Source organism: Methylorubrum thiocyanatum (assembly GCA_014138645.1).
Lineage (GTDB): Bacteria > Pseudomonadota > Alphaproteobacteria > Rhizobiales > Beijerinckiaceae > Methylobacterium > Methylobacterium thiocyanatum.
Genome location: JACJIB010000005.1, coordinates 226809 through 283962, shown reverse-complemented (window position 1 = coordinate 283962; position 57154 = coordinate 226809). Strand labels below are relative to the sequence as shown.

At 67.9% G+C, this 57154-nt stretch carries 54 protein-coding genes and 2 pseudogenes (2 of these 56 only partly in view); 32 read left to right on the top strand and 24 right to left on the bottom strand.

Annotated elements, in window-relative coordinates:
* Positions 1-318 carry the 5' end (the start) of a DsbA family protein gene (locus HNR51_RS15710; protein WP_182555550.1) on the bottom strand. The gene continues 318 nt to the left of window position 1, outside the view, so only the first 318 of its 636 coding nucleotides appear in the window; its start codon is at positions 316-318; its stop codon lies beyond the left edge, outside the window.
* Positions 319-357: 39 nt separating this feature from the next.
* Complete coding sequence (gene dsbD / locus HNR51_RS15705; RefSeq protein ID WP_182555549.1) at positions 358-2097, bottom strand: protein-disulfide reductase DsbD; 1740 nt, start codon at positions 2095-2097, stop codon at positions 358-360.
* Positions 2098-2198: 101 nt separating this feature from the next.
* On the opposite strand from dsbD, the gene HNR51_RS15700 reads away from it, so the two are divergent.
* On the top strand, positions 2199-2861 hold the full coding sequence (locus tag HNR51_RS15700; protein ID WP_182555548.1) for a response regulator: 663 nt from the start codon (positions 2199-2201) through the stop codon (positions 2859-2861).
* Positions 2858-4174, top strand: coding sequence for an ATP-binding protein (locus tag HNR51_RS15695; protein WP_182555547.1), 1317 nt, complete (start codon positions 2858-2860; stop codon positions 4172-4174). The genes HNR51_RS15700 and HNR51_RS15695 overlap by 4 nt, the downstream gene beginning before the upstream one ends.
* Before the next feature lie 6 nt (positions 4175-4180).
* On the opposite strand, the gene HNR51_RS15690 is transcribed toward HNR51_RS15695, so the two are convergent.
* Entirely contained in the window at positions 4181-4504 is a 324-nt protein-coding gene (locus tag HNR51_RS15690; protein ID WP_012752372.1) for an ArsR/SmtB family transcription factor, read from the bottom strand.
* Positions 4505-5082: 578 nt separating this feature from the next.
* Positions 5083-5394: a hypothetical protein gene (locus HNR51_RS15685; protein ID WP_182555546.1), complete on the bottom strand. Its 312-nt coding sequence runs from the start codon at positions 5392-5394 to the stop codon at positions 5083-5085.
* Between the two features lie 29 nt (positions 5395-5423).
* On the opposite strand from HNR51_RS15685, the gene HNR51_RS15680 reads away from it, so the two are divergent.
* From HNR51_RS15680 to HNR51_RS15660, 5 genes are all read left to right on the top strand, one after another.
* A complete protein-coding gene (locus HNR51_RS15680) occupies positions 5424-6068 on the top strand; it encodes a hypothetical protein (RefSeq protein ID WP_182555545.1) in 645 nt (214 codons plus the stop codon).
* 1368 nt (positions 6069-7436) lie between these two features.
* Entirely contained in the window at positions 7437-8177 is a 741-nt protein-coding gene (locus HNR51_RS15675; protein ID WP_182555544.1) for a hypothetical protein, read from the top strand.
* The gene (locus HNR51_RS15670; RefSeq protein WP_182555543.1) at positions 8177-10549 is read left to right on the top strand and encodes a TnsB C-terminal domain-containing protein; all 2373 of its coding nucleotides are present in this window, start codon (positions 8177-8179) and stop codon (positions 10547-10549) included. The genes HNR51_RS15675 and HNR51_RS15670 overlap by 1 nt, the downstream gene beginning before the upstream one ends.
* 1 nt (position 10550) lies before the next feature.
* Positions 10551-11744 carry an ATP-binding protein gene (locus HNR51_RS15665; RefSeq protein WP_182555542.1) on the top strand — a complete coding sequence of 398 codons (1194 nt, stop codon included), beginning with the start codon at positions 10551-10553 and terminating at the stop codon, positions 11742-11744.
* Positions 11744-13588 (top strand): TniQ family protein, encoded by a 1845-nt coding sequence (locus tag HNR51_RS15660; RefSeq protein ID WP_182555541.1) that lies wholly within the window; start codon positions 11744-11746, stop codon positions 13586-13588. The genes HNR51_RS15665 and HNR51_RS15660 overlap by 1 nt, the downstream gene beginning before the upstream one ends.
* A 448-nt stretch (positions 13589-14036) precedes the next feature.
* Here the strand turns inward: HNR51_RS15660 and HNR51_RS15655 are convergent, their stop codons facing one another.
* Together HNR51_RS15655 and HNR51_RS15650 are read right to left on the bottom strand one after the other, a co-directional pair.
* Complete coding sequence (locus tag HNR51_RS15655; protein WP_366932678.1) at positions 14037-15122, bottom strand: sensor histidine kinase; 1086 nt, start codon at positions 15120-15122, stop codon at positions 14037-14039.
* 335 nt (positions 15123-15457) lie between these two features.
* Entirely contained in the window at positions 15458-16126 is a 669-nt protein-coding gene (locus HNR51_RS15650) for a response regulator (RefSeq protein WP_012452965.1), read from the bottom strand.
* A 142-nt stretch (positions 16127-16268) separates the two neighbouring features.
* Between HNR51_RS15650 and HNR51_RS15645 the strand changes: the two genes are divergently transcribed.
* Positions 16269-16940, top strand: a complete 672-nt coding sequence (locus HNR51_RS15645; protein ID WP_182555539.1) for a DNA-binding protein — start codon at positions 16269-16271, stop codon at positions 16938-16940.
* On the opposite strand, the pseudogene HNR51_RS15640 reads toward HNR51_RS15645, so the two are convergent.
* Together HNR51_RS15640 and HNR51_RS15635 are read right to left on the bottom strand one after the other, a co-directional pair.
* Positions 16921-17189, bottom strand: a pseudogene (locus tag HNR51_RS15640) (IS630 family transposase); the annotation flags it as partial. The gene HNR51_RS15645 and the pseudogene HNR51_RS15640 sit on opposite strands and share 20 nt — an antisense overlap.
* 32 nt (positions 17190-17221) lie before the next feature.
* Complete coding sequence (locus HNR51_RS15635) at positions 17222-17704, bottom strand: MarR family winged helix-turn-helix transcriptional regulator (protein ID WP_182555538.1); 483 nt, start codon at positions 17702-17704, stop codon at positions 17222-17224.
* Positions 17705-17777: 73 nt separating this feature from the next.
* Between HNR51_RS15635 and hmgA the strand changes: the two genes are divergently transcribed.
* The 6 genes from hmgA (at position 17778) to HNR51_RS15605 (ending at position 26272) form a co-directional block, all read left to right on the top strand.
* Complete coding sequence (gene hmgA, locus HNR51_RS15630; protein ID WP_182555537.1) at positions 17778-19130, top strand: homogentisate 1,2-dioxygenase; 1353 nt, start codon at positions 17778-17780, stop codon at positions 19128-19130.
* Positions 19131-19304: 174 nt separating this feature from the next.
* Positions 19305-20636, top strand: coding sequence for an MFS transporter (locus tag HNR51_RS15625; protein ID WP_182555536.1), 1332 nt, complete (start codon positions 19305-19307; stop codon positions 20634-20636).
* Positions 20637-20647: 11 nt separating this feature from the next.
* Positions 20648-21958 (top strand): fumarylacetoacetase, encoded by a 1311-nt coding sequence (gene fahA / locus HNR51_RS15620; protein WP_182555535.1) that lies wholly within the window; start codon positions 20648-20650, stop codon positions 21956-21958.
* Positions 21955-22593 carry a maleylacetoacetate isomerase gene (gene maiA / locus HNR51_RS15615; RefSeq protein ID WP_182555534.1) on the top strand — a complete coding sequence of 213 codons (639 nt, stop codon included), beginning with the start codon at positions 21955-21957 and terminating at the stop codon, positions 22591-22593. The genes fahA and maiA overlap by 4 nt, the downstream gene beginning before the upstream one ends.
* Positions 22594-22945: 352 nt before the next feature.
* Complete coding sequence (locus HNR51_RS15610) at positions 22946-23923, top strand: SphA family protein (RefSeq protein ID WP_182555533.1); 978 nt, start codon at positions 22946-22948, stop codon at positions 23921-23923.
* A 669-nt stretch (positions 23924-24592) separates the two neighbouring features.
* The gene (locus HNR51_RS15605; RefSeq protein ID WP_182555532.1) at positions 24593-26272 is read left to right on the top strand and encodes a methyl-accepting chemotaxis protein; all 1680 of its coding nucleotides are present in this window, start codon (positions 24593-24595) and stop codon (positions 26270-26272) included.
* Between the two features lie 240 nt (positions 26273-26512).
* Here HNR51_RS15605 and HNR51_RS15600 read toward each other — a convergent pair whose 3' ends face one another.
* The 12 genes and pseudogenes from HNR51_RS15600 to HNR51_RS15545 all read right to left on the bottom strand — a co-directional run bounded on the left by HNR51_RS15600 (position 26513) and on the right by HNR51_RS15545 (position 34518).
* Complete coding sequence (locus tag HNR51_RS15600) at positions 26513-26953, bottom strand: PRC-barrel domain-containing protein (RefSeq protein ID WP_182555531.1); 441 nt, start codon at positions 26951-26953, stop codon at positions 26513-26515.
* Between the two features lie 74 nt (positions 26954-27027).
* On the bottom strand, positions 27028-27501 hold the full coding sequence (locus tag HNR51_RS15595; protein ID WP_182555530.1) for a YidB family protein: 474 nt from the start codon (positions 27499-27501) through the stop codon (positions 27028-27030).
* Positions 27502-27679: 178 nt separating this feature from the next.
* The gene (locus HNR51_RS15590) at positions 27680-28063 is read right to left on the bottom strand and encodes a CsbD family protein (RefSeq protein ID WP_182555529.1); all 384 of its coding nucleotides are present in this window, start codon (positions 28061-28063) and stop codon (positions 27680-27682) included.
* Between the two features lie 110 nt (positions 28064-28173).
* Positions 28174-28376 (bottom strand): annotated as a pseudogene (locus tag HNR51_RS15585) (CsbD family protein).
* Positions 28377-28464: 88 nt separating this feature from the next.
* Entirely contained in the window at positions 28465-29376 is a 912-nt protein-coding gene (locus tag HNR51_RS15580) for a hypothetical protein (RefSeq protein WP_012452979.1), read from the bottom strand.
* Positions 29377-29419: 43 nt separating this feature from the next.
* A complete protein-coding gene (locus HNR51_RS15575) occupies positions 29420-29761 on the bottom strand; it encodes a CsbD family protein (RefSeq protein ID WP_182555527.1) in 342 nt (113 codons plus the stop codon).
* A gap of 77 nt (positions 29762-29838) precedes the next feature.
* On the bottom strand, positions 29839-29994 hold the full coding sequence (locus HNR51_RS15570) for a CsbD family protein (RefSeq protein WP_182555526.1): 156 nt from the start codon (positions 29992-29994) through the stop codon (positions 29839-29841).
* A 95-nt stretch (positions 29995-30089) separates the two neighbouring features.
* Positions 30090-31550 carry a helix-turn-helix transcriptional regulator gene (locus HNR51_RS15565; RefSeq protein WP_182555525.1) on the bottom strand — a complete coding sequence of 487 codons (1461 nt, stop codon included), beginning with the start codon at positions 31548-31550 and terminating at the stop codon, positions 30090-30092.
* Positions 31551-31888: 338 nt separating this feature from the next.
* On the bottom strand, positions 31889-32659 hold the full coding sequence (locus HNR51_RS15560) for a VOC family protein (RefSeq protein WP_182555524.1): 771 nt from the start codon (positions 32657-32659) through the stop codon (positions 31889-31891).
* A complete protein-coding gene (locus HNR51_RS15555; protein ID WP_182555523.1) occupies positions 32656-33570 on the bottom strand; it encodes an SMP-30/gluconolactonase/LRE family protein in 915 nt (304 codons plus the stop codon). Before HNR51_RS15555 ends, HNR51_RS15560 begins: the two co-directional genes overlap by 4 nt.
* Before the next feature lie 4 nt (positions 33571-33574).
* Complete coding sequence (locus HNR51_RS15550) at positions 33575-34039, bottom strand: cupin domain-containing protein (RefSeq protein WP_182555522.1); 465 nt, start codon at positions 34037-34039, stop codon at positions 33575-33577.
* Entirely contained in the window at positions 34036-34518 is a 483-nt protein-coding gene (locus tag HNR51_RS15545) for a DoxX family protein (protein WP_012452986.1), read from the bottom strand. The genes HNR51_RS15550 and HNR51_RS15545 overlap by 4 nt, the downstream gene beginning before the upstream one ends.
* A gap of 157 nt (positions 34519-34675) precedes the next feature.
* Here HNR51_RS15545 and HNR51_RS15540 point away from each other — a divergent pair, with 157 nt between their 5' ends.
* A complete protein-coding gene (locus tag HNR51_RS15540) occupies positions 34676-36256 on the top strand; it encodes a GMC oxidoreductase (RefSeq protein ID WP_182555521.1) in 1581 nt (526 codons plus the stop codon).
* A 109-nt stretch (positions 36257-36365) separates the two neighbouring features.
* Here the strand turns inward: HNR51_RS15540 and HNR51_RS15535 are convergent, their stop codons facing one another.
* From HNR51_RS15535 to HNR51_RS15525, 3 genes are all read right to left on the bottom strand, one after another.
* Complete coding sequence (locus HNR51_RS15535) at positions 36366-36962, bottom strand: SCO family protein (protein ID WP_012452988.1); 597 nt, start codon at positions 36960-36962, stop codon at positions 36366-36368.
* On the bottom strand, positions 36955-38073 hold the full coding sequence (locus HNR51_RS15530; RefSeq protein WP_182555520.1) for an MBL fold metallo-hydrolase: 1119 nt from the start codon (positions 38071-38073) through the stop codon (positions 36955-36957). Before HNR51_RS15530 ends, HNR51_RS15535 begins: the two co-directional genes overlap by 8 nt.
* A 434-nt stretch (positions 38074-38507) precedes the next feature.
* Positions 38508-38825 carry a hypothetical protein gene (locus HNR51_RS15525; protein WP_182555519.1) on the bottom strand — a complete coding sequence of 106 codons (318 nt, stop codon included), beginning with the start codon at positions 38823-38825 and terminating at the stop codon, positions 38508-38510.
* A gap of 434 nt (positions 38826-39259) precedes the next feature.
* Between HNR51_RS15525 and puuE the strand changes: the two genes are divergently transcribed.
* Positions 39260-40672, top strand: a complete 1413-nt coding sequence (gene puuE / locus HNR51_RS15520) for an allantoinase PuuE (protein ID WP_182555518.1) — start codon at positions 39260-39262, stop codon at positions 40670-40672.
* A gap of 33 nt (positions 40673-40705) precedes the next feature.
* On the opposite strand, the gene HNR51_RS15515 is transcribed toward puuE, so the two are convergent.
* Positions 40706-41638, bottom strand: a complete 933-nt coding sequence (locus HNR51_RS15515; RefSeq protein ID WP_182555517.1) for a LysR family transcriptional regulator — start codon at positions 41636-41638, stop codon at positions 40706-40708.
* A gap of 157 nt (positions 41639-41795) precedes the next feature.
* Between HNR51_RS15515 and HNR51_RS15510 the strand changes: the two genes are divergently transcribed.
* The 16 genes from HNR51_RS15510 to HNR51_RS15435 all read left to right on the top strand — a co-directional run.
* Entirely contained in the window at positions 41796-43046 is a 1251-nt protein-coding gene (locus HNR51_RS15510; protein ID WP_182555516.1) for a urate hydroxylase PuuD, read from the top strand.
* A gap of 47 nt (positions 43047-43093) precedes the next feature.
* Positions 43094-43933 (top strand): bifunctional allantoicase/(S)-ureidoglycine aminohydrolase, encoded by an 840-nt coding sequence (locus tag HNR51_RS15505; RefSeq protein ID WP_182555515.1) that lies wholly within the window; start codon positions 43094-43096, stop codon positions 43931-43933.
* The gene (locus tag HNR51_RS15500) at positions 43930-44427 is read left to right on the top strand and encodes an ureidoglycolate lyase (RefSeq protein ID WP_182555514.1); all 498 of its coding nucleotides are present in this window, start codon (positions 43930-43932) and stop codon (positions 44425-44427) included. Before HNR51_RS15505 ends, HNR51_RS15500 begins: the two co-directional genes overlap by 4 nt.
* A gap of 123 nt (positions 44428-44550) precedes the next feature.
* Positions 44551-45192 carry an HTH-type transcriptional regulator RutR gene (rutR, locus tag HNR51_RS15495; RefSeq protein ID WP_141954717.1) on the top strand — a complete coding sequence of 214 codons (642 nt, stop codon included), beginning with the start codon at positions 44551-44553 and terminating at the stop codon, positions 45190-45192.
* Between the two features lie 238 nt (positions 45193-45430).
* On the top strand, positions 45431-46525 hold the full coding sequence (gene rutA / locus HNR51_RS15490; protein WP_182555673.1) for a pyrimidine utilization protein A: 1095 nt from the start codon (positions 45431-45433) through the stop codon (positions 46523-46525).
* A complete protein-coding gene (gene rutB / locus HNR51_RS15485) occupies positions 46522-47268 on the top strand; it encodes a pyrimidine utilization protein B (RefSeq protein WP_283215054.1) in 747 nt (248 codons plus the stop codon). Before rutA ends, rutB begins: the two co-directional genes overlap by 4 nt.
* A gap of 12 nt (positions 47269-47280) precedes the next feature.
* Positions 47281-47673, top strand: a complete 393-nt coding sequence (rutC, locus tag HNR51_RS15480) for a pyrimidine utilization protein C (RefSeq protein WP_141950650.1) — start codon at positions 47281-47283, stop codon at positions 47671-47673.
* Between the two features lie 4 nt (positions 47674-47677).
* Positions 47678-48460: a pyrimidine utilization protein D gene (rutD, locus tag HNR51_RS15475; RefSeq protein WP_182555512.1), complete on the top strand. Its 783-nt coding sequence runs from the start codon at positions 47678-47680 to the stop codon at positions 48458-48460.
* A gap of 36 nt (positions 48461-48496) precedes the next feature.
* Positions 48497-49099 (top strand): NADH-dependent FMN reductase RutF, encoded by a 603-nt coding sequence (gene rutF, locus HNR51_RS15470; RefSeq protein WP_373325201.1) that lies wholly within the window; start codon positions 48497-48499, stop codon positions 49097-49099.
* Between the two features lie 3 nt (positions 49100-49102).
* Positions 49103-49621 (top strand): ureidoglycolate lyase, encoded by a 519-nt coding sequence (locus tag HNR51_RS15465; protein ID WP_182555510.1) that lies wholly within the window; start codon positions 49103-49105, stop codon positions 49619-49621.
* 152 nt (positions 49622-49773) lie between these two features.
* Positions 49774-50643 (top strand): ABC transporter ATP-binding protein, encoded by an 870-nt coding sequence (locus HNR51_RS15460; RefSeq protein WP_182555509.1) that lies wholly within the window; start codon positions 49774-49776, stop codon positions 50641-50643.
* Positions 50633-51550 (top strand): ABC transporter permease, encoded by a 918-nt coding sequence (locus HNR51_RS15455; protein WP_182555508.1) that lies wholly within the window; start codon positions 50633-50635, stop codon positions 51548-51550. Before HNR51_RS15460 ends, HNR51_RS15455 begins: the two co-directional genes overlap by 11 nt.
* Complete coding sequence (locus tag HNR51_RS15450) at positions 51547-52512, top strand: ABC transporter permease (protein WP_182555507.1); 966 nt, start codon at positions 51547-51549, stop codon at positions 52510-52512. Before HNR51_RS15455 ends, HNR51_RS15450 begins: the two co-directional genes overlap by 4 nt.
* A 65-nt stretch (positions 52513-52577) precedes the next feature.
* The gene (locus HNR51_RS15445) at positions 52578-53582 is read left to right on the top strand and encodes an ABC transporter substrate-binding protein (protein ID WP_012453009.1); all 1005 of its coding nucleotides are present in this window, start codon (positions 52578-52580) and stop codon (positions 53580-53582) included.
* A gap of 141 nt (positions 53583-53723) precedes the next feature.
* A complete protein-coding gene (locus tag HNR51_RS15440; RefSeq protein WP_182555672.1) occupies positions 53724-54539 on the top strand; it encodes an FAD binding domain-containing protein in 816 nt (271 codons plus the stop codon).
* Positions 54536-57154: the 5' portion of a molybdopterin-dependent oxidoreductase gene (locus tag HNR51_RS15435; protein WP_182555506.1), read on the top strand. Its footprint extends 168 nt past the window's final position; the window shows 2619 of its 2787 coding nt (coding positions 1-2619); the start codon lies at positions 54536-54538; its stop codon lies beyond the right edge, outside the window. The genes HNR51_RS15440 and HNR51_RS15435 overlap by 4 nt, the downstream gene beginning before the upstream one ends.

The window sequence follows — 57154 nt, the reverse complement described above, 5'->3', positions numbered from 1 at the left end:
GGCGAGTTGGGCGCCGTAGACGGAGGCGTCGCCGAGGATCGGCCAGTCCTTGTGGACAAGGCGGATGCGCCCGTCCGCCTTCACCAGACGGGTGAGGTCGGGCTCGGCCTTCTTGCAGAAGGGGCAGTTGTAATCGAGGAAGGCGACGATGGTCAGGTCGCCCTTCGGGTTGCCCGAGACCGGCACCTCGGGGTCGTTGAGGATGGCGTTCGGGTCGACGCCTTGGGCGAAAGCTTCCTCGGTCGGTGGCGCCAGCGAGAGCAGGGCGGGAGCGAGCGCGACGGCGGGCAGAAGGGCGAGCAGGGTCCTGCGGTCCATGGTGGTCTCCGTGAAACTTGGTTTTTCGAAAAGGGGGGCTCAGGCGCCGACGAAGGCGAGACGGCGCGTCAGGTCATCGACCGTGAGTTCGCCTTCGGTGCGGGCCTCGCGGACCTCGGCGCCGTCGGGTCGCATCAGGATGAGGGTCGGCGGTCCGACGACCTCGAAGCGCCGCATCAGGGCGCGGGCGGCGGCGTCGTCGCGGGTGACGTCGGCGCGGATGACCGAGACGGCCCTCAGCCTCGCCCGGATGCCGGGGTCAGCCAGGACCGTCCGTTCGTTGGTCTTGCAGACGCTGCACCAGTCGGCAGCGAACTCGACGAGCACTGGCTTGCCCGCGGCACGGGCCGCCGCGAGGGTGGCCTCGAAAGCCGGGACGGAGGAGACAGACCGGCTCTCATCGACGTGAACCGCTCGCGACTGGCCGAAGCCTGCGAGCGGCCGGAGCGGGTCGGTCCCGCCGCCCGCGGCGCCGATGACGAGGGCGCAGCCGTAGGTCACGGCAACGATACCGGCGACCTTGCTTAGTCGGCCCGCGGCACCCGCCCTGACGACGTCGAACGCCCCGACGAACACGCCGACGCCGATCACCAGCACGCCCCAGAGAACGAGGGTGACCTCGGACGGCACGAGGCGGGAGACCATGGTGATGGCCAATGCGAGGAAGACTACGCCGAAGGTCTGCTTGGCGGCGACGAGCCATGGGCCTGACTTCGGCAGGATACCCGCCCCGAACGTCCCGAACGCAATCAGCGGCAGGCCCATGCCGAGGCCGAGCGTGAACAGGGCGGCGGCGCCGCGCGCCACGTCGCCGGTCTGGGCGACGTAGAGCAGGGCGGCGGCGAGCGGTGGCGTTACGCAGGGCCCGACGATCAGGGCGGAGGTGAAGCCCATGACGGCGGCGGCGCCGAGCGCGCCGAACCTACGCCCGCTCAGGCGTGACAGCCGGCCGGAGACGCCGGACGGCAGCGCCAGGTCGAAGGCCCCGAACATCGACAGCGCCAGGGCGACGAAGGCCGCGGCGAGGAGCCCGAGCGCAACGGGAGTCTGGAGCGCGACCTGGAGGTTGCGCCCGGACCATGCCGCCGCCACGCCGAGCGTTCCGTAGGCCAGCGCCATCGCGAGCACGTAGGTGCCGGAGAGTACGAAACCTCGTCCGGCCGAGAGCCGCTCCCCGGACCGGGCCAGCATGCCCGCCAGCACCGGGACCATCGGGAGCACGCACGGGGTGAAGGCCAGGAGCAGGCCGAGCCCGAGGAAGGTCGCCAGGACGCCCGCGAGATGGCCCGAGAGCAGGCCCCTCTCGGGCTCGGGCTGCGCGTCCGTTACCGGCGTCGCGGCGGTCGCCTGCGGACCTGGCGCAGGGACCTGGATGACCTTGTTGATCGGCGGGTAGCAGATGCCCTTCTCGGCACAGCCCTGATAGGTGACGCGCACCTCGCGCACGCCCGCGAGGGCCGCGCCCGGCACGATGGCCTCCGTCGCGCCGTGATAGACTTCCGTCGGCCCGGTGTTGGGGTCGTCCTTGGTCTCACCGGGCTGGGTGCTGACGGGAAGCTCCCTGCCGCTTCCGTCGGTGGCGGCGATCTTGTCACGGTAGAGGTAGGTCCCGGGGGCGATGGTCCATCGCAGGCGCAGCGAGAGGTCAGCGTCACGGGCCGCATCGACGGTGAAGGGCGTCGGCCGCGCACCGGGCTCGCGGCACTGCCCCGGCGACCACAGCGAGGAGCCGGTCCAGAGCAGGGCGGCGAGGATGAGGTGGGTGAACACGTTCGGCATGGGCGGGGTCCGGGATCGGATCGACCCGCGGCGGGTCGGAAACGCAGCTTAAGCCAGGCTTAAGCGGGGCCCGGAGGATGGGGCCGTGAAGGGAGACACGCATGCGCATCCTCGTCGTCGAGGACGACACCATCCTGTCGGACGGGCTCCGGGCTGGCTTGGGCCTGGGCGGGGCGACGGTCGATTGCGTCGCGACTCGCGCCGACGCCGAGGCGGCGCTGGCCACGAGCGCGTTCTCGGCCATCGTGCTCGACCTGATGCTGCCCGACGGCTCCGGCCTCGACGTGCTGCGGGGGCTTCGCCGCCGGAACGACCGGACGCCGGTCGTCCTGCTGACGGCTCGTGACGCGGTCGCCGACCGGATCGCCGGGCTCGACGGTGGCGCCGACGACTACCTCGGCAAGCCCTTCGACCTCGACGAGCTCTCGGCCCGCATCCGCGCCGTCGTCCGGAGGGCCTCGGGGCGGGCCGCGGCGATCCTGGAGCACGGCGCCATCCGGCTCGATCCCGGCAGCCTCGCCGTCACCGTCGATGGTGTGCCGGTCGCCGTCTCCCGGCGCGAGGTCATGGTTCTGGCGGCGTTGATGGAGCGCCCCGACGTGCTTCGCTCGAAGGCCGAGCTGGAGGAGCGGCTCTACGGCTGGCAGGAGGAGGTCGAGAGCAACGCGGTCGAGGTCCACGTGCACAACCTGCGCGCCAAGATCGGCAAGCACGCCATCGAGACAGTCCGAGGTCTTGGATACCGGATGAGGGCACCCGCATGAGGTCGCTCCGCGTCAGGCTTTTCGCCATCCTCGTCCTAGCCACCGGCCTGATCTGGCTCAGCGCGGTCTCCTGGATCTACCTCGGCTCGAAGCGCGAGGTGGAGCAGGTACTCGACAACCGCCTGCAGGAAGCGGCGCGCATGGTCAGCTCCCTGGTGGGCGCGGTCGGCGGCACGGACCCGAACGGGGCGCCCCGAACCTTCCCGGCCCCGACGGCCTACGAGCGGCAGCTTTCCTGCCAGATCTGGTCGCTCGACGGACGCATGGTCGCGCGGTCGACCGGGGCCCCGGAGCGCCGCCTGACCGACGCGCCGGCCGGCTTCTCGCAGCGCGAGGTCGATGGCGAGATCTGGCGGGTGTTCACCGTGGAGGATGCCGAGAGGGGCGTGCGGGTCATGGTGGGTGATCGTCTTGGCCTCCGTGAGCGCCTCGTCACCGACCTCATCATGGGCCTGGTCACGCCCGCCATCCTGATGGTGCCGCTGCTCGGTATGCTGATCTGGGCGAGCCTCGGGCGGGGCTTGCGTCCCTTGAGGCTGATGGCGCGGGACCTCGCCGGTCGCGGCGCCGACGACATGAGTGCGATCGACGCAAATCGGACGCCGACGGAGGTGCGTCCCCTGGCAGACGCCTTGAACGGGCTGTTCCTCAAGGTCGAATCGGCACGCCGGCACGAACGGGAGGTGACGGCCTTCGCCGCGCACGAGCTGCGAACACCGCTCGCCGGCCTCAAGGTCCAGGCCCAGGTCGCCATGGCCGCCACCGATCCGGACGTGGCGAAGGCGGCGCTGCGCCAGATCCTGGCGGCCGTCGACCGGACCACGCGCCTCGTCCGCCAGTTACTCGACGCCGCCCGGCTCGACGCCGCGGGGGAGGCGCCCCCCCTGGCGGAGGTCGACGTGGGCGCGTTGGTGACGGAGACCGTGGAGGGGATGCGGACGCCCCCCGGTGTCCGGACCCAGATCGACCCGGGCTTGCGCGGCTATATCCTGCGGGCTGACCCGGAGGGCTTGCGCCTCGCCGTCCGGAATTTGCACGAGAACGCCGTGCAGCACATGGAGACCGGCACGGTGGCTTGGGGCGCGCGGCCGGATAGTGGGGGCATCGTCGTTCGCGACGAGGGACCGGGCATTCCGGAGGACGAGTTGCCCCATGTCACGACACGGTTCTTCCGAGGGCGCCACAAGAGCGCGACGGGTAGCGGCCTCGGCCTCGCCATCGCCGAGATGGCGTCCCGCCGAAGTGGCCTCAGCCTTCGCCTGCGCAACCGGACGGATCGCCCGGGGCTTGAGGCTGAGATCGCCGCGGGCTGAGACCCGTCAGCCAAGATCGGGGCAGAAGATGTCCTTGAGGGTCGCCAGCACCCGCGCGGCCCTGGGGTCCTCCAGCCGGTAGTGGATGGTCTGGCTCTCGCGCCGGAAGGCGACCAACCCGTCCTCGCGCAGCTTCGCGAGGTGTTGCGACAGGGCCGATTGGCTGAGCTCGACCTCCCCGGCGAGGCTGGTCACGTCCATCTCGCCGCGGGCGACCAGCAGGCACAGGATGAGCAACCGCTTCTCGTTGGCGAGGAGGCGGAGCAGGCGGGCCGCGTCGGCGGCCTTGTCCTGGAGCCGCATCAGGTCGGTCGGCGTGACGGCGTCCATCGTTCGATGTTCCAGTATGTCAGAATTACCTTATTTAGGTAATTCTAATATGAAGTCACCAGCTGCGCCCACTTCCTTGTCGCCCTTTTTCGGCTTCGCCCGGAAGGCCATCGCGGCTCACCGGTGCCGCCTTGCTACCGTCGTCCCCGAAGTGGCCGGGCAGAGCCACCACGGGGGTGATTTGAGCCGGTAGCAACGAATAAGGGCCGCCTTAGCGATGGCGGCCCTTATTTACTCTGAGTTGCCGCAGTGCGGAACTTTGGTGTTCGAAGTCAGAACACTGGCTCGGCTATCACTTCGGCTGTCAGTAGGCACGGTCAGCGGCAGCAAGGCAGTGATGTCGGTGATCTTGATCGCAGGGTTCACTGCACGCGCTGCATCCGCCCGACTAGCGGGCCCGTGAGGACTGCTACGACTTCTGCGAGGTCCGCTTCCTGCGTCGAAGCGGACGATAAAGGCCGTTGTGTGAACGGGCCGCTATGGGTCAGTAGTTCGCACGTCGCTTGTTCGGCTCGTGCCATGAGCCGACCTTGATGCGGCAGGAGCCGAACCGCCGCTTCTGACCCTTTGCATCCGGGTCAAACGTAGAGCGTGCGGGTCCCACGGTAGGCCTCCGTGGCCGCAGGCGGATCACCAAAAATATTACAATTCAGCAAAATAGGCCGCCCCATCGGCTCGCCCATCAACAATATCCCCACAATCCCAAACAACATTTTGGACTTGTAGAAGGCAAAATTTGCCTCCATGCTTTCGCGCAATGAAGTGCGGGCTATCGAGGCTAATTCATTACCAAGGTCCACGAATACGACCTTAGCGCACAAAGGCTGAAATGCTGAAAAACAGCTATCGACCGTAATCAGCAGAACCGCCGCCTTCCGGGTCTGCTGCACCCAACACATTCGAAGGCCACGGCGGCTCCATGTCCGATCAGCATTCGATGAGGCTTACCTCGACCAGCGAAGATCCTGGGCAGAGAGTGAGACCTGGCTTTCGATCGTTCAAAACAGCAGTGCCGATTGATTATCCTCGACGATGGCACCGAGACATTCTCATTCAAGCGACTCTTGAAAGTTCAATTTCAGCAATAGAACCAGGCGATCCGCTGTACCGTAACGAGCGCATCTTCAGTTTTTTTGTATTTGCCGGAGCCCAGCGGCGATTGATCATGGCCACCCCCAGTCGCCTTGAAGAGTCCTCAAGAAGAACCTTTCCTGACCACGTTTTGATCACCAGATCCTACATTCTGTCCGAACCGCGGTGCTCCACCGCTCGGGCAGTTTGGGCAGCTCGCAAGCTCGTGATCCCTGTCGGAGACCGGCTTAGAATTTTGGAGCGTCTGACTGAGGCCGAAGCGGGGTTGACGCTCGGCGAACTCGCTAACTGCGTGCGAAGCTCAAATTTCGAGCCAGCAGCAGCAGTCCTGGCACTTGTCTGCGCCGGTCAGGCCGTCCTAGAGCCTGGGGAAGCGCTATCGCCGGAGACCATTGTACGACGTCGTTTCGGCGAATCGACTCGACAGCAGGATCGCCTAGCCAGTGCGTTGGCGATCGAAGCGCAGACGTGATCGGCGCGCTGTCTCACTGAGCTGTCACGAAAAGCGTGTGCCCTTTGATTTTCGAAAAGAGCAGGTCGGGGGCCACTCACCGCATAGCGACCCAAGCCTACTAGCTACAATGATCTCTGTGCGAGATCCTCACCCAGAAGCGCGATTACGTTGCAAATTTACGACGCGCTATCCAAATCTTTCTGAACTTCGAAGGAATGGCTTGCCCTTCTAAATGAGTCCCGATGTTCCTGCGACGAAGGAATGGATAGGCAAAAAGGGGAGCCCCGCTCCTTTGATTGCACATAAATGCGAATCTACAAGCATAAACGATTCCTTCGATGAAAATTCTGCGCATTTCGCCGATTTAAAGCTTGACTAGATTTGATCGATATGTATTCACCAACATAATACCAGCACATTCGTTGCTGATTCGTACCGATATCCGGCCAATCCTAGCGCCTCTGCTCGGGGTGGAGCTTCGGACTGGCAGTTCTGCTTATCGAGGTGGCTGAAGATCGCATCTGTTGCTTGAAGGGAGGCTTGCGTTCGCCGTTCCTTCCTGCAATGCATGAGCGAATCGCTAGAGCGCCGATACCAGCTCGCCGCCTTTGACGAGCGTTCAGCAGCACTCGAGCAACAGCGAACCAGAGGACGGACAATGCAGCTATGGCACAAATGAGAAAGGCGCTCAGGAGGTCCTGAGCGCCCAATCACTAAGCCGTCCGCCATGCCTGGCAGCTAACCGGACGGCCTATCAGCGACACTGACGATTCCAGAGGAATCGCGCAGCAATCACGGCGGCATAATGCCTACGCCCGGCTTCAGCCGCAAGCGGATTATGCTGAGCCATGCGTGCTGCCTGATACCCAGGGGAGGCAAGCAGCATGCACTCACAGCATTCCAATCTCCAAGCATTTCAGCGCCAACTTATGACGCACGCCGTGCGCATACTTGAAGGCCCGTATGAAAGCAGCACCTCGTCTACGTGCTGTGATTTCTAAGCGGGTCAAGACAGCATGTAGGCAGCTCGCGCCACCGATACCAATCCGACGATACCCATAAAGCCTACTGAGCGATTTGAATAGAATTGAGCTCCGGAGCTTGAGGTTTGCAGCCTCAATGCCAACTGCGTCGGAGAGCTTAAAATGAAGCTAGTGATGTAGCTCGAAAATGATATGCGCGGCCGCTTCCAGTGACCGCGCATCTCCCGAACCGACCGTCGGCCAATTCACCGTAAGAAAGTGAATGCTGACACGGACGCGCGCAACCCGCAAGCAAACGCGAGCCCGTGTGCCGACGGCTGGCCTCTTCTCAACAACCATTCCCGTGGGCCGACGGACTTCCGTTTCCGGTCGACGGGATGGTTTTGCCGAGCCGCCCTGCCTCATGGACATCCAGACAGCCCTCTCTAATCTCCCGCCGCCAAATCCGGTGCTTGAACCGGCCTATTGGGATGATCCCGATGCCAGCGAGGGGACCCGGCGCCCCTCCGCGAGTTCGCGCGGATCTGCGCGCGCATCGTTGGCGGTCTCCGCCGGCAACCGGTTCCGTATGATGCATGTCGAAAGCAGCCTCGAATACAAGTGGGCTGTCGTATTCGATGGCCTGCTGAAGCCATTGCATCTCGTCGAGCAGCCGGACGTCGTAGAATATATCGACTTCGACGGCTTCCGGCGCACGCACAGATTCGATTTCTATCTTCAGACGGTCTCACGGAGGCGTCTCGTCGAGATCAAGCCTGCGGTCAAGGTCAGGAAGTACAACCTCGAGCCGAAATTCAATCATATCGCCGCCCAGGTTTCGGCAGACCGAGCCGACGAAGTCATTCTGCTGACGGACGAGGATCTCTGTCCGGACGCGGTCTACAATGCCCAACTTCTCCGCAGCTCGCGCCGTTATCCCGCGTGGGATATCGAGAATGATATTCTCGCGGCTGCACGAGGCGCCGATGGGATCGTCCGCATCCGGCGCCTGATCGAGACCGCCGGCGCGGAAATCGCCAGCGGGTTCGTTGCCGTTCTCAGCCTGATCGACCGCGGCCTTCTCCTCGTCCAGGACGAGGGCCGCATCACGCACCGGAGCCGCGTCGCCGCTGCCGAAGTCTTCCCCATTCGGAAGGCCTACTGATGGCCCTGCCCAATCCCCTTGGCGCAGCTGTAGCGCTACGCCCGGACGACCGGTTGTTTATCTTCAGCGAGTACTGGCGGCCCGTGCGATCCAGCCGCGACGGACACTGGCTGGCTCCGGTCTTCGATAGATCGAGCGAGATCTTCATCACGCACTATGATTTCGAAATCGAAAGGAAGGGCGTCGACTTCAAGCATGAAATCGATTGGTTCCGTCCCGAATGCGTGACGTCGCGTATGGCCGACCAGGGATTTTTTTTGCGCCACTTGCCGAAGGCGGATCAGAACGACGTCACTGACAAGATCCGCTGGATACGCGAGTTTTACGGCCTCCTGAGAGCCGGAGCTGTAGACAGGACCTCGAAGGGGTATGCCGCAGCTGTAGTGGAGATCTCAAACAAATTTGGCGTCAGCCGGGCTTTCGTATCCTGGGATGTCGATGAAGACGTCAAGAGAAGGGCGAACCGAGGATCGAGGAAGAACCGCGGTGTCCCCCCAAGTCCTGCAACGCTTCGGCGTTATGTGGAACATCTTGAAGCTGCCGAATTCGATTTAAGTTGCCTGCGAGACGGCCGATTCAGATCCGGAAATCGGCGTGACAGATTTTCTCCGGAAACGCGCTATCTGCTCGAGCAGTACGCTCGCAAGTTTGCGAGCTACAGAAAGCTGACCAGACTCAATCTCTACCAGCGATTCAGGGGGGTTTTCGCGCGGCTGAGCAGGCAGTTCGAGGACGAAGGGCGAGCTATCGACTCGACACCTTCCTATTCAAGGTTCTGCCTCGAAATCGCGAAGCTCAACCAGTTCGAGGTCGACATCGCGCGTCTGGGTCGCGAGCGGGCAGGCCGGAAATGGCGCAACCTGGGTATCGGACCGGACGTCTCCTGGGCCCTCGAGCGGGTCGAGATGGACTTCTACCAGATCGACCTTCAAGTATTGCTCGTCGAAGCTGCAATTTGGGAGAACTTGCCTCAACATCTGCGAAGTCAAATCGACAGGAGTCGCTGGTACCTATGCGTGGCGATGGACGTGGCATCTCGCTGCGTCCTCGGCATGAAACTCTCAAGATCGGAGAATGCCAAAACTGCGGTCGAAACACTGCGGATGTGCTTTTACGACAAGAGCCACATCGGACGTGCAGCCGGGGCGTTGAGCCTGTGGGATATGTGCGGGTCTCTCGACAGCCTCGCCACAGACATGGGAGTGGCGTTCGTCAACGCGTTCTTTGCGGCGCGAGCCATTTCCGTTCTGGCGGACGTCATCAATCCGCCCGCGGCCCAGCCTCAGCTGAGGCCATTCATCGAGCGGTTCTTCAGGACGATCAAGGAAAATCTTCTCAAGCGTTTCGAGGGAAATACCGGCGGGAGCATACAGGAACTTGGCGATTATCCAGCGCAGCTCCGTGCCGTTCTTACGATAGATCAATTCGCCGACCTGCTCGTCAGGTGGTGCGTCGATGTATACCACAACATGCAACACGACGGTCTCGGACGTGAGACGCCGCGCGATGCATGGCTTCGCCTGACCAGGCTGAAGAAGCCACGACCCTGCCCGGACCAGCGTCGCATGCGCGAGTCCTTCGGCATGGACGTTCTCCGCCGGACCGGCCGTCCCGGCATCCGGATCGCCGGCCTCTACTACAACAGCGAGGAATTGCAGGCCTGGTGCCGCGCAAAGGGCGATGCGGTGGTCGACGTTCGGATCGACCCGGAAAACATCGGCGGCATATCAGTCCGGCTCGACCCCAAGAGCGTGAAGTGGATCTCGCTGCCCTGTCGGACGAGGTTCATGCAGGGCAGGAAGCTTCGCGACTGGCTGCTGGCGGCATCCGATCTGCGGCGGATGTACGGCGAAGTCGCCGACATCAGGATGCCGATCGTGCTTCAGGCGATCGAAGCCATCGAGCGCACGCATTCGCGGGCCGCAGGCGTGGCGGAAATCGGTCCCGGCGAACCCACCGACGAGGAGATCGCCAACTGCGAGCGGGAGTTGGGAATCGGCTTCTCGATCCCGTCCGACGAAGAAATGTTCGGAGACGCGGAGCCGGTCGACGGCGATCCGCCGGTCCGTTCCGGCCAGCCCACCCTTCCATCCAGCTTCGGGGCCGCGTTCGGCCGCAGCTTTCCGGTCGGCGGGTCGATTGCGAAGGGGCCGATGCCCGCGGATCCGGTGGCGACGTCGGCCTCCAGCGCTGCTGCTGAAAGGGAGGCTGGCGTCCCCGACCCCTCCGTGCCGGATGCGCCGAGCGCACCGAAGGTGCGGACGGATCCATCGCCCCGCCCGGATCCGGACGCCGATCCCCCCGGCCCGTCCGATCCGGCCGTACCGCCCGGTTCCGGTCGGCGGCGAAACCCCTGGACGAAGGAGAAGTAGGATGAGCAAGCAACGCGAATTCCGACCTGTGGCGTCGACGCCCAAGCGGATCTCCGGGTCCCTGCTCGGCCGGATCATGGGCAGGCTGAGGAGTTTCTACTGTCCCAACCCGGTCTTCGATCGACTGTCCGAGAGATTCGGGGATCTGCTCGAGAAGCTGGGATTGCTTCCGCGCGAGATGGACGATCCCGGCCGTCCGGACCAGGCCGTCGGGCCCGTTGGGGCCGCTGCCGCACGGGGCGGGGAAGCCGGAGGTTACACCGACGTCCCGGTCGAGGATGAAGACGACGAATGGGCGGCAGACTGGAACGACGGGGACTGGGAGGGCGAGGACTTCGACCACACGTACGAACATCCCGAAGGCGTCATCCTAGTCGTGACCGGCGAGACCGGTGCTGGCAAATCACGGGCCTTGCAGAGGATCTTCCGGAGCTACCACAATGCCCTGGGAGATACGATCGTCTCGGTGACCGCCCCGAGTCCCTGTACGCTCATGCAGCTCGGACGCACGCTGCTGCCCGAACTGGGCTACCCGATCCAGCGGGACAAAAAGGAGCATCTCATCTGGGAGGATGTCCGGCGGAGGCTCGACGAGGGCGGTAAGCGGGTCCTGCATATCGACGAGATGCAACATCTCCCGCAGTCGTCCAACAGAGACCAGCAGATCCGGACCCTGAACACTATAAAGTCTCTCGTCCAACGAAGGGAGAATCCGCTCCTCCTCGTCCTGTCGGGGACACCCGATCTCGCCGACTTCCTACGGGCGGATGGCCAGGTCCGGCGGAGATGCCGGTTCGTGGAATTCGAGCGCCTGCAGATTCCTTCGCACATCCTTCCGATCTCGTGCACGTTGGAGGATCTGGTCAGGCTGACGCCCCTCAAGGTTCGGGAAAGCGTCGCCGACGATGTCGCTCCGCGCCTGATCCATGCCGCCAACCACGCGACCGGAATTGCGGTCGAGCTGATCTGGGAGGCCATCGACGACGCGCTCCGGGCCGGAGACGTCGAACTCCGGCGATCGCATTTCGAGAGGGCCTATCGCGATCGGGTTTCCTGCCCGCAGTCGCGCAATCCGTTCGTCGTGGACAATTGGATCGAGACCGATCCGACGCAGATCCTCGACCGAGGGCGGATGGAGGACCCGACCGGTCGTGGCACGACGGGCAAGGTCAGCCGAAAGGGGAGCGGGAAGTGATGCCGACCGCAACGCGCCTCCGTCCCACGCTGGCCCATGTCGCGGGGGAGACTCCGACCTCCTTCGTCTCGCGGCTGGCGCAGCTCCATCTGTCGTGCGAACCCAGCGCGCGCTACTTCTGCGCCGACATGGGGCTCTCCTTCGGCGACCTCGTCAAGGGGCGTCCGGAGACACTGGCCACGCTCGCCGATCTCTCCGGCGCCGATCCGGCGAAGCTCGCCTCCGAAGCGTTCCGCCGCGTGGGCGAAGGACATGTGTTCAAAGGCGAACCCTTCCCGGGCCAGAGCCTTCTCAGAACCGCCTTGCGCTTCTGCCCGGCCTGTCTGCTCGACGACTGTTCCAAGTCGTCGAGGCCGGAGACCGTGGCCCACGGGCGCGCGATCTGGTCGATCGCGTCCATCCGCACCTGCCCCGATCACGGCATGGGCTTCGTCGAAATCGAGCGGCCGACATGCCCGTCGAAGGCTCATGATTTCGCGTATCTCCTGAAGCCGTTGCTGCCGGATCTCGAAGATCTGGCGGAGCAAGCTCCCCGTAGGCCGGCTTCGGGCCTGGAGACGTACGCACTCGACCGGCTCGCGGGAAGGATCGGATTTTCGCCGTGGCTCGATGGATTGCCGCTGCATGTCGGCATGGCGATCTGCGAGTCCATCGGAATGGTCGACCGCTACGGACGGGAGGTTCGCGCGAACACGCTCACGCAGGCGGAGTGGGTGGATGCCGGGGAAAGCGGATTCGGCATCGCGAGCCTCGGCGTGGCCGGCATCCAGGCATTCATGGATGGGCTCATCCAGACCTATCCATACTCCCGCAGCGCGACCGAAGGCCCCCAGGCGGTGCTCGGACGTTGGTTCAAGTTCCTGGCGTTCGGAGCGCCTCACAAGGACTTCGACGTCGTCCGGGACCTCGTCGTCGACTTCATGATCCAGCGAATGCCGTTTGGTCCCGGCGAGACCATCCTCGGGAGGCCGGTCGAGCGGCGCGTGCTGCACTCCGTCCGCTCGGCGTCGCTGGAGATGCAGGTCCATCCCAAGCGCCTGAGCAAAATTCTTCACGCCGCCGGCGTCCTGTCGACGGAGCAGATGGAACTGCCCTACGGCAACGCGACCTTCGACGCTGCCGCGGCCGTCACGACGCTAGCGGACGCCGTCGACGGTCTCTTCATGACCGAGGTCGAGCCGTACATCGGCGCCGGTCGCGTCCAGACGAAACTTCTGGTGGATGCCAGCATCATCGAGCCGATGTTTCCGAAACGGCCGGATCTCGACCACCTCTTCAGGCGCCGCGACCTAGATGCATTTCTCGACCGCCTGTTCGCCGATGCCGTTCCGGTCGGCGAAGCCGACGCCGACATGGCCGACATCCAGAAGGCTGTGAAGCGGGTCTGCTGCAGCACGATCGAGATCGTCCGTCTGGTGCTCGACCGGAAGCTCGCTTGGGTCGGCCGACGGACCGGCGAACGAAGCTTTGCAGCCCTTCTCGTCCGCGTATCCGAAATCCGCTCCCTCATGCGCGGGTCGATGGAGGGATGGCTGACCGCCAGAACCATCGAAACGACGATGCGCACGACTACGAAGGTCGTGCGGAACCTCATGGAGTGCGGGTACCTGAAGGCCGAGGTGATCGTCAGTCCCCTGAACCGCTGCCCGGTGACGGTGGTCAGCCAGACATCGTTCGATCAATTCCGGAGCGAATACGCGACCCTGTTCGAAGAGATGGAAACGACTGGCATTCATTTCCGCGAGATCAAAAGGCGCCTGACGGCGCTCGGTCTCGAGCCGTCGATCGAACGGGAGGTCGTTGGAGCGGCGTTCTATCGACGATCAGATCTTCGACGCATCTAACATATCAAGACCGATAGAACGCACTATAGGTCCTCGCGGATGAAACCACGGGGGCCTTTGCTATGTCGCGATCAAGCCACTCTGCGGGCGCGGGCGACCATAAATGCCTTCTCGTCACTCGAACAACTTATCCGCGTGGAATGAGCAAGTTATGCCTGATTATGCTGGAGGGCGCGCAGAATCGTCAATAAAATCAGTTAGATAGGCCTGGGCGCTTATCAACTTATGCCTCACGCCACAGTTGGGTGCTTTGCGGCGGGCACCTTTATGGGTCCGCCTTCGAAGACGGCCCGCCCGCGGAGTGAGCGATCGTCAGCCCGCTGGGCGCCGGGACAAGGATAACCCCCTGTCCCGGCGCCCAGCGCCCTACCCGGGACTGAAGTCATAGAAGCGTCAGACCGCCCGTTAACGGCGATGCCCTGCATCGTTCCAAGGGATACAGCTGTATTCAGGCCGGCAACGTCAATCGCGCCTCAAGCCCTTTGAGCTCGGACACGTCAAGCACAACGGAGCCGCCATAAAGTTCTGCCAGCTCCATGGCGATTGGCAGACCGAAGCCGTGGCCGGGCCGGCTTTCGTCCAGACGACGACCTCGGATCAAGGCCTCGGCCATCGCAGCCTCGTCCAGGCCCGGACCATCGTCCTCGACGCGAATCACGACCTCCGGGCCCCGGCGCAGCGCCCCGATCCGCACACGTACGCGGCACCATTTGAACGCGTTCTCGGTGAGGTTTCCCAGCATCTCGTCGAGATCCTGCGGGTCGCAGGCCACCGTAAGGCCGTCGGGCACCGCGTTGACGAAGTCGATGGTCCTGTCGGCATGGATGCGCCGCAATGCGATCGCCAGATCGGCGACATGCGTGGCAACATCGGCCCTTGTTCTGGAATGGCCGCCGACGGCGGCCGTGCGAGCACGGCGCAGGTGATGGCGGATGCGCCGGTCCATGGCGTCCACCTGCCGGGCGAGCGCCGCGTCGCGCGCATCGCCGGTCTCGGCGAGGGCGATCGACAGGGTTGCGAGCGGCGTCTTCAGGCCGTGAGCGAGGTTCGCGACCTGGGATCGGGCATGTTCCAGGTTGACCCCGTTCTGGTCGAGGAGCGCGTTGATCTCCGCGGCCAGCGGGCGCACCTCGGTGGGTTGCCGCTCGGGAAGCCGATCAAGCCCTCCGGCCCGCACGGCGGCGAGCTGGTCGCGGAGCCTGCGGAGCGGGCGTAGGCCGAGCCGGACTTGGACGAGCACGCCGGCGAACAGGAAAAGGCCGATCAGTCCGAGGCAGACAAGCAGCGTCCGCAGCGCTTCCAGAACCGGCCCGCGCAGGGCCGCGGTCGGGGCCGAGGCGGCGTAGATGGTCGGGGATGTGCCGCCGCGGCCCTCGACCGTCAGGATCCGCAGGATCAGGCCATCGCCCCAGGGGCCGGTGCCGTCCGCGGGCGAAGGGATGTTCCGGTCCTGTCGGCGGATCGGCACCTCCGGAAGTTCGAGGTCGCGGCCATCCAGCGAGCCGGAGCGGAGAACGGCCTCACCACGGCGCACCTGCCAGTACCAGCCCGAACGAGCCCGGTCGAAGGGCGGTCCGTCTCGGTCACGGTTCAGCGAGAAACCGCCGTCGGCCGCCGGCTGCAGATCGGAGATCAGGGACAGGATGCGGTCGTCGAGCCGGCCGTCGATCTGCCCGCGGACGAAGCGCTGCAGGATGAAGCCGATGGAAAGGCCGGCGGCGATGAGCGCGATCGCGAGGCACGCGCCCGCCGTCAGCAGCAGGCGACGCTGCAGGGAGTCCGGGCCGCCGAACAGCCGATGCGGCGGTCTGGGGCGCGGCGGTCTCGGGCGCGCCGGTCCGGGGGGCGGCTTGGCCTTGAGCAGTGGGATCACGCGGCGCCCGCCGGCATCAGCCGGTAGCCGTGGCCGCGCACGGTCTCAATGGCGGCGGGGGCGATCTTGCGGCGCAGGCGGGTGATGATGACTTCGACGGAGTTGGAATCGACCTCGGCATCGCCGTCATAGACCCGCTCGATCAACTGTCCCCGCGGCACCACGGCCTCCCTGCGCAGGATGAGGGCGCACAGCACGCGCCATTCGAGCCCCGTCAGCCGCAGCGGCAATCCGTGATGCTCGAAGGTGCCGAGCCCCGCATCGAAGGTGAGCGGTCCGCACGCGACCCGCGCGGCGCCGTTGGCCTGGGCACGGCGCATCAGGGCCCGCAGACGCATCACCAGCTCCTCCACGCGGAACGGCTTCACGAGGTAGTCGTCGGCCCCCGCCTTGAAGCCCGCGACCTTGTCGCTCCAGCCATCGCGCGCGGTGAGGATCAGAACCGGCACGGTGCGCCCGGCCGATCGCCAATCCTGTAGCACCGAGACACCGTCTCGCTGGGGCAGGCCGAGATCGAGCACGACCGCGTCGTAGGTCTCGGTCTCGCCGAGATGCCCGGCGTCGATACCGTTCCGGGCCAGATCGATGGCGAAGCCCTCCGCGCGCAGCGCCTTGGCCAGCTCGGCGGAGAGCGCCTCGTCGTCTTCGACCAGCAGGATCTTCATCACGGCTCCGTTCCCGGGGATGGCCCCCTAGCGGCCGCCCTTTAACCGAATCTGAACGAAGTGGTTCAGGGCCGGTTTCGGCCGAGGTCCTAGACGTCGGACGACCCGAAAGGGACGCCACCGAACAGGACGAGCAATCATCATGAGCGACGACAAGATCATCGAAAATCCGGCAGCGGAACGGCCGGAGCGGGCACCGGGCTCGGCGCGGCCCCACCCCAAGAGGCGCCATCTCGTCATCGGTGCCATCGCCGCGCCGTTGGCACTCGGTGCCGCCGGGCTGTCCCTGGCGCAGTCCGGACAGACGGTCGCGCCGACGCCGGTCGACCCGACGGCGATCTCGGTGCTCGCCCCCTCGGGCGCCATCGCAGCCAGGGGCGAGGTCGCCGAGATCTTCGGCAACAAGTTCGTGATCCAGGACAGCACGGGCCGCGCCCTGGTCGAAACGGGCCGGCAGGGCGAGGATGGCGGGCTTGTCACGAAGGGCGAGACCGTCACCGTGCAGGGCCGCTTCGAGAAGGGCTTCCTGCACGCCACCCTGATCACCCGCGCGGACGGCAAGCAGGTCGTGCTCGGGCGGCCCGGAGGTCCGCCGGCGGGCAGCGCGGACTGGGCGAAGGACAAGCTCGGCCTGGGTCCGAAGCCGGACCTGCCGGCCCTGACCGCGGCGGTCGAGAAGGCCGGGTACAGCGACATCCGCGTCACCGGCCGCGGTCCGCGTCACTTGGAGGTCGCCGCAAAGGGGGCGGATGGCGGCGAGCGCCTCCTGCACGTCGATTTCGACGGCCGGATTCGCGAGCGCCCGCTGCTTTGACCCTTCTCCATCGATCGCAGCCCATGGCGGTCGGGACGGCCTTGCCCTTGTGGCGAACGAGGCCGTCCATCACCCCGATGTCGCCGGGCGCGTGTTCGCGCCCCCCTGATCGACCTGGGTCCGGAAGGCGGGGCGGCTGATCGGCCCATCGAGCACGAACAGGGCCGCGATCCCGGACAGGGGCAGCCCCGCTACGAAGGTCGTTGTCGTCCCATGGCCGTGAGGGATGGGCGAGCGCAGCCGCCGCCCAGCGGATCGCCGGGGCGATCCCGCCAGGGCGGCTACAGCTCCGACCCGTCGAACTCCTTCCGGGCGCGCGCCAGGAGCCGGTCGAGCAGCATCCCGAAGGTCGCCTCCTCGTCGGGACTAAGATCGGCCGTCAGCTGAGCGGCATAGTTCAGGGCAAGCGGGACGATTTCATCGTAGACGCTTTGCCCCGCCGGGGTCAGCGTCAGGAACATCTCTCGCAAATCATCGGCGTTGGCTTCCCGCTGAATAAAGCCCCTCTCCTCCAGCGAGGCGGCCGCGCGGCTGATTTTTACTTTTCCCATTTCGCTGTGCTGGCCGATGGCTTTTGCCGTGATTCGTTTGAATTCCCCAATGGTTGCCAGGACCCTCCATTCGGGAATGCCGATCCCGAAGCGCTCTCCGTAGATACGGCCCAATCCGCCACTCACGACGGTGGCCAGGACATTCAAGCGATAGGGCAGGAAGGTCGCGAGCGTGACGGATCGTTGAGGTTTGGGTTTGCTGGCGCTTGACATTCGTTTCAGCCGAAACTAATTCTCAGAATCATAGTTACAAATGTAACTATGATGGGGATGGAAGGGAGCTGGAATGAACGTTCGGACCCTGCCGGAGCCGCGCTCCGGCCAACATTTCTTTCATCCCGCCCCCGGGTACATGACCGGCTTCGGAAACGGTTTCGAGACCGAAGCGCTCCCCGGTGCCCTGCCGGTCGGGCGCAACTCGCCTCAAAGATGCCCCTACGGCCTCTATGCCGAGCAACTCTCGGGCTCGCCGTTCACGGCGCCGCGGGCCACCAACGAGCGCTCCTGGCTCTACCGTATCCGCCCGACCGTGACGCATTGGAACCGGTTCTCCAAGATCGATGCCCGGCTGTGGCGAACGGCGCCGGCCCCGGAGGTGGAGATCGCCCCCGCACCCTTGCGCTGGGATCCCTTGCCGCTGCCGGCCGAGCCGCTCTCCTTCATCGAGGGCATCCACACCATGACCACGGCGGGCGACGCCGGCGCGCAGGCCGGGATGGGCGCGCATGTCTATCTCGCCACCCGTTCGATGCGGGACGAGTACTTCTACAATGCCGACGGCGAGTTGCTGGTCGTCCCGCAGGAGGGCCGGCTTCGCTTCGCCACCGAGTTCGGCATCATCGACGTGGAGCCCGGGGAGATCTGCGTGATCCCTAGGGGCGTGAAGATCCGGGTCGAGCTGCTCGATGGCCCCGCCCGCGGCTATGTCTGCGAAAACTACGGCGGCGCCTTCACCCTGCCGGAGCGCGGCCCCATCGGCGCCAACTGTATGGCCAACCAGCGCGATTTCCTCACGCCCGTGGCCGCCTACGAGGATCGCGACGTCGCCTCGACGCTGATGATGAAGTGGGGCGGCACGATGTGGGCAACCGAGATCGCTCATTCTCCCCTCGACGTCGTTGCATGGCACGGCAACTACGCTCCGTACAAATACGACTTGCGCAAGTACTCCCCAATCGGACCGATCCTCTTCGACCATGCCGATCCGTCGATCTTTACCGTATTGACCTCACCGTCGGAAACGCCGGGCACTGCGAATATCGACTTCGTGATTTTCTCCGACCGCTGGCTGGTCGCCGAGAATACCTTCCGGCCACCCTGGTACCACATGAACGTGATGAGTGAGTTCATGGGGCTCGTCTACGGGGTTTACGACGCCAAAACCAGCGGCGGGTTTCGGCCGGGCGGAGCCTCGCTGCACAACACCATGCTCCCGCATGGCCCGGACATCGACGCCTTCGAGGCCGCCTCGAACGGTGATCTCAAGCCGCACAAGCATGAAGGCACCCTCGCCTTCATGTTCGAGACGCGCTTCCCGCAGAAAGTCAGCCGCTTCGCGGCCGAGTCGCCGACGCTCCAGGACGGCTACGCCGATTACGGCCGGCGCCTCAACCGCTACTTCGAGCCGCTCACGCCCTGAAGGCGCCCGCGCCGCGACAGCGCCCGGCCCGAAGATCGACCGGGCCGATCGGGCGAGCATTCCGAAATCAAGACAGGACCGCGTGCTCAAGGCACGCGGTCGGTCCCGCTATTGCTGAAGAACAATAAGAACACCGCCACCCCTCGATTGCTTTGATTGAATAGGGAGGTCATCATGAATACACAGACCGCCGTGTCTGGCGTGTTGCCGCTGGACCTGGACACCAAGGTCGATCACGGCGCACGAACGCGCCTTCTGCTCGCCAGCAGCGTCGGCTCCATCGTCGAATGGTACGACTTCGCGGTGTTCGCGGTCTGCGCCGCGATGGTGTTCAACACCGCCTTCTTCCCCGCTGCCGACCCCTTTGCCGGCCTGCTGGCCGCCCTGATGGCGCAGGCCGTCGGCTTCGTGGCCAGGCCGCTCGGCGGCTGGTTCTTCGGCGTGCTCGGGGACAAGATCGGCCGCAAGCGCAGCCTCGTCGCCAGTCTGCTCCTCATGGGGGTGGCGACCATCGCCATGGGATTGCTGCCGACCTACGCGCAGGTTGGCGTCGCCGCGCCGATCCTGCTCGTCATTCTGCGCCTGCTTCAGGGCTTCGCCGTCGGCGGCGAATCGACCGGTGCCCTCGTCATCGTGGCCGAAAGCATGCCGGCACGGCAGCGCGGCTTCTGGACGGGCTTCCCGATGATCGGTGGTCCGGCGGGCAACGTCCTGGCCACCACCGTGATCGGGGCCGCCATCGCCGCCTTCGGGCAGACCGCCTTCGTCGACTGGGCGTGGCGCCTGCCCTTCCTGGCCTCGGCGGTCCTGATCGTGTTCGGCTTCTGGATGCGTCGGCGCATCGAGGAATCGCCCGCCTTCGTCGAGGCGCGGGAGCAGCACGCCGAGGTGCCGCGCGCCCCCTTGCGCGAGGCGCTGCGCGAACATCCCGCCAGCATGGCCCGCGTGCTGTTCATCAAGAGCGGGGAGAGCACGCTGTTCTACCTGTTCTCGACGTTCTTCATCGTGCTCGCGACGCTCTTCCTGCGGGCGCCGCGCGAAGCGGCCTTGACAGCCTTGTTCTGGGGCTCGATCGCCCAGGTGGCGGCCATCCTCGGCGCAGGAGCCCTCTCGGATATCGTGGGCCGCAAGCCGGTGACCGTGCTCGGCCTCCTGGGCAGCGTGGCGGCCGCCTTCCACCTCTTCACCCTCGAAAGCGGAGCGTCCGAGGCGGTGCTCACGGCCGCGACGATGCTGACGCTGACCTGCCACGGTGTCGTCGTCGGCGGCATGTCGGCCCACTTCACGGAACTGTTCCCCGCCCGCATCCGCTACACGGCGATGTCCACCGCCTACTCGGTCGCGGCGGTACTCGGCGGCGCCCTCGCGCCGATCGTCGGAACCGGGCTCCTTGAGCTTTTCCAGGCACCCATCGCGGTCGCCATCTACGCCAGCGCCATGGCGGTGCCGGCGCTCTGGGCCATCGCGACCTCGCGCGAGACGCGCGGCAGCAACCTCATACAGTAAGGCAGGCCGGGATGACGCACGATCTTGATCACACCCACGATGCCGGGCTGCGGTCGTGGGTGCCGGGCGCCGACGACCACCCGGACTTTCCCATCCAGAACCTGCCGCTCGGCATTGTGTCCCCGGACGGCGGCGTCCCGCGAGCGGGGGTCGCGATCGGCCGGCACATTCTCGATCTGCCGGCCCTGCTCGCGACGAACCTTCTCTCCGGCGAAGCCGCCGCGGCGGTCGAAGCCGTCGGGGAAACCCTCAACCCGCTGCTCGCGCTGGGTGCCGGCCCGCGCCGCGCCCTGCGCCGGGACCTGTCGGCCTTGCTGCGCGAGGGCCAGGCGGAGCGCCGCACGATCGAACCGCTGCTGCACGAGGCGGCCGCCTGCCGGCTCCACCTCCCGGCCGCGATCGGCGACTACACCGATTTCTACGTCGGCATCCATCACGCCGAGAATATCGGCCGGCAGTTCCGACCGGACAACCCGCTGCTGCCGAACTACAAGCACGTCCCGATCGGCTATCACGGCCGCGCCTCCTCGATCCGCCCGTCCGGGGCACCGGTGCGGCGTCCGAGCGGCCAAACCAAGGGGCCGGATGCCGATACGATCCATTTCGGACCCTCCCAGCGGCTCGATTACGAGCTGGAACTCGGCGTGTGGGTCGGGCCGGGCAACGCGCTCGGCGAGCCGATCGCGATCGGTGAGGCGGAAGCCCATATCGCGGGCTATTGCCTGCTGAACGACTGGTCTGCACGGGACATCCAGTCTTGGGAATACCAGCCGCTCGGCCCGTTTCTGTCGAAGAACTTCGTCACCACGATCTCACCCTGGATCGTCACGCCCGAGGCGCTGCTCCCCTTCCGAATCCCGCAGCCGCCTCGGCCGCAGGGGGATCCCAAGCCTCTCGCCTACCTCACGGACGAGGCGGACCAGCGAGGGGGAGCCTTCGACCTCCGGCTCGACGTCTTCCTGCTGACGCCGGGCCTGCGTGAGGCCGGGCTGCCTCCGCACCGGGTCGCGGTGTCGAACACGCGCTCCATGTATTGGACGGCGGCCCAGATGCTGGCCCACCACGCCAGCGGCGGCTGCAACCTTCGGCCCGGCGACCTCCTGGGCACGGGGACGATTTCGGGGCCGGAGCGGGACGCCTGCGGCAGCCTCATCGAGGCCACGCTCGGGGGCCGGGAACCGCTCCAGCTGGCCTCCGGCGAGGAGCGCCGGTTCCTCGAAGACGGCGACGAGGTGCTCCTTCAGGCCCACGGCGTGCGCGAGGGCTTCGCTTCCATCGGCTTCGGCGAGTGCCGAGGGGTGATCGTGGGAGCTTCGGGATGAAGCTCTACGGTTACTGGCGATCGACCTCGTCCTACCGGCTGCGCCTCGCGCTCGCCCTCAAGGGGCTGGCGTTCGACCAAGTGCCGGTTCACCTCGTTCGCGGCGGTGGCGAGCACCGCAGCGATGCCTACCGGCGGATCAATCCGCAGCAGCGCGTGCCGAGCCTGATCCTCGACGACGGCACCGTCCTGACCCAGTCGCCGGCCATCATCGAATATCTCGAAGAGACGTTCCCGTTGCCGCCGCTGCTGCCGGCCGATCCGATCCAGCGCGCGCGCATCAGAGCCGTCGCGGCCATCATCGGCTGCGACATCCATCCGCTCCACAACGTCGGCCCGCTGACCCACCTGCGAGAGCGCTTCAGCGCCTCGGAGGACGAGATCGGCCGCTGGGTCGGTCGCTGGATCGGCGAGGGCCTCTCCGCCGTCGAAGCCCTGATCGAGGACGGCCACACCTACTGCTTCGGCCCCTGGCCAAGCTTGGCTGACGTCTACCTCGTCCCGCAGGTCTACGCGGCCCGGCGATTCGGAAGCGCGCTTGCCTCGCTCCCGAAGATCGCGCGCATCGTCGACTATGCCGAGGCCCAGCCGCTGTTCCGGGCTGCGCACCCATCCCGCCAGCCCGACGCCACCTGAACCATCGCGAAGGGGATCGTTGCAGCTCGCTCGAGGTCGCCGGAACGCGCGCATCATCTCGAAAGATCGCCATCGGCCATCCGAAGAATAATGCCGGAAAGCGGTCTCGGCCCGCGGATTGGACCCAACAGCCAGGGCGATACTCTAGATTGTCCGGTTTGCCGCCCCCGACCGAATTCAGTCCTTGAGATCACGACCGCCCAAATCAGAAATCTCATATGCGCCTTTGTTTTCGGCTGCGCTTTAAATAAAAATTAACTTAACATATGTATATAAATAAAATCATTCGAACTATAATACGGCGATGAAAATGGGACGATTCAAACAGAGACTGGAAAAAGGGGGGAGTGTGGTGGGTCATAAGCCGGTCATATCCCGCGCCGCCCGGGTCGTAAGTGCGGCCTTGATGGGATTCTCAATCTTCGGACATGCGAACCCGGCTCATGCCGTCGAGGATGTGACGCCCTTCATCCCCGGAGGAACAATCGGGGCCCCCGTCGGCTTGCTGCCGCCGCCGGGCGTCTACGGCATGATCGGCGTCGGCCGGTTCGACTTCAAGGGACGAGGCGACACCGGCCGCGACACCGGGGCCAGGATCGAGAACTACCCGATCGGCCTCGGCGTTCTCTGGGTCACGGACCTCCAGATCCTCGGAGCGAGCTACGGGATCGGCGTCGTGCAGCCCGTCCGCTACCACACCATTACAACGCCCACGGTCTCTGCAGATCAATTCGGTATCGTCAACACGATCCTCAATGTCGGCACTCTGTCGTGGCGCCTCGGCAACGGTTTCGCCGTCAGCGCCGGCCTGAATATCTATCCGAATGTCGGGAAATACACGCTCGGGCGTCCGATCAATCCGGCCCGCAACTACGCGACCTTCGAACCACGGCTCGGGCTCAGCTACGTCAAGGACGGCTGGCACCTCTCGAGCAACATCGTCTTCAACGTCAACGAAGAGAACGAGGCGAGGCGCTTTCAATCGGGAACCTTGGTCGCCACAGACCTGACGGCGACACGCCGGATCTTCGACAAGCTCGATTTCGGGCTCGGCTCCACGATCATCTATCAATTCACCGACGATCTTCGGGCCGGAGAACCGACGCCTGCGGCCGGAGGCCGTGGACGCGGAGGACGCGCGCGCTTCGTCTCACTCGGGCCGGTCATGAGCTATGATTTCGGCGCCTTCGTTTTGTCGCTGTACTACCAAAGGACCGTCCTGGCCGAAAATACGGCGGGCGGACATCAGATCTGGAGCCGCATCAACTTCCCGATCTACAGTACGCGGCCTGCGACCCAGCCCGAACTGGAGAGTGCCGGGCGCCGCTGATGGTGGTTGCGATCTCCATGGGCCTGCTTGTCATTCCCTGCACCGAGAGGGCGGCGTAGCAACGTCTCGCCCTGGCCCGGATGAACGGGGATCAGGATCTCTCCCGGCCCCGGCTCTGGAACTGGAAGCGTCTCAATCTTCAGCACGTCCGCTCCGCCGGCTTCCCGGAGCATCGCCGCCAGAACTGATCCTCCTGCTGCGCGAGGATGTGGGGCCGCGCGGTCCGCCACCGCCGACATCTTGCCAGCCAGCAGCCGGCCGATCAGCGCGCGCCGTTTCGCGTTGGGACGGCATCAAACGATTCTCGAATGATCAGAAGAGAACACGCATCATTATTTATCAGCAAACAAATATATCTACTTTTCCAGACAGGCATCTATCATGATTTCCCCAGAAAAATGATAGCCGCATCCGTTCACCATCGCTGAAGAGCGGCAGACCGCATGCGCCAGTTATCTTTTGGATCTGACTTGTCAGCCTTTTATAGCCGCCTTCCTACATTAGCCCTCCTCCTTAGCGCGACCATAAATATAAGCCAGGTTGAAATGATCCAATAAACAAGAGTGAACACAAGGTAACCGCGCATTACTATTTCTCTTAATCTTTTTTTATAACATATGATACAAACTGACCGCCAGCGAATCCGACCAAGTAAAGAGGTGCTGGCCCATGAACCGAGTGTCCATCGCGGCGCGCCTATACGGCATCATTGCGATCTTCACGGTAGCACTGGCTATCTTCGGCGGGAGTGCGCTGCTTTCCGAACGTGAAAGCCTCTACGCAGCGCGCATCAGTCAACTCAAGTCACTCGTCGATGCCGCCATGGGTGTTGCGGAACGCTACCGCGGCGAAGTCACGAAAGGAACGATGACGGAAGCAGAGGCCAAGGCCGCCGCCTATGCGGACATCGGAGCGATGCGCTACGGTAAAGGCGACTACATCTTCGTGATCGACGAGGCGGGTGTTACGATCGCGCATTCCGTCAATCCGAAGGCACTCGGCAAGAATTTCTCCGGCGTTGCCGATGCTCGCGGCTTCCTGTTCACGGCGGACGTCTTGCCTCGCGCCCTGCGAGACGGGAGTGCGACGGTCACTTACCAGTGGCAGAGGGCGGGTGAGAGCGAGCCTATCGACAAGCTCAGCTACTACGGACATTTCAAGCCGTGGGGCGTCATCATGGTGACGGGCGTCTACATCGATGACCTGCGAGCCGAACTGGCAGCAGCGGCGTGGCAGTTGCTCGTGAAAGGCACGCTGATCGTCCTCCTCCTCGGCCTCGTGACCATGTTCTTGGTGCGGTCGATCATCCGTCCTCTGCATGCTCTGAACGGTGATATGCGCACCCTTGCTGCCGGCAATACTGAGATCGCGATCCGCGAGGTGGCGCTTCGCGACGAAGTCGGCATGATGGCGAGAAGCTTGGTTGTTCTGCGCGACGGGCTCGTCGAGCGTGAGGCTCTCGCTGCGGCACAGGCCAGGGACCAAGATGTCAGGGTTCGGCGCGCCCAACAGCTCGACCGGCTTGCGAGCACCTTCGAGGCGGATATTTCCGTACTTGCGGGCGAGATGTCTGGGGCCGCGAGCGCGATGGAGCGCACCTCCACCACGATGAGTCGGGTCATCGCCCACACGACCGAGCAATCGGTTGGCGCAGTTGCCGCCGCAGAACAGACCTCGGCCAATGTCCAGACCGTCGCTGCGGCCACCGAGGAGCTCGCCGCGTCGATCCGTGAGATCGCGACCCAAGTCATGCGTTCGTCGCAGATATCGAGGCGAGCCGCCGAGGAGGCCCAGCGCACGGATACCATCGTCAAGACCCTGGCTGTGACCGCCGAACGGATCGGAGGCGTCATCGCCGTCATCAACTCCATTGCCAGGCAAACCGATCTCCTCGCCCTCAATGCCACGATTGAGGCGGCTCGAGCCGGGCAAGCCGGTCGCGGCTTCGCTGTGGTGGCGAGCGAGGTCAAAGAGCTTGCATCGCAAACGGCGCGCGCGACGGACGAAGTCGGCAATCAGATCGCGGCGATCCAGGCAGAGACCCGCCAAGCGGTGATCGCGATCGACGCCATCGGCGGAATCATCAACGAGGTTGACTCGATTGCGACGGGGATTGCTGCGGCGATGGAAGAGCAGGGGGTCGCCACCGAGGAGATTGCGCGCAATGTCCAGGAAGCCGCCCAGGGCACATTGAGCGTCAACGGCGCCATCACGCAGATGCGGCACGCCACGACTGACGTGGAAGCGTCAAGCGTTCATGTCCTCGGCTCCGCTCAAAGCCTTGGACGAACGTCAAACGCTCTGTCGATGACGGTGAGTGAGTTCCTCGGCAATGTGAAAGCCGCCTGAATTCATGGACCTCCGGTGCCGTGAGACCTGCCTCGGTCGCCTCCCCCGTTGACCTCGCGGGCGAGCGGTTCGCGGAAGGCTCTTCCTCCGGGAAGACCGATGGCGGGGCGAATGCCGGCACAAGCTCGGGCGCGGAAACGGATCAGACGAAGTGCCGGCCCGTGAGGTCCACGAGGGGGCGCGGGCACGGCGGACAGGGACGGACCGGAGCGAACGCCCTTGCCCGGTCCGTCCGGCCGCTCACTTCTTCGGCTCGGTCCCGAGATAGACGTATTCGGGGGCGGCGCGGAGCTGGTCCTTGTCGGTCTCGATGACCGCGTCGAGACGCCCACCGTCCTTGCGCGCCAGGATCAGCGTCTCAGGGGCCACCGCCACGTATTTGGCGTTCAGGCCGAGGAAGCCGCCGACGCTGACGACGTAGGACTTCACCGCCCCCTTGTCGTCGAAGACCACGTCGGCGACCGAGCCGATGGTCTCGTTCGCGCCGTTGCGGATGCTCGTCCCGATCAGTTTGGAGGCGACCACGTCCTCCGGCGCCTGGGCGACGAACTTTGCCCGCAGGTCGTCGTTCAGCGTCGCCGGCTGGGCTGCGATGGGCTTCGGTTCCCGGGCCGGCTCCTGGGCGAGAGCCGGCGCTCCCGCCAGGACGGACAGGGCGCACAGCAACGGACGAAGCGTCATGGAGTCGGGATCCTCATCGGATAAGGGAAAAGGGGTGGCGAAGGACCGGCCGGAAGACATCCGGCGCGGGATGGTCAGACCGGCAGGCGTCCGTCCGGCGCGTAGCGGTCGATGGCGGAGGGCAGCTCGCGCGACAGGCGCGACAGCAGGGCCGCGCGGCTCAGCCCGGTCTGCTGCGAGAGGTGATCGAGCGTCTCCGAGCCGATGGCGCGTTCCAGGTCGGCCTCGGCGATGTCGCGGTTCGGTCCCTGGGCAACCCAGGAACCCGCCGCCTCGCCATGGCCGCCCTTGGTGAAGTGCTCGACCAGTTCGCTCAGGCCGCGGGCGATGAAACCGCCGAGCCCCGCCGAGCCGACACCGCCGAGCAGACCGGCCAGATCGCCGAGGGGTCCGGAAGCGCCCGCTCCCGCGGTGGCCGGTCCATGCGGGACGGGGGAGCGCCCCGGCTCATGACTCTTCAGCAGTTCGGCAAGCTTGTCGCGGCTCTGGTAGCCGGCAATCGCCAGCAGGCCCAACAGGGCCGTCATCGAGGGGTATCCCTTGCTCATGGCATGTCCTCCTTCGGCATGTCCTTGATCGCGATGAGGGGCTTGCCCCGGCTCAGCGTCCGTGGCGTGGCGGGGCTGCGGCCCGGCCGGAGAGTCGGCGGCCGATGAAGGCGATGACCCTCGGCAGGACCAGGGCGGTCAGCAGTTTGCGGATCATGACGGTCTCCGAGGGCAGCGGTCAGCGCGAGGGCCGGGCGAGCCAGCCGAGGGCGAAGGCGGTTGCCACGAGGCCGAGCAGCGTCGAGGTGCGGTTGGCGTCGGCGTAACGAACCGCGCGGCGGCCATAGGCCTCGCCGCGGCGGCGGGCCGCGCCGGCGTATCGGCGTCCGTCCTCGATCAGGTCGTCGGCACGCTCCCGCGCCGCGTGAGCGAGATGGCGCCCGTCGCGGGCGAGATCCTCTGCACGGTCGCGGGCGGCGCCGTAGGCGTACTGTGCCCCGCCCGCCACTTGGTTCACGGCGCCGCGCACCTGACGGGCCGGGTCTCCGGTCACGCCGCCGAGGGCGGTCTGCGCGCGACCCTTGATGTGACGGGACGCGCCACGGAACTGGTCGCGGTTCATGATGAACTCCTTGTCGTTGCGGGAAAGGTGCCGGGAAGGGTGGCGAGAAACGTGGTCCGGGGCCACGGCTGCGGCCCCGGACGATTTCTCAGTCCTAGATCAGTTGTTGATCAGTTCTTGCCGGTGATCTTGTCGGCGAGGTTCTTGGCGCGTCCTTGACGTCGCCGGCCGTCTTCTGCGCCTCGCCCTTCAGTTCCTGCGCCTTGCCCTCGGCCACGAGCCGGTCGTTGCCGGTCACCTTGCCGAGGCCCTGCTTGACGTTGCCCGCGGCCTCGTTGGCGAGACCCTTGATCTTGTCGGTCGTGCTGCTCATCGGATGATTTCCTCTGACAGGTGGGTGGTGACCGGCTTCACCGGTTGGGAAGGCTCCCGCCGGGCGGCGGGAGCCGATGGCGAAAGGCTCAGGCGCGGCGGGCCTCATAGGCGCCGGCCAGGGTCACCGGCTTCGGGGTGCCGAGGCGGCCGCCGAAGAAGCCGGCCAGCGCTCCCAGGATCAGCGCGATGGCGGCGTAGAAGGCGCCCTGGGTCGCGGCCGACTTGGCGGCCACCGCAGCGGCCTCGGCCTTCTGCTTGGCCGTGGCGACCGCCTGCTCGTACTGCTTCTGGTAATCATCGATCTGCGCCTTCGCCTGGTCGGGCGAGATGCCCTGGGCCTTGGCGAGGGCGTCGGCGGCGCGGGACTTGGCCTGCTCCTTCTGAGACGGGTCCCCGGTCAGCACGGCGCGCACCGCGGCCACCGCCGCGTCGCGGGCCGCCTGCGGATCCTGCCCGGCGGATTGTTCGCGCACCGTCCGCTCGATGCCGTCGAGCGGGTTCGAGATCTTGGACAGCGAGGGCGCCGCGGCCTGAGCCGCCGTCTGCACCGTGCCGCCGACGAGATTGCCGGCGCCGCCGAGAGCGCCCGAGACCGTGCTCAGCGTGCCGCCGACGAGACCCGTCGCGGCCGAGGTGAGAAGGTAGAGCACGACGAGCGTGGTCACCGCCCAGGAGACCAGACCGTGCAGGCCGGCCGCCCCCGGCAACGGCTTGCCGGAGAGCCGCCCGGCGACGAGGCCGCCGGCCAGCGAGGCGACGATGCCGGAGACCACGAACCACAGCCCGGCGCCCAGCGAGACCGTGGAGGCGGCCGGGTTGTCGGCGGTGTTGGTGCCGACCGAGGCGAGGCCGATGCCGACCCCGACGAGATTCAGCACCACCTGGGTCACGAGGGCGGTGACGGCGCCGGCGAAGATCGCGCCCCAGGACACCTCGTTGAGCAGGACGGCCCGCGTCTCGGCGGCGGCGACGGGCGATAGGCTTGTGGTCGTGGTCACGCTTGCACTCCGGTCAGTCGGCGGAAAAGAAGGGGCGAAGGGGTCAGAGGCGGCTGACGAGGAGGCCGAGGCCGAAGCCGACCGCGCCTGCGATGAGAAGCGAGGCGACCGGCGCCTCCGAGACGTATTCGCCGACCTCACCGGAGCCCCGACGCAGGGAGCGGCCGCCGTTCTCGTAGGCGTCCTCGGCAAAATCGTACGCCTCGTCGACCGCGTGGCGGACGGCGTCCTTGGCTTGGCCGTAGAGGTTCTCGGCGGAGCCCTGCGCCTCGCGGACGCGGCCCTCGACCGAGTTGCTCTTCGAGCCGGTCAGGTCGCCGACCGCGCCCTGCACCGTGCCGCCGAGTTCCTTCGCGGCACCCGTGATCCTGCTGGTATCGACCATGTCGTTCTCCTTCGGTTGTGACGGTGCGGTTGTGATGGTGCGTGCGATGCGTTCGCGGGCGTCGCGCGACGTCCGGGTCAGTCGCGGCGCGAGGGCGCCCTCGGCCTCCGCGCCCCCTGCTTCTGAGCCTTGCCCTCGGCCTCGACCCGGGCATCCCCGATCAGCTTGCCGATGGCCTCCTTCACCGAACCCTTGGCGTGCTCGGCGGAAGTGGGTTTCGCGTGGTCGGACACGTTCACCTCGTCGAAGACTGCGAAAACGCTGGCTCGCCTCAGATGTCCGCTCAACCCCGCCGTTCAATAGTACGGGAATACCAGTACGTTGGTTTTTATGGACCGGACATGTTGAGGGGAAAGCCGTTCTCGCGTCCCCAGATCACGGCCTCCGCGCGCTTGTGGACGCCGAGCTTGCGGTAGAGCGCGGCGCCGTGATTGCGCACCGTGTTGCGCGACAGGTTGAGGCGCCGGGCGATGGCATCGTCGTCGAGGCCTGCGCAGATCAGATTCAGGATCTGGCGCTCCCGCAGGGTGAGGGTTGGGTTCGCCCCATTGTCGTCCCGGATTCCGGGCTGGCGCAGGTTGGCGAGCTTGTCGATGAGGCCGCGGCTGAACCAGGAGGTATCGGCCATCACGGTCTCGATCGCCTCGAACAGTTCCCGTTCGCCGCGCTTGCGCTCGGTGATGTCCTGCAGGACGAGCAGCGCGAAGGTCTCCTCGCCGATCTCGACGCGCTCGGCCGAGGCGAGGCAATCGAGTTCCGATCCATCCTGATGGCGCAGGCAGACCTCCTGGCCGGCCACGAAGCCCGTGCGCTGGACGGCTTCCTCGAACCGCTCGCGGGGCGCCTGCGCGACCCACAGCCCGATCTCGGCGCATGAGCGCCCGACGGCGGCATCCTCGCCGTGACCGAAGACACGGGTGAAGGCCGCATTGATCCCGGTGACGGTGAAGGTCTCGAGGCGGGCCAGCACGGTCGGCACCGGGGTGAGCCGGAAGGCCTTGGCGAAGCGCTCCTCGCTCTGCCGGAGGGCTGTCTCGGCCTTCCGGCGCAGCTCCAGATCCGCAAAGGTGAACAGCATGCACGGCTCGTCGCCCATCGCGATGGGCTGGCCCGCCACGATCACGAAGCGGCTTCCCCCATCCGGCAGGGTGAGGCACGCCTCCATCTGCGGAATGGTGCCGCCCTCGTTCAGGCGCGAGATGGCGAGCTCCCGGTTGCGCGCACCGGCGAGCACATCGACCTCGTAGACGCTGCGCCCGATGACAGCATCGCGGACGTACCCGGTCATCTCCAGAAAACCGGTATTCACCTTGACGTGACGCAGGTCGGAGAGGCGCGTGATGACGGCGGGGGCCGGGTTGGCGTTGAACGCCGTCTCGAAGCGCTCCTCGGCCTCGAACTGGTCCGAGACGTCCTTGAGGATCAGCGCGAGGCAGCTCGGATTGCCCTCGCGGTCGTTGGCGACCAGGCTCCGCACGGAATGGACGAAGTCGACCTCCGGCTGGTCGGCGCGGCGGACCTTGACGATGACATCGTGGAAGTGCTCGCCTGCGACCACTCGCTCCATCGGGTAGTGCTCGGGGGACCTGTTGTTGCGGTAGCGCAGGGCAAACCGCTCGCGGTAGGCGTCGACGTCCCCACCGAGATCGTCGAGTTGCTCGACCCCGTGCATGGCGAGCGCGGCCTCGTTCGCGTAGGCGATGCTCTGGTCAGGCTCGACCAGGATCACGCCCTCGCTGAGGCCGGCGATGATCTGCCGGAGTTCATGCCTGTCGACGTCCGCCGTCACGTCCGCGCCCGCCCTTCGTGCTTCCGACTGCCGAAGCGGCAGCGGAGCCCAAACGAATTGCGCGCAAGCAGGTTCCGATGCGAGGCTGGTAGTTCCAGATCACGAAATTGATATAGGCAGCCCGTATTTTGCATTCAGGGCTGAGGTCGCGGCCTGCCGGAGACGTGGTGGCGCGAGCATCGCGAGCGCGAAGATCCGACCCGGAACGATCGGCGCGCCGGCCACGCGCCCGGTTCAAAATCGAGCGATAATACTCAAATTACACATAGATATTTGATTTCGATACCGCAGATCATCTGCGAAGCCTCAATAACCACTTTGATGGAAATGACAAAAAATCAAATCTGATCGGCGATCAAGAGGAGCCTGTGGCCATCCGGATCGTGCGATGGGCAATCGGTGTCGCTGCTGCCGGCGAGGACGATGCGGGTGGCCAGGGGAGAGTCGTCGGCGCAGGTTTTCAGGATCGATCCCGGGGCACGGTAGCAGAGAAGCTCCAGATGAGGCGGTCCACCGCCCGGCGGCGCGAGGCCGGTCACCTCGACGACGGGATCGTCGACGGCGTCCATCCGGGCTTGCTCAGGCCCCCGGTTCACCCCCCGATGCGTTACGTGAAACCCGAGACTTGCGTAGAACGCGACCGCCCGCTCCGTGTCGGCGACCGTGACCGCCGTATGATCGAGTCCGAGAACCAAGCCCGACCGTCCTCGCCAGACCGGCGGCACCGCCTCGGGCGGGAAGGCGAGCAGTTCGAGCGGATGCCCGTCAGGATCGCGGAACTTGAACGCGCTCACGCCGCCCGAGGCCGCGGGGAGCCGCTCCGGCCCGCCCTCCGAGATCGGCGTCCAGCCGGCGATCCCGCGCAGATGCGCGTAGGCCGCCGCCATGTCCGTGACGACGATCGCACAATGTTGGAAGGTGGTGCTGTTGGAAGGCGCAGGCCCGTCCCAATTCTGCAAGGCCGGAGCGAGTTCGATCGTCTGCGCGCCGAGCACAACGCGGGAGCCGTCGGCGACGACGGCGGCACCGAACGCCGCCGCGTAGAAGGCGGCGGTCGCGGCCGGATCCGGGCAGAGGAGCCGGATCGCGGCGACCCGCAAGGCCGTCACCGCCCGGCTCCCGGCAACGGGACACCGCGGCGGTTCAGGAAGATCGAGAACACGCGCTGCGAGCCGGCGATGAACAGGCGGTTCCGATGGACGCCGCCCCACGTCATGTTGGAGACGCGGTACGGCACGAGCACCTTGCCGAGGAGCCGCCCCTCCGGCGAGAGGCAGTGGACGCCGTCGGCGGCGCTCGACCAGATATTACCGTCCTCGTCGACCTTCATCCCGTCGCAGTAACCCGGCTCGATCGTGTGGAAGACGTCGCCGCCCGTGAGCGTGCCGTCCGCGCCGACATCGAACACGCGGATGTACTGGCGCGGATCGGGGCGGCTCTGGTCGCCGGTCTCCGAGACGTAGAGCCGCCGCTCGTCCGGCGAGAAGGCGAGGCCGTTCGGCCCGTCGAAATCGCCCGCCGCGACGCGGATGTCACCGGTCGCGGGATCGAAGCGGTAGAGGGCGGGCGGCTGCTCGGAGTGCTGGCGGCCGCCCTCGTAGTCGTTGGCGATGCCGTAGACCGGGTCGGTGAACCAGATCGTGCCGTCGGATTTGACGACGACGTCGTTGGGCGAATTCAACCGCTTTCCGGCATGGCTGTCGACGAGCCGCGTGAGGCGCCCGTCATGCTCCGTGCGATTGAGGCAGCGGCCGTGATGCGAGCAGGTGATCAGCCGTCCCTCGCGGTCGCGGGCCTGCCCGTTCCCGTAATCGGAAGGCGCTCGGTAGACCGAGAGGCCCTCCGCCTCGCTCCAGCGCATGGTGCGGTTGCGCGGCAGATCCTGGAACAGCAGGCAGTTCCAGTCGCCCATCCAGACCGGACCCTCGACCCAGCGGAAGCCGGCGGCGATCTCCTCCAGTCCGGCATTGTCGAGCACGTAGTGCCTGAACCGGGGATCGCGGATCTCGAACCCGTCCATCGTCTCACCCGAACCGGCACGGCGTGATGCGCGCGCGCTGACCGTCGAACTGCACCACCATCAGGACGGCGGGCGCATCGCCGACCGTGCCGGACTTGTGCCCGGTCTTGCCGTCGAGGGTCCGGCAACCCTGGTCCTCGCCGAAGGAGATCTCGCCGGGCCCCATCTCGACCCGGGTTCCGTCCATCGACTCGACATACCAGCGACCGCTCAAGGGGATGATCCATTGCGGCGCCGGGTTCTCGTGCCACGTGCCCTCCCAGCCGACCGGCTGGACGGTGATCATCGTGGTCATGCCGTCATGGTGCTTCACCCCCTGCCATTGCGGCGCGGCGGGCGGCTTCATCGAGGCGAGGTGGAAGTCGGTCATCGTGCAGCGGACCTGCCGGCTGACGCCGTCGGCGTCGGTGTAGAGGTGCCAATAGGGCACGGCCGGCCGGTCGGCCTCTCGGCTGGTCTCTTCGCTCATCGGGCTGTCTCCGCACGCGTCTGCGCGTAGGGGTGGGTCGATCCGAACGGGTCGTGCAGGAAGGCCGCGACGCCCTGCGCACTCGGCCCGCTCCAGGCGAGCGCGAGGAAGCCGCCGGCCACCGCGAAGTTCTTGAGGAAGTCCCAGAAGGTCTCGCGGCCCTGGCTCGGCCCGCGCAGGCGGAAATCGGGTTTCCGCCAGAAGGGCTTCCACAGGAGCGCGGTCACCGCGCAGTAGCCCGCCAGCACGAAGGCGGCGAAGCGGTCGGCGATGCCGGTGAGCACGGCCGCCGACATCACGACCTCGACGAACAGGCCGGCCAGGATCAGCGCCGTCGCCAGCGGACGCGAGGACGTCGCCTGTCCCGCCTGCCCGACCGCGGCGCGGAAGTTCAGAACCTTGTCGAGGGCGCTGAACGGCAGGAACAGCAGCACCAGTGACGCACGGGCCGCGAAGGCGGCGAGCACCTCGATGGTCATGGCTTGCTCCCGTCTTGCGCCCGTCGGGGTCATCCGGCTGCCAACGCCGCTGCGCCCCTGCGGTTCGCGCATGGCTGCGGGACGTTCGGTGAGCCGGCCGCCTGGAACGGGTCCCAGCGCCATCCGTTGCGGCTCGGAGCACGGAGCGAGGCGGCGGATGAGCGGCGACCGTTACGATGTGATCATTGTGGGCTCGGGGCCGGGCGGCGGCTCCGCCGCGTGGCGCCTCGCCCGCACCGGCAAACGCATCCTCGTGATCGAGCGCGGCGACTACCTGCCGCGCGAGCGCGAGAACTGGGACACCGACGCGGTCTTCCGCAAGGCCCGCTACCAGGCGGACGAGACCTGGACCTCCTCGAACGGCGACACGTTCAAGCCCGGCCTGCACTACTTCGTCGGCGGCAACTCGAAGGTCTATGGCGGCGTGCTGTTCCGCCTGCGCGAGAGCGACTTCGAGGCCCAGCGCCACCCGGACGGGGTCTCGCCGGAATGGCCGCTGAAGTACGATGCCTTCGCGCCCTACTATCAGGCGGCGGAGGAGCTGTTCCAGGTCCACGGCGCCCGCGGCGAGGACCCGACGGAGCCCCCCTCCCCCGAGCCCTATCCGAAACCGCCGATCAGCCACGAGCCGCGCATCCAGCGGCTCGCCGACGACCTTGCGCGCTTGGGCCACCACCCGTTCCACCTGCCGATGGGTGCGCTGATGGAGGAAGACGGCAAGGGCGGGACCACGCCGCACTCACCGCTGCTGCGCTGCGACCCGTTCGACGGCTATCCGAGCCTGACGAACGGCAAGGCGGACGCACAGATCATCTGCATTGATCCGACGCTGGCCACCCACCCGAACCTCACGCTCCTGCGCAACGCCTATGCCGAGCGCCTGCTGACCGATGCGGGCGGGGGCCGCGTCACCGGCGTCGAGGTGGTGATCGAGGGGCGGCGCCACACGCTTCACGCCGACCTGTTCGTGGTGGCCTGCGGCGCGCTGTCCTCGGCGCTGCTGTTCCTGCGCTCCGGCAACGCGGCGCATCCGGACGGGCTGGCCAACCGCTCGGCCCAGGTCGGGCGCAACTACATGCGCCACAACAACACCACCGTGCTGGCGATCTCGAAGCAGCCGAACCCGACCCAGTTCCAGAAGACGCTCGGGCTCAACGACTTCTATTACGGCCGCGATCGCAGCCCGCTGAACGACTGGGAGTTCCCGCTCGGTCATATCCAGATGGTCGGCAAATCCGACGGCATGCAGATCGAGGCGGAGGGTTTGCCGGGTTTCCTGCAATGGCTGCCGACGCGGCCGTTCACCACCATCGCCGAACACTCGATCGACTTCTGGCTGACCTCCGAGGATCTCCCGCGGCCGGAGAACCGCATCCACTACCGCGACGGCCAAGTGCATCTCGACCTGACGATCACGAATGCCGAGGCGCAGGCGCGCCTGCGCGAGAAGCTGCGCTCGCTCTGCGACAGCCTCGACATCCATCCGCACCTGTTCGACCGAACGCTCTATCTCGGCAAGGACACCCCGATTAGCGGCACGGCGCATCAGGCCGGAACCCTGCGCTTCGGTCCGGACCCCGCGACCAGCGTGCTCGATCTCGATTGCCGGGCGCACGGGATCGAGAACCTCTACGTGACGGATGCGAGCTTCTTCCCCTCGATCGGCGCCGTGAACCCCACGCTGACCATCGTCGCCAACGCCCTGCGCGTGGCCGACAAGATCGCATCGCGGCTTTGAGTTCGCAGGGTGCGGTGACGCCGCAGGCCGTTGCCCTGCAATCCGCCGGCGCAACGGCGGCCGCGGCCGGTTCTCTCGCGCGGTTCATCCCCCTTCGACGCGCCGCCCTTCACCGCGCCCCGAGATGCGGCCGGATGATCGTCAGCATCCGCTCGGCCGACGTACCGGGCGGAAAGAAGCCGAGATAGGCGCCGGAGCGGTCCATCAGATAGACGAAGGCCGAGTGTTCGATCGTGTCCTGACCGTCCTCGCGCCGGTAGAACACCTTGTAGGCGTCCGCCGCCTGCCGGATCGCGGCCTCGCTGCCGGTCAGCCCGATCAGGCGCGGATGGAAGCTCGGGACGAATTCCGCCAGAAGGGCCGGCGTGTCCCGCGCCGGGTCGAGGGTGACGAAGACGGGCTGGATCTCTTCCCCGGCCTTGCCGAGCAGGGTCAGGGCCCGGGAGATCTCCATGAGATCCGTGGGGCAGACGTCGGGGCAGGCGGTGTAGCCGAAGGTGAGGATCACGAGGCGCCCCCGGAAATCCGCGTCGGTGCGGGGGCGCCCGTCCTGGTCGATCAGCGCGAACGGCCCGCCGACCGGCTCGCGGTTCCACATCAGCACGTCCATCAGCTCGGCGGCCGAGCGGCGCGCAGGCGCCTCGGCCCGGGCCGAACCGAGCGCCGCCAATCCGAGCAGAAGCGCGGCTGCGAGCGGCCTACGCACCGAAGGTGAGCCGGCTTCCGGTGGTCGGAACGATGACGTTCTCCGGCATCTGCCGCTGCGCCTCCAGGGCGAAGTTGAGGCCGCTGCAATGCATCGGGATCACGACGTTGGGCTTCAGCCGGCCGATCTCGCCGACGACCTCGGTCAGATACTCTTTCGGCGCCGGCCCGAGATGGAAGCCGCCGACGATGGCGTGGACCTTCTCGATCCCCGACACCGCCTGCGCCTGCCGCACCGAGTTGACGATGCCGACATGACCGCAGGACGAGATCACCACGAGGCCCTTGCCCCGCACGTTGAAGCAGGTGGCGTGCTCGTGGACATGCTCGTCGGGGATGATCTTGCCCTGGAGCTCGGCGGGCGAATAGTGGCTCGCGTCGCAGCCGAGCCCGTCCTTGATGCCCCGTTCGACGAAGGTGTTGGGCAGGATGCGCTCGGCGGAGGTGCGCTTGATCTGGCCGGTGGTGAAGGCGTGGCCGGCCACCACCGTCGGCGCCTCGCACAGAACGGTTGCGATCCGCCGCGCGGTCAGTTCGCGCCGGTCGATCTGGCCGAAATCGGTGAACTGGCCCTGCACCCCGCTCGGGGACAGGCGATGGCAGAAATTGTCCTCGCCGCCCGCGTAGAGCTTCAGCTCCGGGGAGAGCGCGTCGCGGTACTTGTCGAGGAAGCCGGTCAGCCCGCCGTAATGGTCGTGATGGCCGTGGCTGACGATCAACGCATCGATCTTGGTCGGATCGACCTTCAGGATCTCGATATTGTTGAGCAGCGCTTCGGGGCTGTAGCCGAAATCAAGCAGGATGGTGCGCGCCTCCTCGCCGGCCTTGGACTCGGCGAAGAGCGAGAGGCCCCACTGGTTGTGCAGCACCTTGCGGTAATCGGCGCCGCGGCCGTTGCCCGGCGGCTGGTGCAGCACGCCCTGCACGGTCGCCGGCTTCAGAAACTGATCGTGCGCGGAATCGATCAGCACCCGCAGGCTCAAGGTATCGACGGTCGGAACCGCGACGGGCGCGGCGCGCGCCACCTCGATGCAGGAGAAGCCGGCGGCCGAACCGGCGGCAAGCGCCGCCGACAGTTTCAGAAACCCGCGCCTGTCGAGAGCCTCAGTCATTCCACCCACTCCGCATCGGATTTTGTATGCAACGTATAGCGGAGCTTGACCGGAACGGACTTCTTTCTTTGGCAGAGTAATGCGGAGATTTTTTCAAGATCATCCCGAGCCGCAGAAGGGTTTCGCCATGCCGGTTCGATGTCCCCATCGGGATCAGCGCCCTCGCGACACCCGGATTTCGTGCCTGCGGGGGTGAGCCCTGATCGCTCCGGCGCAGATTCTCTCTCAAAGACCGCGCGGGCGATGCAGAAGGGGGTCGGCGACCGACCGGCAACCCGCTCTCGACACACCGCCCGCTCGCCCTGCCTCGGCCGCTCAGTTGAAGGGCGGGATGGATCTCACCTCGATCGAGCGGCTTCCGGACACGGGATGCCGGGTGAAATCATGGCGGGCCAGGGAAGGTCGTCGCGGCGTATCGTTCCGATGGCCTCGCATCAGGCGACCCCGGGTGAGATCGCGCCCGGCCTGGATGAAGCGGTGCGCGGCCCGGGCACGATGATGGCGTTGAGGTCGCCATGGACGACCTCCGAACGGCGCTGCTCGCCGCCGTCGGACACCGCCGTGGCGCAGTCGCGGATCAGGCCCAGGACCGGCATCTGCGCCGTCCCGCACTCGAACGATCCGCGGTGGCCCGGATCTTCGGGCCCCTGCGGAACGCTCTTCGCGTAATCCGGTTCGCCGCTCCGGGCGTGGACGAGGTCGGACTTCGCCGCATTGGCGGACCAGACCTTCGCAAAATTCGCGAGGCACATCCCGCGACAATCGATCATCCGCACCGACGAAAGCGCGTGCCATTCACCATTTTACTTCCTGCGAATGAAGACAGGGGAAGATGACGGGGCCGTCACCGAGACAAGTCCCCTGGCTAAGGAGCCTCTTGGCTGAATGGGACGTGGATGTGCCGGCGTCGGCATTCACATCGCGGGGTCGCCGCGATGCGCCCTGAACATCGCAACCCTGGTCGGGCGGGCTTCGATACAACCGGCCCACCGACGCCGATCGCGCCACGGCGCTTCCTGATGAGCGCCGCGATCGCGAACCCTTGCTCCGGCCCCTTGCCCCGGCGCACCATCCCGGATTTTCGCGAGCAGCTTTGAAAAAGTCCGGCAGATCACGGACGCGCGCGGCGCTATCGTGGCGCCTCCGCAAAGATCCGCGCGCGTCCGCGGCAGAGCCGGGGTCATCGATGCACACCTCCCGCGATTTGATCGGATACGGCCGCGACGTTCCGCAGGCGGATTGGCCCGGCGGCGCCCGGATCGCCGTGCAGATCGTGCTCAACTACGAGGAGGGGGGCGAGAACTGCATCCTGCACGGGGATGCGGCCTCCGAAGCGTTCCTGTCCGAGATCGTCGGTGCCGCGCCCTGGCCGGGCATGCGCCACATGAACATGGAGTCGATCTACGAGTACGGCGCCCGCGCGGGCTTCTGGCGGCTGTGGCGGCTGTTCACGCAACGCGGCGTTCCGGTGACCGTGTTCGGCGTCGCCACCGCGCTCGCGCGCAACCCGGAGGTCGTGGCCGCGATGCGGGAGGCGGATTGGGAGATCGCCAGCCACGGCCTCAAGTGGATCGATTACCGCGACATGAAGCGGGCGGAGGAGGCGGCGCAGATGGATGCGGCGATCCGCCTGCACGAAGAGGTGACGGGCGAGCGCCCCCTCGGCTGGTACACCGGCCGCTCCTCCGTCAACACGCTGGAACTCGGGCTGGAACGGAACTTCGCCTATCTCGCCGATTCCTACGCCGACGATCTGCCCTACTGGCTGTACGGACGGGCCGGCACCGGCCTCGTGGTGCCCTACACCCTCGACGCGAACGACATGCGCTTCGCCACCGCGCAGGGCTTCAACACCGGCGAGCACTTCTTCACCTACCTGCGCGACAGCTTCGACGCGCTCTACGCGGAGGGCGCCGCCGCGCCGAAGATGATGTCGGTGGGCCTGCACTGCCGGCTGGTCGGCCGGCCCGGCCGCATCGCCGCGCTCGCGCGCTTCCTCGACCATGTCGCCGCCCATGACGGCGTCTGGCTGGCGCGCCGCATCGACATCGCCCGGCACTGGACGGCGCGGCACCCGGCCGAGATCTTGCGGCCGAGCACCATGAGCGCGGCGCAGTTCCTCACCCGGTTCGGCGACATCTTCGAGGACACGCCGGAAATCGCGCTGCGGGCGTGGCAGGCCGGCCTGACCGCGCGCGAGGACAGCGCGGAGGGGCTCCATGCCGCGCTCGTCGGCGCCCTGCGCGGCCTGCCCGCCGAGCGGCAGCGCGCCCTCATCCGCGCCCATCCCGAACTCGCCGGCCGGCTCGCCCAGGCGGGGCAGTTGACGCAAGCCTCCACCGCCGAGCAGGGCAGCGCCGGCCTCGGCGCGCTCTCGGCCGAGGCGTTGGCACGGTTCGAGCGGCTGAACGCGGCCTACCGGGAACGCTTCGACCTGCCCTTCGTCATGGCCATCAAGGACAGCGACAGCGAGGCGATCCTGGCGGCGTTCGAGGCGCGGCTGCGCAACGATCCCGAGCGGGAATTCGAGGAGGCTTTGCGCCAGATCGAACGGATCGCGTGGCTGCGCCTGAAGGACCGGCTGCCTGCGGGGGATTGATCCATCCGCGGGCGGCCTTCCCGGCGCCGGCGCCTACCGCGCCGGGCGCCGGCCGATCAGGTCGAGTTGGGCGCCGACATGGGCGCGCAGGGCCTCCGTCGTCATCTCGATGAAGGTCTTGGCGCGGCTGGGCAGCATCTTTCGCGATGGGTAGACGACGCCGAGGGTCACGGGCGTGGGCGGCGTACCCGGCAGGACCGGCACGAGGCGGCCGTCGGCGAGATGGGGCGCCACCTCGAAGACGGGCTTGAGGACGATGCCCAGCCCCTGGAGTGCCCATTCGGTCAGCACGTCGCCGTCATCCGCGTCGATGGGGCCGGAGACCGGCAGCGTCACGACCTCGTCGCCGTCGCGCACGCTCCAGCGGAACTGCTCGGATCCGGGAAAGCGCAGCAGCAGGCAGGCATGATCGATGAGCTCGGCCGGGCTCCCGGGGGCGGGATGCTCGGCGAGATAGGCCGGAGAGGCGCACAGGATCCGCTCGATATCGGCGATCTTGCGCAGGGTGAAGCTCGAGTCGCGCATCTGCGCGAGGCGGACCGCCACGTCGACGGCCTCCTGCACGAGGTCGAGCAGATGATCGGAGAGCCGAAGGTGGACATCCGCCTCCGGGTGGCGCTCGCGGAAGGCGGGGATCAACGGCGCCACGACGCGCCGGCCGAGCGTCAGCGGAGCGGTGACCTTCAGCGTCCCGCGCGGCGCGGCGCCCTCGGTCTCGACGCTCTTCTCCGCGCGCTCCACGGAGGCGGCGATGTCGAGGCAGCGGTCGTAGAAGACGCGGCCGGCCTCCGTCAGGTTCATTCGCCGCGTCGTGCGGGTGAGCAGCAGGCAGCCGAGGTGCTGCTCCAGCGTCTGGATGCGGTAGCTGATCACCGAGGGCGACAGGCGCAGGGAGCGTCCGGCCGCCGAGAAGCTGCCGGTCTCCGCCGCGCGCATGAAGATGCGGATACTCTCCAGGGACAGCATCCCCCTCCGAGCCCTCCCCGGCTCTCGTCCGAGCCTCGCGGCCTTGCCGACATGGCCCTCGATTGAGCGAAAATTTCGAAAACTGGCAAGGAATTTGATGGGCATACAGGCCCGCCGGCAGCGGTAGGATTGCAGCCGGACGCTGGAGGGAGAGGCCGTGGAGAGCTTCGTCTGGGAATGGGGGAGCCTGCTGCTGCGCTGGCTCCACATCGTGGCGGCGATGGCCTGGATCGGCTCGTCGTTCTTCTTCATGCATCTCGACGCATCGCTGAAGCGCACGCCGGACATCCCGGCCGGCGCGGGCGCCGCGGCCTGGCAGGTGCATGGCGGCGGCTTCTACGAGATGCGCAAGTATTTCGTCGCGCCGGAGCATCTCTCCCCGGACCTCACCTGGCACAAGTGGCAGGCCTACACGACGTGGCTGTCGGGCTTCGTGCTGCTGGCCTGGATCTACTACGCGCAGTCGCAGCTCTACCTCGTCGATCCGGCGGTGATGGACCTGTCGGCCCCCGCCGCGGCGGCGCTCGGCATCGGCGCCCTGGCCCTCGGCTGGCTGGTCTACGACCGCATCTGCCGCTCAAGGCTCGGAGCGAGCGAGACCGGCCTCGCGGCGGTCGGCCTGCTGGCCATCACGCTCGCCGCCTTCGGCTTCTCGCAGGTGTTCAGCGGCCGCGGCGCGCTGATCCATACCGGCGCCCTGATGGCGACCTGGATGGCCGGCAACGTCTTCTTCATCATCATCCCGAACCAGCGCAAGGTGGTCGCCGCGCTGCTGAAGGGAGAGCGGCCGGACCCGAGCCTCGGCCAACAGGCCAAGCAGCGCTCGGCGCAGAACAACTACCTGACGCTGCCGGTCGTCCTGATGATGATCGCCAACCACTACCCGATTCTGTTCGCCTCGAAGGCGACGATCCCGCTCATCGTCGCGCTCGTCACCGCCTCGGGTGCGGTGATCCGCTACTTCTACAACGTGCGCCATGCCGACCATGCCCGCTCGCCCTGGTGGGCCTGGGCCGCGGCCTCGGCGGGGCTGGCCGCCGCCTTCGTTCTCGCGGTGGCCGGAAGCGCCGGGGGCCGCGCCGTGCTGGGCCTGCCTCCGCAGGCCGAAGGCCCGCCGGCCGCCGCCCTGGCCTCGGCCGGTCAGGGGCGCGCCGCGCCGCCGGACCACGTCGTCGAACTCGTCGCGGGGCGCTGCGCCATGTGCCATGCGGCCGAGCCGATCTGGGACGGGATCGGCGTGGCGCCGAAGGGCGTTCGTCTCGACACCGCCGAGGCCATCGGCCGTCAGGCCGAGGCGATCCGGCGGCAGGTCGTGCTGACGCACAACATGCCGCCCAACAACGTCACCGAGATGACCGATGAGGAGCGCGGCGTGATCGCGGCCTGGCTCGCGGACGCCGCGCGCTGAGATCCCCGCCCCACCATCGGCCTTTAGCGACAACGGAACCCCGCGCAATGACCGTCTCCCCCTACAACCCGCCCTGCGGCGGCCTGCCCCCCCAGACGGCGCTGATGACGGGCCGGGCCGTGTTCACCGAGGCCTACGCCGTCATCCCGAAGGGGGTGATGCGCGACATCGTCACGAGCGTGCTGCCGTTCTGGGAGGGGACGCGGGCCTGGATGCTGGCGCGGCCGCTGTCGGGCTTCTCCGAGACGTTCGCGCAGTATCTGATGGAGGTGGCGCCCGGTGGCGGCAGCGAGCGGCCGGAGCCCGACGCCTGCGCCGAGGGCGTGCTGTTCGTGGTCGGCGGCCGCCTCCGCCTCGTCCTCGAAGGGCAGGCGCATGCCCTGCGGCCCGGCAGCTACGCCTACCTGCCGCCGGGAGCGGCCTGGAGCCTGCGCGGCGAGGGAACCGAGCCGGCGCGCTTCCACTGGATCCGCAAGGCCTATGCGCGCGTCGAGGGCATCGCGTCTCCGCCGGCCCTCGTCACCCACGAATCCGAGGTTGCCCCGGCGGCAATGCCCGACACGGACGGCGCCTGGGCCACCACCCGCTTCGTCTCGCCCGAGGACGTCCGCCACGACATGCACGTCAACATCGTCACCCTGCGGCCCGGCGCCTCGATCCCGTTCGAGGAGACGCATGTGATGGAGCACGGCCTGTTCGTGCTGGAGGGCAAGGCGGTCTACCGGCTCAACCGCGACTGGGTCGAGGTCGAGGCCGGCGACTTCCTGTGGCTGCGCGCCTACTGCCCGCAGGCCTGCTACGCCGGCGGCCCCGGCCCGTTCCGCTACCTGCTCTACAAGGACGTGAACCGGCACGCGGCGCTGGCGCCGTTCGGGGCGTCGCGATGAGCGATCGGCGGATCCCCGTCGAGCCCCTGACGCGGGAGGCCTTCGCGCCGTTCGGCACCGTGATCGACCGGGCGGATGTCGCCCCGCGGCCGATGAACGCCGGCAAGGCCCGCCGCTTCCACGACCTCGCGCGGGTGGCCGTGGCGGATCCGGACGGGGGGGTGGTGATCGGCTTCGTCGAGGCCGATCCCTACCTGCTGCCGCTTCACCTGAGCCTCGTCGAGCGCCACCCGCTCGGCGCCCAGGCCTTCATTCCGCGCAACGACGCGCCGTTCCTCGTCGTCGTCTGTCCGGACGAGGGCGGCGCGCCCGGCCGGCCCCGTGCCTTCATGACCGCCCCCGGCCAGGGCGTCTGCTACGCGGTCGGCACGTGGCACGGCGTTCTCACGCCGCTCGACGAGCCCCAGGCTTTCTGGGTGATCGACCGGAGCGGCCCCGGAGTGAACCTGGAGGAGCATACCTTCGGCGAGCCCTGGATCATCGCGCTCGGGTGACGATCTTCGGTCGCGCGGGAGGTCCGGTGGCTGCGCGGCCTCGGCGATTGGTCGGGCGCGCCGGATCGGATACGTGATCCGGAGAGCCGCGTGAGGGGCGGTGACGGATCGGGAGGCTCGGGCGTGGTCGGAAGCGGGATCGGGGCCCCTGCGCGCCGGCAGCGGCGCGACGGCGCCCTGCGGCGGGAAGCCGTGCTCGATGCAGGCCTCGAGATCTTCTCGACCGTCGGCCTGCACGGCGCCAGCCTCGACCAGATCGCCCTGCGTGCCGGGCTCTCGAAGACGAACCTGCTCTACTATTTCCGCACCAAGGAAGACCTCTACGTCGCCGTGCTGCGGCGCGTGCTCGATGTCTGGCTCGACCCGCTCCATGCCCTCGACGCGGAATCCGAGCCGGCCGAGGCGCTCAAGCGCTACATCCGCTCGAAGATCACCCTGTCGCGGGATGCGCCGCGGGCCTCGCGGCTGTTCTGCCTGGAGATCGTCCAGGGCGCGCCGCTGCTCCGCGCCGAACTCGAAGGCCCCCTGCGGGACTTGGTCGAGGCCAAGGCCGCGGTGCTGCGCGGGTGGATCGCGGAGGGGCGCATCGCCCCGCACGATCCCCGCCATCTCGTCTTCGCGATCTGGGCGGTCACCCAGCACTACGCCGACTTCGCGGTGCAGGTGGAGGCCATCACCGGGCGCGACCTGAGCGACGAGGCCTTCTTCGAGCAGACGGTGGAGAGCACCCAGAGGCTGATCCTGGCGAGCCTCGGACTGTCCTGATTCGGGCGAACCCCGCACCAAGACCGACGAAAGCCGGACGAAACCGCATCGGCCGTAAGCAGAGACGGCCCGCCGCGCGGGCATGGCGCGGAGAGTTTGTGCAAACGGTCAAATATCGGCTCTGAGAGTTTGACCAAATGGTCTGAATCGCTACCGTTCAGATCAGTCGCCGGCCCTTCACAGCGCCGGCCGGACGAGCGAGCGAGGGTTTGTCATGACCCAGGCCAACAATCAGGCCATGAATATCGGCGTCTTCATTCCGATCGGCAACAACGGCTGGCTTCTGTCGGAGAATGCTCCGCAGTACATGCCGAGCTTCGAACTCAACAAGCAGATCACGCTCAAGGCGGAACAGTACGGTCTCGACTTCGCGCTCTCGATGATCAAGCTGCGCGGCTTCGGCGGCAAGACCGAGTTCTGGGATCACAACCTCGAATCCTTCACGCTGATGGCCGGGCTCGCGGCGGTCACGAGCCGGATCAAGCTCTACGCCACGGCGCCGACCCTGTGCCTGCCGCCGGCCATCGTCGCGCGCATGGCCTCGACCATCGACTCGATCTCGAACGGCCGCTTCGGCCTCAATCTCGTCACCGGCTGGCAGCGGCCGGAATATTCCCAGATGGGCCTTTGGCCCGGCGACGAATACTTCGGCCGCCGCTACGCGTATCTTTCCGAATACGCGCAGGTACTGCGCGATCTGTGGGAGACCGGAAGCAGCGATCTCAAGGGCGAATTCTTCCAGATGGAGGATTGCCGCCTGAGCCCGCGCCCTCAGGCGGAGATGAAGATCATCTGCGCCGGGCAGAGCGCCGCCGGCATGGCCTTCACCGCGACCTACGCCGACTACAATTTCTGCTTCGGCAAGGGGGTCAACACGCCGACCGCCTTCGCCCCGACCGTGGAGCGGCTGGAGGAGGCCAAGGCGAAGACCGGCCGCGACGTGTCCTCCTACGTCCTGTTCATGATCATCAGCGACGAGACCGACGAGGCGGCCCGCGCCAAGTGGGAGCACTACAAGGCCGGCGCGGATCAGGAAGCGATCACGTGGCTCGGCCTCCAGGGCGCGGCCGACACCAAGTCCGGCGCCGACACCAACATCCGCCAGATGGCCGACCCGACCTCGGCGGTGAACATCAACATGGGCACGCTGGTGGGCTCCTACGCGACCGTCGCCGCGCTCCTCGACGAGGTGGTGACCGTGCCGGGCACCGGCGGCGTGCTGCTCGTCTTCGACGACTTCCTGAAGGGCCTCGACGATTTCGGCACGAAGATCCAGCCGCTGATGGCCTCGCGCCGGCACGTCACCGGCGAAGCGCTGGCGGAGGTGGCGTGATGGACGATGCCCCCGCGGGCTACCGCGATCCGTCCGGCCGCCACGGCGCGGTCACGCTGACGGCGCGCCCCGAGCCGATCGCCTTCGACGCGGACGCGACCGCGCTGATCGTCGTCGACATGCAGAACGCCTACGCGACCAAGGGCGGCTATCTCGACCTCGCCGGCTTCGACGTCTCGGCGACCGGACCGGTGATCGAGCGGATCGCCCGGGCCGTGGCGGCGGCCCGCGCGGCCGGCATCCGCGTCATCTGGTTTCAGAACGGCTGGGATCCGGACTACGTCGAGGCCGGGGGACCGGGCTCGCCGAACTGGCACAAGTCGAACGCGCTCAAGACCATGCGCCGCCGGCCGGAGATGAACGAGCGGCTGCTCGCCAAGGGCACCTGGGACTACGCGCTGATCGACGCGCTGACGCCGGAGCCCGGCGACATCGTCCTGGGCAAGCCCCGCTACAGCGGCTTCTACAACACGCCGCTCGACAGCATGCTGCGGGCGCGCGGCATCCGCACGCTGGTCTTCACCGGCATCGCCACGAATGTCTGCGTGGAATCGACCCTGCGCGACGGCTACCACCGCGAATATTTCGGGGTCGTGCTCGCCGACGCCACCCATCAGGCCGGCCCGCCGAGCCTGCAGGAAGGGGCGTTGCGCAACATCGAGACCTTCTTCGGCTGGGTGTCGGACGTCGCCGCCTTCGAGGCCGCGCTTCATCCCGACGAGGCCCGCCGCATCCCCGCCTGACCGGAGACTCCCATGCCCAAGACCGTCGTGATCCCGCCCGGCACCGGCAAGCCGCTCGCGCCCTACGTGCCCGGCACACTCGCCGACGGCGTGCTCTACGTCTCCGGCACCCTGCCGCTCGATGCGGAGGCGAACGTCGTCCACGAGGGTGATGCCGGCGCGCAGACCCGGCACGTGCTGGAGACGATCAAGGGCGTCGTCGAGGCCGCGGGCGGCTCGATGGACGACGTCACCTTCAACCACATCTTCCTCAAGGACTGGGCCGATTACGGCGCCATCAACGCCGTCTATGCCGAGTACTTCCCCGGCGAGAAGCCGGCGCGCTACTGCATCCAGTGCGGACTGGTGAAACCGACGGCGCTCGTCGAGATCGCCTCGGTCGCCCATCTCGGCAAGCCGGCCTGAGCCGATGGCCGCGCCCGTCCACCACGCGCTGCACGGGCCGGAGGGCGCGCGCACCGTGCTGCTCTCGCCCGGGCTCGGCGGCTCGGCGCATTACTTCGCGCCGCAAGTGCCGGCGCTGGCCGAGCGCTTCCGGGTCGTCACCTACGATCACCGCGGCACCGGGCGCTCGCCGGGTCCGCTGGAGCCGGGTCACGACATCGCGGCCATGGCCCGCGACGTCCTCGCCCTGCTCGACCATCTCGGCATCGGCACGACCGACATCGTCGGCCACGCACTCGGCGGCCTCATCGCCCTGCACCTCGCCCTCACCCATCCGGAGCGGGTCGGGCGGATCGTGATGATCAACGGCTGGGCGGTGATGGACCCGGCGACCCGCCGCTGCTTTTCCGCCCGCAAGGCGCTGCTGACGCAAGCGGGGCCCGAAGCCTTCGTGCGCGCACAAGCCATCTTCCTCTACCCGGCGCCCTGGCTGTCGGAGAACGCCGCGCGGGTCGCGGACGACGAGGCGCAGGCGCTGGCGCATTTCCCCGGCGCCGAGACGGTGCTGGCGCGCATCGCCGCGCTGGAGGCGTTCGACGCGACCGGCGCCCTCGCGCGCATCCCGCACGAGACCCTGCTCATGGCCGCGCGCGACGACGTGCTCGTGCCCTTCACCGCCTCGGACGTGCTCGCGGCCGGGCTCCCCAACGCCCGCCTCGACCTCGCACCCGAGGGCGGCCACGCGCACAGCGTCACCCGCCCCGACGCCTTCAACCGCACGCTCCTCGACTTCCTCGCAAGCCCCTGAAGCGCCCCGACCTCACGAAAGGCCGCCGCCATGACCGTGTCCGAGACCGAGAGCGCCGTCCCCGTCGATGCGAGCGCCTACCGCGAGGCGATGTCCCGGCTCGCGAGCGCGGTGCATCTGATCACCACCGACGGTCCGGGCGGGCGGGCCGGCTTCACCGCCTCGGCCGTGTGCAGCGTCAGCGACGCACCGCCGACGCTGCTGGTCTGCGTCAACCGCGCCGCCTCCGCCTACGCCCCTCTCATCCGCAACGGGGCGCTGTGCGTGAACACCCTCGGCGAGGGGCATGAGACGGTGGCGGGCCTGTTCGGGGGCCGCACGCCCATGGACGAGCGCTTCGCGGCGGGCACGTGGCGGCGGCTGGGCAGCGGGGCGCCCGCGCTCACCGACGCCCTGGTCAGCTTCGATTGCCGCATCGTCGAGCGCCACGCCGTCGGCAGCCACGACGTGCTCTACTGCGCGGTCGAGGCCGTCGCCGCGGCGGGGCAGGCCGACGCGCTGCTCTACAGCGAGCGCCGCTACCGCACGCTTCCCCGCGCGCCGCGCGGCGGATCCGCACCGGCCGAGCCGGCGCGCGGCGCCCGCGCCATCGGAGCCCGGCCCCCTGAGGGGCCGGTGCTGGCCCTCAGGAGCGCCTGAGCCATGTCCGACGCTTCGCCCGGCGGCGTCGCCACCCGCGACCTGCGCATCGAGCCCCTGACGCCGGAGGCCTTCGCGCCGTTCGGCACCGTCATCGCCGCGGGCGCGGACGGCACGCCGTTCGGCCCGCAGGACGCACAACTCGAATTCGGGACCGGCACGCCGCGCTTCTACATCATGCGCATCCCGGGGCGCGGGCTCACGGTCTCCGGCATCACCCGCCACCGGGCCTGCACGCAGACGCTCGCCTCGGTCGGCGGGCTCCCCTGGGTGCTGGCGGTGGCGCCGCCGGAGGGGCTCGATGATCCAAGCGCCGAGCCCGCCCTCGACGCGATCCGCGCCTTCGCGATCCCCGGCGACGTCGCCGTGATGCTCTACCGCGGAAGCTGGCACGCGGGGCCGCTGTTCGAGGGGGCCGAGCGCAGCTTCTTCAACCTCGAACTCGCCGACACGAACACGGCGGACCACCAGACCTGCCACCTGAACCGGCGCGACGCGGCGGCTTTGCGCTTGGTCGCGTGACGCCGCGCCCGAAAGCACCGGGCGGCACGGAAAATGCTCGATCCGGTGCTGCGACGCCGTCCGGCGGCGGGCCCGCCTTCTCCTCGAACCGCCCCCGGCTCCCGCACGACCGGTCGAGAGCCGCCCCGAACCCCACGGAACGAAAGCCTGCCATGTCGCGTGCCGGCGCCCTCGCCCTCAAACAGCCGCCCGAGTTCGAGCCAGCGGCCCCGCGCGCGGCGCAGGAGGGGCCGGTCATCGCGGCGCCGGTCATCGCGGCGCGCGGGCTGTCGCTGACTTACACCACCGCCGACGGGCCGGTTCACGCCCTCTCGAACGTCGATCTCGCGGTGGCGCCGGGCGAGTTCGTCTCGTTCATCGGCCCGTCCGGCTGCGGCAAGACCACGCTGCTGCGCTGCGTCGCCGACCTCGAACAGCCGACCGGCGGCGAGTTGACGGTCAACGGCGTCGGCGCGGAGGCGGCCCGGCTGCGGCGCGACTACGGCTTCGTGTTCCAGGCGCCCGCGCTCTATCCGTGGCGGACCATCGCGCGCAACGTCGCGCTGCCGCTCGAGATCTTCGGCGTGCCGCGCGCCGAGCGGCGGGAGCGGGTGGCGCATTACCTCGACCTCGTTCAGCTCTTCGGCTTCGCCAACAAGTTCCCCTGGCAGCTCTCCGGCGGCATGCAGCAGCGGGCCTCGATCGCCCGCGCCCTCTGCTTCGATCCCAAGCTCCTGCTGATGGACGAGCCCTTCGGCGCATTGGACGAGATCGTGCGCGATCACCTCAACGCGCAGCTCCTCGAACTATGGCGCAAGACCGCCAAGACGGTCCTGTTCGTGACCCACTCGATCCCCGAGGCGGTCTACCTCTCGACCCGCGTGGTGGTGATGTCGCCGCGCCCCGGCCGCATCATCGACATCGTCGATTGCACCGCGCTCGGGCGGGAGCGCCCGCTGGAGATCCGGGAATCGCCCGAATTCCTGCGCCTCGGCCAGCGGGTGCGCGAGGGCCTGCGCGCGGGTCACGCCTATGACGCGTAAGGCGGCTTTTTCTCCGCACGGCCGGGCGCTGCCGGTCATGGGCGTCGTGCTCGCGCTTCTCGCGGGCTGGTATCTCGCCGCCCTCTTCGGCAACTGGAACGGCGCCGCGGACGCCTTGGCGCGGGCTGGCGCGATACCCGACGCGGAAAAAATCGCCGCGGCGACGATGGCGCAGGAGCGGCCCGTCGTGCCGGCACCGCATCAGGTGGTCTCGGAGCTGTGGCGCAGCATCGTCGGCATGCCGCTCGGCTCGAAGCGCAGCCTTCTCACCCACGCCTGGGTCACCCTCTCGGCGACGCTCATGGGCTTTGCCATCGGCTCGCTGCTCGGCATCGCGCTGGCGGTCGCGATCGTGCACCTGCGCAGCGTCGAGGCGAGCCTGATGCCCTGGATCGTCGCCTCCCAGACCGTGCCGATCCTAGCGGTGGCGCCGATCATCATCGTGGCTTTGGGCGCGGCCGGCCTGACCGGCCTGCTGCCGAAGGCGGTGATCGCGGCCTATCTCTGCTTCTTCCCCGTCACCGTCGGCATGGTGAAGGGGCTGAACGCCCCCGACCGGATCCAGCGCGACCTGATGCGGACCTACTCGGCCTCGCGCGGGCAGATCCTGGCGCGGCTGCGCTGGCCGGCCGCCCTGCCGTACCTGTTCGCGAGCCTGAAGATCGCGGTGGCGGCGAGCCTCGTCGGCACCATCGTTGCCGAACTGCCGACCGGGGCCCAGGCCGGGCTCGGCGCGCGGCTGCTCGCCGGCTCCTATTACGGCCAGACGATCCAGATCTGGGCGGCCCTGTTCGCGGCGGCGGCGCTCTCGGCCCTCCTCGTCCAGGGGATCGGCCTTGCGGAAGCCGCCACCGCCCGCGCCCTCGGCGCCCGGCCCGCGGGACGTGTCCCAAGGAGCGCACGATGACGCGCCGCGCCGCACGGATCGGCCTGCTCACCCCCGTCGCCTTGATCGGCGGGGCGGCGCTCGCGGTCGCCGCCCACCGGTCCGGCACGGCCGGCGCGGCGGGACCGGGCTTCTGGCTCGCCGCCTTCCTGGTCTGGCTGGCCGCCACATTGGCCGCGCGCGACATCGCCGCCCTGGAGCCGCGAACGGCGACGGGCCGGCGCCTCGTGCGGCTTTCCGTGCCGCTGCTGTTCGGGCTCCTCGTTCTGGTGCTGTGGGAGGCCCTCGTCGTCGGTGTGGGCGTGCCCGCCGTACTGATGCCGCCGCCCTCGGCGATCGCCGCGCGCTTCGCCACCGCGCTTCCGGTCCTTGGGGCGGATTTCGTCCAGACCTGCCTGAAGTCGGCCCTGCCCGGCTACGTCATCGGCTCCCTGTCGGGCCTCGGCGTCGCCATTCTGGCCGACCGGCTGCCCGTCCTCGGGCGCGGCCTCCTGCCGGTTGCGAACGTCGCCTCGGCGCTGCCGATCGTCGGCATCGCCCCGATCATGGTGATGTGGTTCGGCTTCGACTGGCCGTCGAAGGCCGCGGTGGTCGCCGTGATGACCTTCTTCCCGATGCTGGTCCAGGCCGGCGCCGGCCTCGCCGCCACGGGCGGAATCGAGCGCGACCTGATGCGCACCTACGCGGCGGGCTATGGGCGCACGCTCCTGAGCCTGCGCCTGCCCATGGCCCTGCCCTTCCTGTTCACCGCCCTGAAGGTCAACGCGACGCTGGCGCTGATCGGGGCGATCGTGGCCGAGTTCTTCGGCACGCCCATCGTCGGCATGGGCTTTCGCATCTCGATCGAGGCGGCGCGGCTCTCCCTCGACATGGTCTGGGCCGAGATCGCGCTGGCGGCCCTGGCGGGATCGGCCTTCTACGGCCTGATCGCCCTGGCCGAGCGCGTCGCGACCGGCTGGCATCCGTCGGTGCGCACCGGCTGACGGCGGGATCCGCCCGCATTCGTTCGAAAACACCACGGCCGAAGGCCAAAAGGGAGAGGCTGGAGATGGCGGGGAAAACGGTAAGCGCGCTCCTCTGTGCGGGGGCGGCCCTGCTCGGGCTCGCCGTGGGCGGAGCGCGGGCGGCGGAGCGGGTCACGCTCCAGCTCAAATGGGTGCCGCAGGCACAGTTTGCCGGCTACTACGTCGCGCAGGCCAAGGGCTACTACAAGGAGGCCGGGCTCGACGTGACGATCAAGCCGGGCGGACCCGACGTGGCCCCGCCCCAGGTCATCGCGGGCGGCGGCGCCGATGTCGTCGTCGACTGGATGCCCTCGGCGCTGGCCTCGCGCGAGAAGGGCGTGCCGCTCGTCAACATCGCGCAGCCCTTCAAGAAATCCGGCCTGATGCTGACCTGCCGGGCCGATACCGGCATCAAGACGCCCGCCGACCTGAAGGGCCGGACGCTCGGGGTCTGGTACGCCGGCAACGAGTATCCGTTCCTAGCCTGGATGGCCAAGCTCGGCCTCAAGACCGACGGTTCGCCCGGCGGCGTGACCGTGCTGAAGCAGGGCTTCAACGTCGATCCCTTGATCCAGCGCCAAGCCGACTGCGTCTCGACCATGAGCTACAACGAGTACTGGCAGGTGATCGATGCCGGCTTCAAGCCGGAACAGCTCGTCGTCTTCCGCTACGAGGACCAGGGCGTCGCGGCCCTCGAGGACGGGCTCTACGCCCTCGAACCGAAGCTGAAGGACAAGGCCTTCGTCGCCCGGCTGGCGAAGTTCGTGGCGGCCTCCGAGAAGGGCTGGGCCTACGCCGCCGCCCATCCGGACGAGGCGGCCGAGATCGTGCTGGAGAACGACGCCAGCGGTGCCCAGACCGAAAAGCACCAGAAGCGGATGATGCGCGAGATCGCCAAGCTGCTCGACACGTCCGGCGGCCGGCTCGACCCCGCCGATTACGACCGCACGGTCGCGATCCTGCTCGCCGGCGGCACGGACCAGCCCGTCATCACCCGCAAGCCCGAGGGGGCCTGGACCCATGCGGTGACGGCAGCCGAGGGGCAGTAGGCCCGCAAGGGGATCCGTTCGCGCATCCCCCTCTCCGCGCGTGCGGCGAGGGGGAAAGCCGCGTACCCTGAAATCATCACATCGAAACCGTGTAAGCTCCAGTGCCCTGCGCTGGATAGGAACTTGCAAGCCGGCCTTCCGATGGATCTCGACACGATCACCGCCGTCCTGAGACCGGCCGGCCTCGACGAACTGCCCCCCTGGCGCGAGGGCGATGCCTGGCTCGCGGGCGGGACGTGGCTGTTCTCCGAGCCGCAGCCGGCGCTCGCCCGGCTGATCGACCTGTCCGCCCTCGGCTGGCCGGCGGCCGAGATCTCCGAGGCGGGCCTTCGCCTGTCGGCGACCGGCACCATCGCCGAACTCGACCGGCTCGCCCTGCCGCGGGACTGGGTCGCGGCGCCGCTCGTCGGACAATGCTGCCGGGCGCTGCTCGGCTCGTTCAAGATCTGGAACCGCGCCAGCGTCGGCGGCAACCTCTGCACGGCGCTGCCCGCCGGGCCGATGATCGCGCTGACCGCAGCCCTCGACGGTACCTGCCTGCTGGCCCGGCCCGGCGGCGGCGAGCGGCGCCTGCCCGTCACGGCGTTCATCCTCGGTCCGCAGCGCACGGCGCTCGCCCCCGGCGAGATCCTGCGCGGCATCGACCTGCCCGCCGCCGCGCTGCGGCGGCGCACGGCCTTCCGGCGCATCGCCCTCTCCCCCGAGGGCCGCTCCGGGGCGCTGGTGATCGGGACGCGTGACCGGGCCGGCGCCTTCGCGCTGACCGTGACGGCTTCGACGCCGCGGCCGGTCCAGCTCCGCTTCGATGCGCTTCCGGCGGCGGTCGCGCTCCAGGAGGCGATTGCGGCGGCGATCCCCGAGGACGGCTGGTACGACGACGTTCACGGCGCGCCGGACTGGCGACGGCACGTCACCGGGCTCATCGCCGAGGAGATCCGGGAGGAACTCGCCCGATGAGGCTCACCGTCAACGGGCAGGTCCAGGAGGCCGCGCCGCGGCCCGGCCAGTGCCTGCGCACGCTGCTGCGGGATCTCGGCTGGTTCGGGGTCAAGAAGGGCTGCGATGCGGGCGATTGCGGCGCCTGTACCGTCCATCTCGACGGTGAACCGGTCCATTCCTGCCTCATGCCCGCCTTCCTCGCGGAGGGGCGCGGCATCACGACGATCGAGGGCCTCGCCGGCCCCTGCGCGCCGGGCGACGCGGCGCCCGAACACCTCCACCCGACGCAGGACGCATTCTGCGACGCACAGGGATTCCAGTGCGGCTTCTGCACCCCGGGCATGATCATGACGGCCGCCGCCCTCGACCAGGGCCAGCGGCAGGATCTCGGCACGGCGCTCAAGGGCAATCTCTGCCGCTGCACCGGCTACCGGGCGATCCGCGATGCCGTGGCCGGCCGCGCGCATGTCGATGCGGATATCGATGCGGGCGGCGAGGGTGGCCCGGTCGGCCGCAGCCTGCCGGCCCCGGCGAGCCGAGCCGTCGTCTCCGGCCGGGCCGCCTTCACCTTCGACACCGCCGTGCCGGGTCTGCTGCACCTCAAGGTGCTGCGCGCCCCCCACGCCCATGCCCGCATCCGCAGCATCGACCGGGCGGCGGCGCTGGCCGTGCCCGGCGTGATCGCGGTGCTCACGCACGAGGACGCGCCGCGCCGCCGCTTCTCGACCGGGCGGCACGAGAACCCCCTGGACGACGCCGCCGACACGGCCGTCCTCGATTCCGTGATCCGCTTCCACGGCCAGCGCGTCGCGGCGGTGGTCGCCGAGAGCGCGGCGGCGGCCGCCGCGGGCGTGCGCGCGCTGCGCGTCGCCTACGACGTGCGGCCCGCCGTGTTCGACCCGGTGGCGGCTTTGCGCCCGGATGCGCCCCTGGTGCACGATCCGGCCGACCGCGACCCGCCGCATCCCGGCGAGGATGCGCCGCCGCTCCACGCGCATCCGAACCTCGCGGCCGAGGCGCACGGGACGATCGGCGATGTGGAGGAAGGGTTCGGCCAAGCCGACCGGATCCACGAGGCGGAGTACGTCTCGCAGCGGGTGCAGCACGTGCATCTCGAAACGCACGGCGCGCTCGGCTGGCTCGACGCGAAGGGTCGGCTGACGCTGCGCTCCTCGACGCAGGTGCCCTTCCTGACCCGCGACGCCCTGTGCCGCCTGTTCGATCTCGACCGGGACCGGGTGCGCGTGCTCTGCGGCCGGGTCGGCGGCGGCTTCGGCGGCAAGCAGGAGATGCTGACCGAGGATCTCGTGGCGCTCGCCGTGCTGCGGACCGGCCGCCCGGTCTCCTACGAGATGACCCGCGAGGAGAATTTTTCCGCGGCGACGACGCGCCATCCGATGCGGGTGCGGGTGAAGGTCGGCGCGCGGGCCGACGGGCGCCTCACCGCGCTCTCGCTCAAGGTGCTCTCGAACACCGGCGCCTACGGCAACCATGCCGGCGGCGTGCTGCACCACGGCTGCAACGAGAGCATCGCCGCCTATGCCTGCCCGAACAAGCGGGTGGAGGGCTACGCCGTCTACACCCACACCCTGCCGGCCGGCGCCTTTCGCGGGTACGGCCTGAGCCAGACGATCTTCGCCGTGGAATCGGCGCTGGACGAACTCGCGCGCGATCTCGGCATCGACCCGTTCGCGATGCGCCGCCTCAACGCGGTGCGGCCCGGCGACCCGATGGTGTCGACGAGCCTGGAGCCGCACGACGTCGTCTACGGCTCCTACGGGCTCGACCAGTGCCTCGACCGCGCCCAGGCCGCCCTGACGGACGGCCGCGGCGCGGCGGCGCCGGGGCCGGACTGGTGCGTCGGCGAGGGTATGGCCATGGCCATGATCGACACGATCCCGCCGCGCGGCCACGTCGCCCATGCCCGCATCCGCCTCGAACCGGACGGGACCTATGCCCTCGCGGTCGGCACCGCCGAGTTCGGCAACGGCACCAGCACCGTGCACGGGCAGATCGCCGCCGAGGTGCTCGGCACCACACCCGAGCGCATCCGCCTAATCCAGGCCGACACCGACGCCGTCAGCCACGATACCGGCGCCTACGGCAGCACCGGCACCGTGGTCGCGGGCCAAGCGAATTTCCGCGCGGCCACGGCGCTGGCGGACCAGCTTCGCGCGGCCGCCGCCGCGCGGACCGGCGCCGCACCCGCCGACTGCCGCCTGACCGGAGACGGCGTCGAGACACCCGCCGGATTCGTCGCCCTGACCGCTCTGGCCGAGAGTTCGGCCTTCGAAGCCGCGGGCGAGGCGGACGGGACGCCGCGCTCGGTCGCCTTCAACGTCCAGGCGTTTCGCGTGGCCGTCCATCCGCAGACCGGAGAGATCCGCATCCTCAGGAGCGTCCAGGCGGCGGATGCCGGCCGGGTCATCAACCCGATCCAGTGCCGCGGGCAGATCGAGGGCGGGGTGGCGCAGGCGCTCGGCGCCGCCCTCTACGAGGACTACCGCTTCGACGAGGCGGGCGCGGTCGTCACGCGCACCTTGCGCAACTACCACATCCCGGCGATGGCCGACGTGCCGGTGACCGAGGTTCTGTTCGCCGACACCTACGACACGGTCGGGCCGCTGGGCGCC

Coding starts and splice junctions, on each gene's coding strand:
- HNR51_RS15680 (WP_182555545.1), top strand. CDS start 5,424: ATGTCCGATCAGCATTCGATGAGGCTTACCTCGACCAGCGAAGATCCT.
- HNR51_RS15605 (WP_182555532.1), top strand. CDS start 24,593: ATGAACCGAGTGTCCATCGCGGCGCGCCTATACGGCATCATTGCGATC.
- HNR51_RS15575 (WP_182555527.1), bottom strand. CDS start 29,761: ATGGTCGATACCAGCAGGATCACGGGTGCCGCGAAGGAACTCGGCGGC.
- HNR51_RS15660 (WP_182555541.1), top strand. CDS start 11,744: ATGCCGACCGCAACGCGCCTCCGTCCCACGCTGGCCCATGTCGCGGGG.
- HNR51_RS15665 (WP_182555542.1), top strand. CDS start 10,551: ATGAGCAAGCAACGCGAATTCCGACCTGTGGCGTCGACGCCCAAGCGG.
- HNR51_RS15455 (WP_182555508.1), top strand. CDS start 50,633: ATGACGCGTAAGGCGGCTTTTTCTCCGCACGGCCGGGCGCTGCCGGTC.
- HNR51_RS15600 (WP_182555531.1), bottom strand. CDS start 26,953: ATGACGCTTCGTCCGTTGCTGTGCGCCCTGTCCGTCCTGGCGGGAGCG.
- HNR51_RS15650 (WP_012452965.1), bottom strand. CDS start 16,126: ATGAAGATCCTGCTGGTCGAAGACGACGAGGCGCTCTCCGCCGAGCTG.
- HNR51_RS15500 (WP_182555514.1), top strand. CDS start 43,930: ATGAGCGATCGGCGGATCCCCGTCGAGCCCCTGACGCGGGAGGCCTTC.
- rutC (WP_141950650.1), top strand. CDS start 47,281: ATGCCCAAGACCGTCGTGATCCCGCCCGGCACCGGCAAGCCGCTCGCG.
- HNR51_RS15645 (WP_182555539.1), top strand. CDS start 16,269: ATGAGCGACGACAAGATCATCGAAAATCCGGCAGCGGAACGGCCGGAG.
- HNR51_RS15635 (WP_182555538.1), bottom strand. CDS start 17,704: ATGTCAAGCGCCAGCAAACCCAAACCTCAACGATCCGTCACGCTCGCG.
- hmgA (WP_182555537.1), top strand. CDS start 17,778: ATGAACGTTCGGACCCTGCCGGAGCCGCGCTCCGGCCAACATTTCTTT.
- HNR51_RS15595 (WP_182555530.1), bottom strand. CDS start 27,501: ATGAGCAAGGGATACCCCTCGATGACGGCCCTGTTGGGCCTGCTGGCG.
- HNR51_RS15700 (WP_182555548.1), top strand. CDS start 2,199: ATGCGCATCCTCGTCGTCGAGGACGACACCATCCTGTCGGACGGGCTC.
- HNR51_RS15530 (WP_182555520.1), bottom strand. CDS start 38,073: ATGACTGAGGCTCTCGACAGGCGCGGGTTTCTGAAACTGTCGGCGGCG.
- HNR51_RS15440 (WP_182555672.1), top strand. CDS start 53,724: ATGGATCTCGACACGATCACCGCCGTCCTGAGACCGGCCGGCCTCGAC.
- HNR51_RS15545 (WP_012452986.1), bottom strand. CDS start 34,518: ATGACCATCGAGGTGCTCGCCGCCTTCGCGGCCCGTGCGTCACTGGTG.
- HNR51_RS15695 (WP_182555547.1), top strand. CDS start 2,858: ATGAGGTCGCTCCGCGTCAGGCTTTTCGCCATCCTCGTCCTAGCCACC.
- HNR51_RS15450 (WP_182555507.1), top strand. CDS start 51,547: ATGACGCGCCGCGCCGCACGGATCGGCCTGCTCACCCCCGTCGCCTTG.
- HNR51_RS15515 (WP_182555517.1), bottom strand. CDS start 41,638: ATGCTGTCCCTGGAGAGTATCCGCATCTTCATGCGCGCGGCGGAGACC.
- fahA (WP_182555535.1), top strand. CDS start 20,648: ATGACGCACGATCTTGATCACACCCACGATGCCGGGCTGCGGTCGTGG.
- HNR51_RS15555 (WP_182555523.1), bottom strand. CDS start 33,570: ATGGACGGGTTCGAGATCCGCGATCCCCGGTTCAGGCACTACGTGCTC.
- HNR51_RS15460 (WP_182555509.1), top strand. CDS start 49,774: ATGTCGCGTGCCGGCGCCCTCGCCCTCAAACAGCCGCCCGAGTTCGAG.
- HNR51_RS15550 (WP_182555522.1), bottom strand. CDS start 34,039: ATGAGCGAAGAGACCAGCCGAGAGGCCGACCGGCCGGCCGTGCCCTAT.
- puuE (WP_182555518.1), top strand. CDS start 39,260: ATGCACACCTCCCGCGATTTGATCGGATACGGCCGCGACGTTCCGCAG.
- HNR51_RS15670 (WP_182555543.1), top strand. CDS start 8,177: ATGGCCCTGCCCAATCCCCTTGGCGCAGCTGTAGCGCTACGCCCGGAC.
- rutD (WP_182555512.1), top strand. CDS start 47,678: ATGGCCGCGCCCGTCCACCACGCGCTGCACGGGCCGGAGGGCGCGCGC.
- HNR51_RS15540 (WP_182555521.1), top strand. CDS start 34,676: ATGAGCGGCGACCGTTACGATGTGATCATTGTGGGCTCGGGGCCGGGC.
- HNR51_RS15505 (WP_182555515.1), top strand. CDS start 43,094: ATGACCGTCTCCCCCTACAACCCGCCCTGCGGCGGCCTGCCCCCCCAG.
- HNR51_RS15525 (WP_182555519.1), bottom strand. CDS start 38,825: ATGTGCCTCGCGAATTTTGCGAAGGTCTGGTCCGCCAATGCGGCGAAG.
- maiA (WP_182555534.1), top strand. CDS start 21,955: ATGAAGCTCTACGGTTACTGGCGATCGACCTCGTCCTACCGGCTGCGC.
- rutA (WP_182555673.1), top strand. CDS start 45,431: ATGAATATCGGCGTCTTCATTCCGATCGGCAACAACGGCTGGCTTCTG.
- HNR51_RS15690 (WP_012752372.1), bottom strand. CDS start 4,504: ATGGACGCCGTCACGCCGACCGACCTGATGCGGCTCCAGGACAAGGCC.
- HNR51_RS15625 (WP_182555536.1), top strand. CDS start 19,305: ATGAATACACAGACCGCCGTGTCTGGCGTGTTGCCGCTGGACCTGGAC.
- dsbD (WP_182555549.1), bottom strand. CDS start 2,097: ATGCCGAACGTGTTCACCCACCTCATCCTCGCCGCCCTGCTCTGGACC.
- HNR51_RS15675 (WP_182555544.1), top strand. CDS start 7,437: ATGGACATCCAGACAGCCCTCTCTAATCTCCCGCCGCCAAATCCGGTG.
- HNR51_RS15465 (WP_182555510.1), top strand. CDS start 49,103: ATGTCCGACGCTTCGCCCGGCGGCGTCGCCACCCGCGACCTGCGCATC.
- HNR51_RS15590 (WP_182555529.1), bottom strand. CDS start 28,063: ATGAACCGCGACCAGTTCCGTGGCGCGTCCCGTCACATCAAGGGTCGC.
- HNR51_RS15445 (WP_012453009.1), top strand. CDS start 52,578: ATGGCGGGGAAAACGGTAAGCGCGCTCCTCTGTGCGGGGGCGGCCCTG.